At 62.2% G+C, this 56,168-nt stretch carries 28 protein-coding genes; 19 read left to right on the top strand and 9 right to left on the bottom strand.

Features of this window, described 5'->3' with window-relative positions; genetic code table 11:
* Positions 1-94 precede the first annotated feature (94 nt).
* A complete protein-coding gene (locus J1G35_RS24150) occupies positions 95-787 on the bottom strand; it encodes an NUDIX hydrolase (protein WP_053140632.1) in 693 nt (230 codons plus the stop codon).
* Positions 788-933: 146 nt separating this feature from the next.
* Between J1G35_RS24150 and J1G35_RS24155 the strand changes: the two genes are divergently transcribed.
* Genes J1G35_RS24155 through nadE form a run of 3 tightly spaced genes read left to right on the top strand, consistent with a single transcriptional unit; the run spans position 934 to position 3,624 of the window.
* Positions 934-1,581 carry a nicotinamidase gene (locus tag J1G35_RS24155; protein WP_223016201.1) on the top strand — a complete coding sequence of 216 codons (648 nt, stop codon included), beginning with the start codon at positions 934-936 and terminating at the stop codon, positions 1,579-1,581.
* Positions 1,582-1,592: 11 nt separating this feature from the next.
* The gene (gene pncB, locus J1G35_RS24160) at positions 1,593-2,810 is read left to right on the top strand and encodes a nicotinate phosphoribosyltransferase (RefSeq protein ID WP_053140626.1); all 1,218 of its coding nucleotides are present in this window, start codon (positions 1,593-1,595) and stop codon (positions 2,808-2,810) included.
* Between the two features lies 1 nt (position 2,811).
* Entirely contained in the window at positions 2,812-3,624 is an 813-nt protein-coding gene (nadE, locus tag J1G35_RS24165; protein WP_223016202.1) for an ammonia-dependent NAD(+) synthetase, read from the top strand.
* Here the strand turns inward: nadE and J1G35_RS24170 are convergent.
* Positions 3,614-4,102: a type VI secretion system tube protein Hcp gene (locus tag J1G35_RS24170; protein ID WP_223016203.1), complete on the bottom strand. Its 489-nt coding sequence runs from the start codon at positions 4,100-4,102 to the stop codon at positions 3,614-3,616. The two genes, nadE and J1G35_RS24170, sit on opposite strands and share 11 nt — an antisense overlap.
* Positions 4,103-4,287: 185 nt before the next feature.
* Between J1G35_RS24170 and J1G35_RS24175 the strand changes: the two genes are divergently transcribed.
* From J1G35_RS24175 to J1G35_RS24190, 4 genes are all read left to right on the top strand, one after another.
* Positions 4,288-5,202: an NAD synthetase gene (locus J1G35_RS24175; protein ID WP_223016204.1), complete on the top strand. Its 915-nt coding sequence runs from the start codon at positions 4,288-4,290 to the stop codon at positions 5,200-5,202.
* Positions 5,203-5,210: 8 nt separating this feature from the next.
* Positions 5,211-5,675 carry a hypothetical protein gene (locus tag J1G35_RS24180; protein ID WP_256243962.1) on the top strand — a complete coding sequence of 155 codons (465 nt, stop codon included), beginning with the start codon at positions 5,211-5,213 and terminating at the stop codon, positions 5,673-5,675.
* 245 nt (positions 5,676-5,920) lie between these two features.
* Complete coding sequence (locus J1G35_RS24185) at positions 5,921-7,276, top strand: MATE family efflux transporter (protein ID WP_223016205.1); 1,356 nt, start codon at positions 5,921-5,923, stop codon at positions 7,274-7,276.
* Positions 7,277-7,316: 40 nt separating this feature from the next.
* Positions 7,317-8,489, top strand: a complete 1,173-nt coding sequence (locus J1G35_RS24190; RefSeq protein WP_223016206.1) for an MFS transporter — start codon at positions 7,317-7,319, stop codon at positions 8,487-8,489.
* A 30-nt stretch (positions 8,490-8,519) separates the two neighbouring features.
* Here the strand turns inward: J1G35_RS24190 and J1G35_RS24195 are convergent, their stop codons facing one another.
* Positions 8,520-8,885 (bottom strand): type II toxin-antitoxin system HicB family antitoxin, encoded by a 366-nt coding sequence (locus J1G35_RS24195; RefSeq protein ID WP_053140604.1) that lies wholly within the window; start codon positions 8,883-8,885, stop codon positions 8,520-8,522.
* The gene (locus tag J1G35_RS24200) at positions 8,882-9,133 is read right to left on the bottom strand and encodes a type II toxin-antitoxin system HicA family toxin (RefSeq protein ID WP_038846635.1); all 252 of its coding nucleotides are present in this window, start codon (positions 9,131-9,133) and stop codon (positions 8,882-8,884) included. Before J1G35_RS24200 ends, J1G35_RS24195 begins: the two co-directional genes overlap by 4 nt.
* A 211-nt stretch (positions 9,134-9,344) precedes the next feature.
* Here J1G35_RS24200 and J1G35_RS24205 point away from each other — a divergent pair, with 211 nt between their 5' ends.
* The 3 genes from J1G35_RS24205 to J1G35_RS24215 are packed head-to-tail and all read left to right on the top strand — an operon-like array spanning position 9,345 to position 35,515.
* The gene (locus tag J1G35_RS24205) at positions 9,345-20,345 is read left to right on the top strand and encodes a non-ribosomal peptide synthetase (RefSeq protein ID WP_223016207.1); all 11,001 of its coding nucleotides are present in this window, start codon (positions 9,345-9,347) and stop codon (positions 20,343-20,345) included.
* A gap of 3 nt (positions 20,346-20,348) precedes the next feature.
* Positions 20,349-31,370 (top strand): non-ribosomal peptide synthase/polyketide synthase, encoded by an 11,022-nt coding sequence (locus tag J1G35_RS24210; protein WP_223016208.1) that lies wholly within the window; start codon positions 20,349-20,351, stop codon positions 31,368-31,370.
* The gene (locus tag J1G35_RS24215; RefSeq protein ID WP_223016209.1) at positions 31,370-35,515 is read left to right on the top strand and encodes an amino acid adenylation domain-containing protein; all 4,146 of its coding nucleotides are present in this window, start codon (positions 31,370-31,372) and stop codon (positions 35,513-35,515) included. The genes J1G35_RS24210 and J1G35_RS24215 overlap by 1 nt, the downstream gene beginning before the upstream one ends.
* Before the next feature lie 127 nt (positions 35,516-35,642).
* Here J1G35_RS24215 and J1G35_RS24220 read toward each other — a convergent pair whose 3' ends face one another.
* Both J1G35_RS24220 and J1G35_RS24225 read right to left on the bottom strand, forming a co-directional pair.
* Positions 35,643-38,030: a TonB-dependent siderophore receptor gene (locus J1G35_RS24220; RefSeq protein WP_279309468.1), complete on the bottom strand. Its 2,388-nt coding sequence runs from the start codon at positions 38,028-38,030 to the stop codon at positions 35,643-35,645.
* A gap of 155 nt (positions 38,031-38,185) precedes the next feature.
* Positions 38,186-39,838, bottom strand: a complete 1,653-nt coding sequence (locus J1G35_RS24225; protein WP_223016211.1) for a cyclic peptide export ABC transporter — start codon at positions 39,836-39,838, stop codon at positions 38,186-38,188.
* Positions 39,839-40,039: 201 nt separating this feature from the next.
* Between J1G35_RS24225 and J1G35_RS24230 the strand changes: the two genes are divergently transcribed.
* Positions 40,040-40,870, top strand: a complete 831-nt coding sequence (locus J1G35_RS24230) for a N(5)-hydroxyornithine transformylase PvdF (protein ID WP_223016212.1) — start codon at positions 40,040-40,042, stop codon at positions 40,868-40,870.
* 122 nt (positions 40,871-40,992) lie between these two features.
* Here the strand turns inward: J1G35_RS24230 and J1G35_RS24235 are convergent, their stop codons facing one another.
* From J1G35_RS24235 to pvdM, 3 genes are read right to left on the bottom strand one after another with little or no spacing between them, the layout of a single operon-like run.
* Complete coding sequence (locus tag J1G35_RS24235) at positions 40,993-41,865, bottom strand: formylglycine-generating enzyme family protein (RefSeq protein ID WP_053135367.1); 873 nt, start codon at positions 41,863-41,865, stop codon at positions 40,993-40,995.
* Positions 41,866-41,897: 32 nt separating this feature from the next.
* On the bottom strand, positions 41,898-43,169 hold the full coding sequence (locus J1G35_RS24240; RefSeq protein WP_223016213.1) for an aminotransferase class V-fold PLP-dependent enzyme: 1,272 nt from the start codon (positions 43,167-43,169) through the stop codon (positions 41,898-41,900).
* A gap of 18 nt (positions 43,170-43,187) precedes the next feature.
* The gene (gene pvdM / locus J1G35_RS24245; RefSeq protein WP_223016214.1) at positions 43,188-44,537 is read right to left on the bottom strand and encodes a pyoverdine-tailoring dipeptidase-like protein PvdM; all 1,350 of its coding nucleotides are present in this window, start codon (positions 44,535-44,537) and stop codon (positions 43,188-43,190) included.
* Positions 44,538-44,679: 142 nt separating this feature from the next.
* On the opposite strand from pvdM, the gene J1G35_RS24250 reads away from it, so the two are divergent.
* The 8 genes from J1G35_RS24250 (at position 44,680) to tssH (ending at position 56,014) form a co-directional block, all read left to right on the top strand.
* Entirely contained in the window at positions 44,680-46,311 is a 1,632-nt protein-coding gene (locus J1G35_RS24250; protein WP_223016215.1) for a PvdJ/PvdD/PvdP-like protein, read from the top strand.
* Between the two features lie 537 nt (positions 46,312-46,848).
* The gene (gene tssB, locus J1G35_RS24255; protein WP_053135378.1) at positions 46,849-47,349 is read left to right on the top strand and encodes a type VI secretion system contractile sheath small subunit; all 501 of its coding nucleotides are present in this window, start codon (positions 46,849-46,851) and stop codon (positions 47,347-47,349) included.
* 32 nt (positions 47,350-47,381) lie between these two features.
* Entirely contained in the window at positions 47,382-48,920 is a 1,539-nt protein-coding gene (tssC, locus tag J1G35_RS24260; RefSeq protein ID WP_223016216.1) for a type VI secretion system contractile sheath large subunit, read from the top strand.
* 23 nt (positions 48,921-48,943) lie between these two features.
* Positions 48,944-50,299, top strand: a complete 1,356-nt coding sequence (gene tssK / locus J1G35_RS24265; protein ID WP_223016217.1) for a type VI secretion system baseplate subunit TssK — start codon at positions 48,944-48,946, stop codon at positions 50,297-50,299.
* On the top strand, positions 50,296-50,967 hold the full coding sequence (tssL, locus tag J1G35_RS24270; RefSeq protein WP_053135389.1) for a type VI secretion system protein TssL, short form: 672 nt from the start codon (positions 50,296-50,298) through the stop codon (positions 50,965-50,967). Before tssK ends, tssL begins: the two co-directional genes overlap by 4 nt.
* 202 nt (positions 50,968-51,169) lie before the next feature.
* Positions 51,170-52,696: an OmpA family protein gene (locus tag J1G35_RS24275; protein ID WP_262417397.1), complete on the top strand. Its 1,527-nt coding sequence runs from the start codon at positions 51,170-51,172 to the stop codon at positions 52,694-52,696.
* Between the two features lie 23 nt (positions 52,697-52,719).
* On the top strand, positions 52,720-53,211 hold the full coding sequence (locus J1G35_RS24280; RefSeq protein ID WP_223016218.1) for an Hcp family type VI secretion system effector: 492 nt from the start codon (positions 52,720-52,722) through the stop codon (positions 53,209-53,211).
* Positions 53,212-53,347: 136 nt separating this feature from the next.
* The gene (gene tssH / locus J1G35_RS24285; protein ID WP_223016219.1) at positions 53,348-56,014 is read left to right on the top strand and encodes a type VI secretion system ATPase TssH; all 2,667 of its coding nucleotides are present in this window, start codon (positions 53,348-53,350) and stop codon (positions 56,012-56,014) included.
* Positions 56,015-56,168 lie beyond the last annotated feature (154 nt).

Here is a 56,168-nt window from a genome sequence, read left to right on the forward strand (position 1 = left end):
GCGGTGGATCAGTCACTTTATTTGCTGACTGTCACACTGCTATCGGGAGCAAGCCCCCTCCCACATTTGAACGTCATCGTTCTTGAAAGGGTGCTTAGTCGGCAAAACTGCGATCAAAGAAGTACACCGCCCCAGGCTTCAAGTTCTCCACCGTCGCCTGGGGCCTGCCGCCCTCGCCATGCTTCTTGCGCCCCGTCTCGCGCAAATATCCCGCCTCCGTCAGCTTCAACAAGCGCTGGCGAATACTGGTCTTGAGCACCGGCCGCGCCAGCACCAGGGAAAAGATCGTGGTCGCCTCCGGCGCGCTGAACTCATTGCCCAGGAACATCAGCGGCAAGCTGCTGTACAGCGACTTGGAGAACAACCGCTCCTGCACGGCCGCCACGATGCTGTTGTGATCGAACGGCAACTTGATGCTGCCGTCCGCTACCGCCTTCAACCCAAACCAGCCTTGATGCTCCCCCAACTGCACCTCATCCGCGACGATCGCCAAGTAGTACGTTGATGACGACCAGCAACGCGGATCGCGAAACGCATCGCCCACCGTGCCCACTTGCTCGCTCCAGGCCAGCTCCAGGCCGACCTTGTCACTGACGCGCAAGCGTTCCACCGCATCCTGGAGGCTCAGATCTTGCACGCCGCCATTCACCACCACGCCCGGCAGCGCCCAATGCCCGGCGAAGGGCTCGGCTTCGCGTTTGTTCAGCAGCAGTTTGAGTTCTCCGGCAGCGCGGCAGTAGCACAGCACGCACAGGTCGACGGTATGGAGGTAGGGGCTAAGGGGCATGTGACGTCCTTCTGAACAGCGGTGGGGCACAGTCTAACGGATCGAACAGATATGTCATGTACCTGCGTCAGGATAGATAAATAAATGTTTCTTGCAATGTAAGTACATGACGTGTACTTTTGTTTCCAGGCCACAGGAGAACCGCCATGACCCTTGCGAAAACTGCCCTTGCTTCATTCGACGTCGATGCCCAGAAGAGCTTCACGCCGCTGTGCCCCAACGAGTTGCCGGTGGCCGGCGGTGACCAGATCGGTGCCGAACTCAATTATATGGCCAGCCTCGCCGGCCACCGCGTCGGCAGCAAGGACGCCCACACCCCGCACGCACCTTGGGTGGTCACGCAACACAGCGAGATGCTCAAGCCCACCGGCCTGGCCCACGCCGACGTGACCTGGGTCAGCCACTGCGTGCCGGGTACCGAGGGCTTCACTCTGCTCGACGAACTGCCCACCCCCTATGACTACGACTACTTCATCTGGAAGGGCGTCGAACCCGACCTGCACCCCTATGGCGCCTGCTACCACGACCTGCACGACAAACTCTCCACCGGCGTGATCGAGTACCTCAAGGCCCAGGGCGTCAGCCGCGTGATCGTCGGCGGCCTGGCCCTGGACTACTGCGTCAAGACCACCGCCTTGCAACTGCTCAAGGCCGGCCTGGAGGTGGTCCTGCACCTGCCGGCGTGCCGTGGAATCAGCGAGGAGGGCGGCGTACAGGCCGTCAATGAGTTGCTCAAGGCCGGTGCTGTCATCAGCAGCACCCGCGAAGAACTGGCCGCGATGGCCACGCGTTAAGGAGATACACCATGGAAAGTGCCTACGACTACGAAGCCCCGGTGATCCAGGGCTTGCTCGACACCGACTACTACACCTTCACCATGATGCAGGCGGTGTTGCACCAGCATCCGAATGTCGATGTGGAATACAACTTCATCGTGCGTGCCAAGGAAAAACTCGGCCACCTGATCCCCGAGTTGCGCGCCGAGCTTGAAAAAATGGCCGGCCTGCAGATGCGCGAGGGCGAGCTGCGCTTTCTGTTCAACCCGCGCTTTCGCGAATACCTGACCCCCGACTACGAACGCTTCCTCGGTCTGTTCCGCTTCAACCTGCGCTATATCCACGTCAGTGAGGTGGACGGCCAACTCAACATCCGCGTCATCGGCCCGATGCTGCACTGCATCATGTTCGAGCAGCCGGTACTGGCGTTGGTCAGCGAACTGCGCAACCGCGCCAAATACCCCGACGTGACCCTGGAAGATGTCACCCGCAAGCTCTACCAGAAGTTCGACTGGCTGGAAAAAAACCTCAGCCGAGACGAGTTGGCCGACCTGCGTGTCTCTGACTTCTCCACGCGCCGGCGCCTGTCGTTCAAGGCCCAGCGCGAAGTGGTGGATATCATGCGTCGCGACTTCCCCGGCCAGTTCGTCGGCACCAGCAATGCGCACCTGGCCTATGAATTCGACTTGCCGCTGATCGGCACCATGGCTCACCAGTGGATGATGGTGCACCAGCAACTGGGGCGGTTGCGTGAAAGCCAGAACGCCGGCCTGGAAAACTGGGTGCGTGAATACCGTGGCCGGCTGGGCGTTGCCTTGACTGACACCATCAGCACCGATTTTTTCCTCAAGGATTTCGACCTGTACTTCGCCAAGCTCTACGACGGCCTGCGCCAGGACTCCGGTGATCCCATCGCCTGGGCCGACAAGGTGCTGGCCCGCTACAAACAGCTGGGTATCGACCCGATGACCAAGGACCTGATGTTCTCCGACGGCCTGAACTTCGAAAAATGCCTGCCGATCCTGCGGCACATCCGTGGCAAGGCCAAGTTCGGTTTCGGCATGGGCACCAGCCTGGCCTGTGATGTGGACGGCGTGGAGCCGCTGAGCATCGTCATGAAGCTGGTGCGGGTGCACGGCGAACCGGTGGTGAAGTTCTCCGATGACCCGGTGAAGAACGTCTGCGAAGACGCCTCGTTTTTGCAGTACGCAGCGAAGGTATTCAATGTCGGCAACGTGGAGGTGTGACATGCAAGAACGTATCGCGCAGGAACTGAATATCAACCGTGCGCTGGGTAAAGGTGGCGAGCCTCGGGAAATCCAACGGCGCATCGACTTCATCAAGCACACCTTGCGTCATTCCGGCTGCAAGGCCCTGGTCCTGGGCATCAGCGGCGGCGTCGATTCCCTCACTGCCGGGCGCCTGTGCCAACTGGCGGTGGAGCAACTGCGGGCCGAGGACTACGCCGCGCGCTTTATCGCCATGCGCCTGCCCTACAAGACCCAAGCCGATGAGCGCGACGCCCAGGCCTCGCTGGATTTCATCACCCCGGACCATATCGACACCCTGAACATCGCCGCCAGCGTCGACGGCCTGATGGCCAGCCTCAGCGCCTCCGAGGCCAGCGCCGCCCAGGTCGACTTCATCAAAGGCAATGTCAAGGCCCGCACCCGCATGATCGCCCAGTACGCCGTGGCCAACCTGCACAACGGCCTGGTCGTCGGCACCGACCATGGCGCCGAAGCGCTGATGGGTTTTTTCACCAAATTCGGCGACGGCGCCTGCGACCTGGCCCCGCTGGCCGGCCTGACCAAGACCCAGGTGCGCCTGCTCGCCAGTGCCCTTTGGGCCCCGACGAACCTGGTTCACAAGCAGCCCACTGCCGACTTGGAAGAACTCGCACCGGGCAAGCTGGATGAACAGGCCTACGGCTGCACGTACGAAGAGATCGATGCGTACCTGATGGGCGAGCCGGTGAGTGAGCGGGTGAGGGCGATTGTCGAGGGGGCGTACAGCAAGACAGCGCACAAGCGGGCGCTGCCTGTCGTGCCTACACCTTGATATTTTCGCGAATGTTCCAGCCGAACCTGATTGGCCCGCCATCTTTTCCACCATCGGCTTTCTGCGGCTGGTAACTGACTTCAACCTTGGCGAAGTTAAGGCTGATTTCCTCCGTGAGTACGTCATTGGTTGCCGCTGCACGCGTGTCGTAAGTGGCAACCATGACTTCCTTCAACGTGATCAGCAGATACTCCACGCTGCTGTCGCCGCCAGCCTTGCGCACCACGATACGGGCTTCGGGGTAATGCTTGCCGGTTGCGCAGGCCATCATCAGGTTTGGCGTGGATTTATCCAGGGTCTTCTCAATCGCGATATTCGCCATATTGACCTTGCCGGCCCCGCCACCCGTGCCGCCGTGCATGGAGCCGGATTGGGACAGGCTCCAGCCCCAGCGGGTTATATCGATTTCATCACGATGTGCCTGGTCCCTGGACTCGCCCTTGATGTCTCCCAGCTTCAAAAACATATCGGTTGCCATGTTCGCTCCTTGTTTGATCGTTCGCCGGTAGTGGCGCGGGGCGTACTTTTCCCATTCCCAGGATTGACTACAAGACGCTGAGGCCAGATCGGGAAGTGGCTGTCTTAAAAAAGGAAACCTTCCTACATTCCTCACGGATATTGATTCTTTACGCTCTGCGCTCTTGTGGGTTCAGGAGTAAAGGAATGGCTACCAGCTTGTTGAAGGACGGTTTCCCTAAGGCTCACCTCACCACCCGTGAGCGGGTAGAAAGCAGCATTGATCTGCGTCGACTGTTTGCTGTGATCGACGCTGATCCTGCGATTGCCGGGGCAGGGGTGGTTTACCTCGACGCCCAGTTGTGGCCGGTGACGTTGCGTGAGTTTCAGCCGATTTGCAGTGTGTTGCCCAAACGCGTGATTTTGCGGGAGATGCCGAGTTCGATGGCGCGCTTGGATTTTGTGCGGCGGTTGGAGCATGAGCCGGTGGAATCGCAACTCGTGTTTGAGGCGCTCGGGATGGGGCTTGCATGCGGCAGTGCGATTTTAGGTTGGCTTGTGGCAGTCAGTGGTACCGCTGCAATCCCATTTACTGGTGGTATCAGCTCAGTAGTTGCAGTTGTTGGCTATACGTCTGCTACGGCCAGTTTCGTCCAATGCATTGTTGGCGGGTATCGCGTGTACAACGAATTGACCGATCCCTTGAAAAATCAAGCGCTGGACAGTGATCCTTGGTATCAACATGCAACCGCTGCTCTGGACGCTGTTGCGCTTGTGGGGGCCAGCACCTCCTTCCTAACGACTGTAAAGCTAGTCAGTTTGACGAAGGCAACCACCGGCAAAGGTTGGTACCCAGTACTCAAGGGGCTTACTCGACAGGAAAGAGCAAAATTGACGAAGGAGTTGTTGAGTATTCAACATCCGCAGTTGACTTCGAAAATGATCAAGTTGAAACAGCTGGCAGGTGATTTACCCAAGCGACTGACCCCTGCGAAGCTTCGCCATGCCACGGTTACTCAGATCAAGGATGTCGTAGGCGCTTCAATGACTGTGGGAGGTAGCATTGTAAATGGCAATTTTCGAACGATTGCCGTGGGGTTATATGAGGCGTTTGAAGAATGATATTTCTGATGACTTATAAGGAACTCCTGCGTTATTTGAAGCGCTATTTTCCTGTATCTATGGGGGCACTTTTTGCTCAAGGTTTTACGATCGCCATCGGTATACCGCTGATGATTGGCAGTTACTTTGAAGTGCTACCCGCCGGTGAGAACCTCAGGTATTCCTATTTTTCGGTACTCGGTGCGTCTTTTCTTATCGCCCACTGCAACTTCATGGTTGTCCGTGGCTATCCAGGATGGATATGGGTCCCAGTTATCTTGATGTTCTTGTGCTTGGTTGGTGTTCTACCCACCATCGCCTATCGTCCTCATAAAGTTTTCTATGTGTCAGGCATTCTGTTTCCATTGCTTGCCCTACTACTGCTCAACAGCAAACTCCACCGCGAAGCCCGCAATGAGTGGGTAAAACTGCGCGAAAAACGCCAGCGCATCGGCAGAATAATCCGCACCCAGCGCCAACGATTCCGGCGCTAGGCGCGGTTATAAGGCTATACGGCTCAATCGACCGACTCACCGCGCCTTCCTTGGGCTGTGCATATTCCATCGGCACGCCGAGCCGTTTCTGGGTGGCGACCTGAGTCGCGGTGATGCTGAAGATCCAATGCGGGCCTCGGAACCCGCGCCTGATGGCGATCCGTAGATCATGCAAAGCACAGGAAGATCGGATCCAATTACGGTATAACCCTCGGACGCTTTAGTTCTCCGAGGCCCCGTTTTTCATGCAAAGCCCTTTGCAACGACCGCTGTGGCAGGTCTACCTGATCTTTCTGGCACCGATGGTGCTGTCCAATTTCCTGCAGAGCTTTTCCGGCACGCTCAACGGTATTTATGTCGGGCAACTGCTCGGCACCCAGGCACTGGCGGCTGTGTCGGGGATGTTCCCCATTGTGTTTTTCTTTATTGCCCTGGTGATCGGCCTGGGGGCGGGCGCTTCGGTGTTGATCGGCCAGGCCTGGGGGGCGCAGGAAACCGCGATGGTCAAGGCGATTACCGGTGCCACCCTGACCCTCGGCGCATTGGTGGGCTTGCTGGCGGCGGTGCTCGGCAGTCTGTTTGCGCGCCCCGCGTTGCAGGCATTGGGCACGCCTGCGGATGTGCTCGACGATGCCGTGGGCTATGCCCAGATGATGATGTTGATCATGCCGCTGCTGCTGGTGTTTATCCTCTACACCCAGCTGTTGCGCGGCGTCAGCGATACGATTTCGCCGCTGCTGGCGCTGATGGTGTCGACCCTGGTCGGCGTGCTGCTGACCCCGGCGCTGATTCGCGGCTGGATCGGCCTGCCGCCGATGGGCATCCAGAGCGCGGTGTACGCCGGCTTGGTGGGCAACGCTGCGGCGATGCTGTTTTTGATCCTGCGCCTGCGCCATAAAAACCATGTGATGGCGCCAGATCGCGAGTTGCTCGCGGCCTTGCGCCTGGATCGCGTGATTTTGGGAAAGGTCCTACGCATCGGCTTACCTACTGGCCTACAGATGGTGGTGCTGTCGCTGTCTGAACTGGTCATCCTCGCCCTGGTCAACGGTCACGGTTCCCAAGCCACGGCGGCGTATGGGGCGGTGACGCAGATCGTCAACTATGTGCAATTCCCGGCCCTGTCGATTGCCATCACCGCGTCGATCCTCGGCGCCCAGGCGATTGGCGCGGGGCGCCTGGAGCGTATCGGGCCGATCCTGCGCACGGGGTTGCTGATCAACACCTGCCTGACCGGTGGCCTGATCGTGCTGGGCTACGTGTTATCCCACTGGTTGCTCGGGCTGTTCATCACCGATGACGCCGCACGCGTGAATGCCGAGCACCTGCTGCACATCATGTTGTGGAGCATCCTCGTGTTCGGCTTCCAGGCCGTGATCGGCGGAATCATGCGCGCCAGCGGCGTGGTGCTCATGCCGGTGGCGATCTCGATCTTTTGCGTGCTGTGCGTGGAGCTGCCGATGGCGTACCTGCTGAATGCACACTTCGGCCTCGAAGGCGTCTGGATGGCATTCCCGGTGACGTACCTGGCGATGCTGGGCTTGCAGACCGCGTATTACCGGCTGGTGTGGCGGCATAAGCAGATCAAGCGGCTGGTGTGATAAAAGGATGCGCAATTTAAGGACAGAAGGCGTTTAAGTCATGGCAAACCCTTACGCCGAGTTGTTCCAGGTCCCCGGCGCCCGCGCCTTTGTATTGGCCGGCATGCTGGCGCGCATGCCGGTGTCCATGGCCGGTATTGGCCTGATCACCATGCTCTCCCAGGTGCACGGCGGCTATGGCCTGGCCGGATCGGTGGCGGCAGTGTTCGCCCTGGCCACGGCGTTTTGCGCGCCGCAGGTGTCACGCTTGGTGGACCGCTACAGCCAAGGCCGGGTGCTGCCGATTGCCGCCGTGATCGGCGGCGGGGCGCTGTTGCTGCTGTTGCTGTGCACGCGGTTGCAGGCACCGACTTGGACGCTGTTCCTGTTTGCTGCCCTGGCGGGCTGCATGCCGAATATGTCCGCCATGGTGCGGGCGCGCTGGACCGAGCTGTACCGGGGCCAGCCCAAGCTGCAAACCGCCTTTGCCCTGGAATCGGTGCTGGATGAGGTGTGCTTCATCATCGGCCCGCCGATTTCGGTGGGCTTGAGCGTGGTGCTGTTCCCCGAAGCCGGGCCTCTGGTGGCCGCGCTGCTGCTGGCGGTTGGCGTGACCACGTTTGTGCTGCAACGCGCGACCGAACCCCCGGTGCACGAGCACCACGCTCACCATCGGGGCTGGCTGATCGCGTCACCGTCGGTACTGATCCTGATGATCCTGCTGCTGGCCATGGGCGTGATCGTCGGCGTGGTGGATGTGGTCAGCTTGGCCTTTGCTCAGCAGCAGGGGCAGCCGGCGGCGGCAAGCATCGTGCTCTCGGTGTACGCCATCGGTTCGTGCCTGGCGGGATTGGCCTTTGGCACCCTCAAGCTGAAGGCGTCGTTGCCCCGGCAGTTCCTGTTCTGCGGCGTGGCTACGGCGTTGACCACCTTGCCGTTGCTGCTGGTCACCAAAATTCCGGGTTTGGCAGTGGCCATCTTTGTCTCCGGCTTGTTCTTCGCTCCGACCCTGATCGTGTCCATGGCCCTGGTGGAACGTATCGTCCCGTCGAGCCGCCTGACCGAAGGCATGACCTGGCTGATCACCGGCCTGAGCATCGGCGTGGCCATCGGCGCCGCCAGCTCCGGCTGGATGATCGATCACTTCGGGGCAGCCAGCGGGTTCTGGGTCGCGCTGGCGGCGGGGGCGGTGGTGATGGGCTCAGCGGTGCTGGGGTATCGGCGCTTGGACTGAGCGCCACACTGGCAATGAAACGTCGAAACGTCAGCCAGTCACGGGGCAGGAGTCCGCTCGGTGGTGTTGCAGGAATTCGTTCAGCGCCTGGCGCGTCAGGTCATTCAGGGTCACCTTTTTACGTGTCGCTTCAAGGGCGGCGGCAAGGTGAAGGTCGTGGCCGACCCGCACGTTGAAAGAGCCTTTGCACGGCTTCTCCGGTGTTTGCCCAAGGGCTTGGCAGGTAGTGAGGTAGTCGTCCACGGCTTCGCGAAATGCGGCGTCCAGTTCGGCGACGGTTTTGCCTTCGTAGCTCACCAGAGCCTTGATGAACAGGATCTTGCCGAACAGGCAGTTGTCTTCGAGGCTGGCTTCGATAGAGCCGATGTAGCCATTGTGTTTCAGTTGGTTGTTCACTGAATCAGTTCTCCTGATTTCAATTGTTCGATGATCTGGCGCCGAATGTAGTGTTTCAGTTCGTTGCCGGGATGAGGCTTGTGCAAGGTGATCATTGCACTCGGGTCGCCGATGTCGAACTTGACGCGGCTTCCGGCCCCCTCAATCTGTGTGTAGCCAAGACGACGCAGCAGCGTGACGAGCTCGGGCCAGGTAAATGCCATGTGCTCGTTGAGCAGTTTGGCGAGCAGCTTTTCATTTTTGGACACGGCGTTCCTTGCGTGTAACTAAATGTAGTTGCAGAAAGTGGTATTCGTCAATGCTAGCTAGGGTTCGTGTGTCTTTCCTGGGATTGATGTAACCCTTGATGACCGCTCGCTCTACGCCGCCCACCCCCCCCGCTAATTTTTCCCTGTCCGGTTCGTTTTATAGGGACGACGTGCCTTTGTGCTTCCTGCCTATTGCTCCGGACTCCAACAAATGAATGCTGAAGACTCCTTGAAACTTGCTCGCCGGTTTATCGGGTTGCCCCTGGAAAAACGCCAGCTGTTCCTGCAGGCATTGCAGAAAGAAGGGGTGGATTTTTCGCGGTTTCCGATTCCGGCCGGCGTGGAGGCTGAGGACCGCCAGGCGCTGTCCTACGCGCAACAGCGCATGTGGTTTCTCTGGCAACTGGACCCGAACAGCGGCGCCTACAACCTGCCGGGCGCCGTGCGGCTCAAAGGCGCGCTGAACCTGGGCGCAATGGAGCAAGCGTTCGCCAGTCTGGTGGCCCGCCACGAAACCCTGCGCACGGTGTTCCAGCGCCAGGCCGATGAACGCTTGATGCAGGTCGCCGTACAGCCGTCGCTGGCCATTGAACAGCTCGATCTAACGGCGTTGGCCCCGGCCGAACGTGAACACGCCGTCAACGACGCGGCCACCCGCCAATCGCTGCTGCCGTTCGACCTGGAGCACGGCCCGCTGCTGCGTGTGCAACTGCTCAGGCTCGATGCCCAGGAACACGTGTTGCTGCTGACCCTGCACCATATCGTCTCCGATGGCTGGTCGATGAACGTGCTGATCGACGAGTTCATCCGTTTTTACGACGCCCACGAGCGCAACGAAGCGCCGCAACTGCCGGCGCTGCCGATCCAGTACAGCGACTACGCCTTGTGGCAGCGCCGCTGGCTGGAAGCGGGGGAGCAGGCTCGTCAATTGGCGTACTGGCAGGCGCGCCTGGGCGATGAGCACCCGGTGCTCGAGCTGCCCACCGACCACCCACGCCCGGCCATGCCCAGCTACCAGGGCACGCGCCACACCTTCGCGATTGAGCCAGCGCTGGCCGCGCAGTTGCGCACCTGCGCGCAACAGCACAACGTCACCCTGTTCATGCTGTTGCTCGGCGCGTTCAATGTGCTGCTGCATCGCTACACCGGTCAGGGCGATATCCGCGTCGGGGTGCCGATCGCCAACCGCAACCGTACCGAAGTCGAGGGGCTGATCGGCTTCTTCGTCAACACCCAAGTCTTGCGTACTGAGCTGAGCGGGCAAACCCAGGTTGCCGAGTTGCTGCAGGGCATCAAGGAGCATGCGCTCGGTGCCCAGGCCCATCAGGAATTGCCCTTCGAGCGCCTGGTGGAAGCCCTGAACGTCGAGCGCAGCCTCAGCCATACGCCGCTGTTCCAGGTGATGTACAACCATCAGCCGGTGGTGGCCGACATCGCCTCGGTCAGCACCGCCTCCGGCCTGGAGCTGGCCTTGGTGGAGTGGCAAAGCCGTACCACCCAGTTCGACCTGACCCTCGACACCTATGAAAAATCCGGCACCCTGCATGCCGCGCTGACCTACGCCAATGACCTGTTCGACGCGCCGTCCATCGCGCGCATGGCCCGGCACTGGATCCGCCTGTTGCAGGCCATGGTTGCCGATGGCGAGCAGCGCATTGGCGAACTGCCGATGCTGGCCGCCGATGAGCAGCAGGTGCTGGTGCACGCCTGGAACCAGACCGCGCAAACGTATCCGAGCGAGCGGGGCATTCATCACCTGATCGAAGACCAGGTACAGCGCACGCCGCACGCGCCGGCGCTGGTATTCGGTTCGACCACCCTGACCTATGCGCAACTCGACGCCCGGGCCAACCAGTTGGCCCATGCCTTGCGCGAGCAGGGGGTTGGCCCGGACGCGCTGGTGGGGATCTGCATCGAGCGTTCCGTCGAGATGGTCGTCGGCCTGCTGGCGATCCTCAAGGCCGGCGGCGCCTACGTCCCGCTCGACCCTGAATACCCCCAGGAACGCCTGGCCTACATGATCGAAGACAGCGGCATCCAGCTGCTGCTCAGCCAGCAGCGCCTGTTGCCATCGCTGCCGACCGCCGGCATCCGCGTGATTGCCCTGGACCAGCCTGCGCTGTGGCTCGACGGCTACAGCAGCGAATCGCCCGCCGTGGCGATCCACGCGCTGAACCTCGCCTACGTGATCTACACCTCTGGCTCCACCGGCAAGCCCAAGGGCGCCGGCAACAGCCATCGCGCATTGGTCAACCGCCTGTGCTGGATGCAACAGGCCTACGGCCTCGACGCCAGCGACGCAGTGCTGCAGAAAACCCCGTTCAGCTTTGACGTGTCGGTGTGGGAGTTCTTCTGGCCGCTGATGACCGGCGCCCGCCTGGTGGTCGCCGCGCCTGGCGAACACCGCGAGCCGGCGCGGCTGATCGAGACCATCGGCGAGCAAGGCATCACCACCTTGCACTTCGTGCCATCGATGCTCCAGGCGTTTATCCATGAGCCGGGCGTGCAGGCGTGCACAAGCCTCAAGCGTATCGTGTGCAGTGGCGAAGCCTTGCCCCTGGACGCGCAACTGCAAGTGTTCGCCAAGCTGCCCCAGGCCGGATTATTCAACCTCTACGGCCCGACCGAAGCGGCCATCGACGTGACCCACTGGACCTGCATCGACGAAGGCGCCGACAGCGTGCCCATCGGTCAACCCATCGCCAACCTCGGCACCTACGTGCTCGACGCGCAACTCAATCCGGTGCCTGCCGGCGTGGCTGGCGAGTTGTACCTGGGCGGCACCGGCCTGGCGCGCAGTTACCACCGTCGCCCGGCATTGACTGCCGAGCGCTTTGTGCCCAGCCCATTCGCCGACGGTGCGCGCCTGTACCGCACCGGCGACCGTGTGCGCCAGCGTGCCGACGGTGTGATCGAATACCTTGGTCGTCTCGACCACCAGGTCAAGCTGCGCGGACTGCGCATCGAACTGGGGGAAATCGAGACGCGCCTGATGCAACACCCGTCGGTGCGCGAGGCGGTCGTGCTGGTGCAGGGCGGCAAGCACCTGGTGGCCTACCTGGTGCCGCAAGGCGAGGCGCCCACCGACCTCAAGGCCTGGCTGCTCGGCAGCTTGCCGGAATACATGGTGCCGACCCATATGGTGCCCCTGGCCAAGCTGCCGGTGACCGCCAACGGCAAGCTCGACCGCAAGGCCCTGCCACTGCCGGACGTCGCCGCGCAGCAGGCCTACACCGCGCCGGAAAACGCCGTGCAAAAAGCCCTGGCGGCGATCTGGAGCGATGTGCTCGGCGTCGAGCAGGTCAGCCTGGACGACAACTTTTTCGAACTGGGCGGCGATTCGATCATCTCCATCCAAGTGGTCAGCCGCGCGCGCCAGGCGGGGATTCGCCTCAGTCCGCGCGACCTGTTCCAGTACCAGAGCGTGCGCAGCCTGGCGTTGGTGGCAAGCTTCGAGCACACCAGCGTTATCGACCAAGGCCCTGCCAGTGGCGAAGTGATCCTGACCCCGGTGCAACAGGGCTTTTTCGCCCAGGCGATACCCGTGCGTCAGCATTGGAACCAATCGTTGCTGTTGACCCCCCGCGAGCTGTTGGAACCGGCACGCCTGGAAGCCGCGCTGACCCAGGTGATCAACCATCACGACGCCTTGCGCCTGCGTTTTGTGCAACAGGCCGAGGCTTGGCAGCAAGCCTATGCCGCGCCAGTCACCGAGTCGGGCCTGTGGCAAACCCACGCCAGCAGCGACGATGAGCTGGCGGCGCTGTGCGATGAAGCCCAGCGCAGTCTCGACCTGGCGCAAGGCCCGCTGTTGCGCGCCGCGTTGGTGAGCATGGCCGATGGCAGCCAGCGCCTGCTGCTGGTAATTCATCACCTGGTGGTCGATGGCGTGTCGTGGCGCATCGTCCTTGAAGACCTGCAACAGGCTTACCGCGCTGCCTCACTGCCGGCCAAAACCAGCGCCTACCAGCGCTGGGCTGAGCAGTTGCAAGCCCATGCCTGCACGCTGGACGACCAGCTGCCGTACTGGCAGGCCCAGTCGGCCGACGCGGACTTGCCGTGCGACAACCCCCAGGGTGGCCTGCAAAACCGCTTGGGCAGCAAGCTCGAGCTCCGCCTGGATGCCGAACACACCCGGCAATTGCTCCAGGACGCACCGGCGGCCTACCGCACCCAGGTCAACGACCTGTTGCTCACGGCCCTGGCGCGGGTGATCAGCCGTTGGAGCGGCCAGCCCGCCACATTGATCCAACTGGAAGGCCATGGTCGCGAAGACCTGTTCGACGACGTCGACCTGACCCGCACCGTGGGCTGGTTCACCAGCCTGTTCCCGGTACGCCTGCACGCCGACGGCGAGCTGTCGGCGGCGATCAAGTCGGTCAAGGAGCAACTGCGCGCCGTGCCGCACAAAGGCATCGGCTACGGTCTGTTGCGCTACCTGGGTTCGCCCCAGGCCCGCGAAGCCTTGGCCGACCTGGCCGCGCCGCGCATTACCTTCAACTACCTGGGCCAGTTCGACCGTCAGTTCAACGAGTCGGCGCTGTTTGCGCCGGCCACCCAGGGCAGCGGCCAGGCCCAGGATGCGGACGCGCCGTTGGCCAACTGGCTGACCGTGGAAGGGCAGGTGTACGGCGGTGAGCTGTCCCTGCAATGGGGCTTCAGTCGCGAGATGTTCGAGGTGTCGACTGTGCAGCGCCTGGTGGATGACTATCGCCAGGAACTGTTGGCGCTGATCGCACATTGCAGCGATCCGCAACAGGGTGGCCTGACCCCGGCCGATGTGACCCTGGCGCAGTTGACCCAGGCACAACTGGACGACCTCGCGCTGCCCGCCCGCGACGTCCAGGATGTGTACCCGTTGTCGCCGATGCAGCAGGGCATGCTGTTCCATAGCCTCTATCAACAGGGTGAGGACGATGTCTACGTCAGCCAGTTACGCGCTGATGTGCAGGGCGTTGACGTCGAGCAGTTCCAGCGCGCCTGGGCACAGGTGCTGGCGCGCCATGACATGCTGCGCACCGGGTTTGTCTGGCAGGACGACCAGGGCCAGGCCCTGCAGGTGGTGCATCGCCACGTCAGCCTGCCATTCGACACATTGGATTGGCGCGAGCAGCCAGACCTCGACACGGCACTCGACGGCCTGGCTGGCGAACACCAACGCCAGGGTTTCGAATTGGCCCGTCCGCCACTGCTGCGGGTGGCGCTGGTGCGGGTCAGCGACGAGCGCTGGCACTTGATCTACACCAGCCATCACATCCTGATGGATGGCTGGAGCAACGCCCTGGTGCTCAACGAGGTGCTGCAAGCCTGCAAAGGCCAGGCATTGCCGCCGGCCGGTGCAGCGTTCTGCGCGCATATTGCCTGGCTGCAACAGCAGGACCCGGCGCTGGGCGAAGCTTTCTGGCGCGAGCGTCTGGCGCAGTTGGACGAACCGACGCATCTGGCTCGCAGCGTGGCCAGGACCGCGCCCTCCAGCCGCGATGGCTATGGGCAGATGCGCTGGGAATTGGATCAAACCCAGACACGCGACCTGGCCACCTTCGCCCGTGCCCATCAAGTCACCCTCAATACGCTTGTGCAATCGGCGTGGTTGCTGCTGCTGCAGCGCTACACCGGCCAAGCCAGCGTCGCCTGCGGCGTCACCGTGTCGGGGCGCCCGGCGCAGTTGGCGAATGTCGAGCAACAAGTCGGCTTGTTCATCAACACCCTGCCACTGATCGCGGCGGTGAATCCATCGCAAAGCGTCGGCGACTGGGTGCGTAGCGTGCAGGCGTTGAACGTGGAAATGCGCGAGCACGAGCACACGCCGCTGTTCGATATCCAGCGCTGGGGCGGTTCGGCCGGCGAGGCACTGTTCGACACCCTGGTGGTATTCGAAAACTTCCCGGTGGCCAAGAGCCTGGAGCAGTCGGGCGAGGGTGGCCTGCGCTTCAGTGGCGTCAGCCATCAGGAACGCACCAACTACCCGCTGACCCTCACCGTGCACGGCGGCCAACACTTGAGCCTGCACTTGGAATACCCACGCGCGGACTTCGATGATGAGGCCGTACGCCAGATTGGCGCGTACCTGCAGGGATTGCTGCAGCAGTTTGTCGCTGCGCCTGGGCAAGCGCTGGGCGCCGTGCCGTTGTTGCTGCCCGATGAACACCGGCGCGTGCTGCAGGAGTGGAACCCGCGTGATGTCGCACGGCCGGCCCAGGCCAGCGTATTGCAGCGCTTCGAACAGCAGGCAGCGCTGTGTCCGCACAACATCGCGCTGATCCTCGATGAACAGCGCATGAGCTACGCCGAACTCAACCTGCGCGCGAACCGCCTGGCCCATCACCTGATCGAGCAGGGCGTCTGCGCCGACACCCTGGTGGGCGTCGCGGTGGACCGTTCCCTGGAGATGATCGTCGGCCTGCTGGCGGTGCTCAAGGCCGGTGGCGCCTATGTGCCGCTGGACCCGAAATACCCCGCTGAGCGCCTGCAATGCATGATTGAGGACAGCGGCCTGCAACTGCTGCTGACCCAGCAGGCGCTGCTGGAGCAACTGCCGCTCACCGACAACCTGGTGCGGGTCTGCCTGGAAGATCGCGCCGACTGGCTGGCCGACTACAGCGGGACAAACCCGGCGCCGCGGGCGCTGCCTGCCAACCTGGCCTACGTGATGTTCACTTCCGGCTCCACTGGCCGTCCGAAGGGCGTGGGCATCGACCAGGCATCCCTGGCGCGGCATGTGGAGGTTTTCACCGAGCTGTTCGCGTTGCAACCCCAGGATCGCGTGCTGCAATTTGGCACCTTCAACTTCGACGGTTTTGTCGAGCAGTTGTACCCGGCCCTGTGCTGCGGCGCGGCGGTGGTGGTGCGTGGCGGCGAGCTGTGGGACAGCGACACCTTCTACCGGCAATTGCGCGACCACGATATTTCCGTGGTCGACCTGACAACCGCCTACTGGCTGGCGCTGGTGCGTGATTTCGCCGAGCGTGGCCCGCGTGATTACGGGCGTTTGCGCCAGTTGCATATCGGCGGCGAAGCCATGCCGCCCGAAGGCCTGAGCGCCTGGCGTGAAGCGGGCCTGCAACACGTTCGCCTGCTCAACACCTACGGCCCCACCGAGGCCACGGTCACCGCCACCGCCCTGGACTGCGCCGCGTACGTCGACGGCCGTGACGCGTTGCCGTCGATGATGCCGATCGGTCGCGTGCTGGACGGCCGCGCCATTTACCTGCTGGACGCCAACCTCAACCCGGTGCCGGTGGGTGTAGCGGGTGAACTGGTGATCGGCGGGCCGCTGTTGGCGCGGGGGTATTTCAATCGCCCTGAGCTGACCGCCGAGCGCTTCGTGCCTGACCCGTTCTGCACCGACGGCGCTGGCCGCCTGTACCGCACGGGTGACCTGGCGCGCTATCGTGCCGACGGCATGATCGAGTACGTGGGGCGCATCGACCATCAGGTCAAAGTCCGCGGTTTCCGCATCGAACTGGGCGAAATCGAAGCACGCCTGCTGGCCCAGGCCAGTGTGCGCGAGGCGTTGGTGATTGCGGCCGACAACCAACTGGTCGGCTACATCGTCGCCAACCGGGCGCTGTCCGAAGCGCAACAAACCGAATTGCGCACCCAGCTCAAGGCCACGCTGCGCGAGGAACTGCCGGACTACATGGTGCCGGCGCACCTGCTGCTGTTGGACCGCCTGCCACTGAGCCCCAACGGCAAGCTGGACCGTGCCGCACTGCCTAAGCCCGATGCCCGCCAGTCCCTGGTTGACTGGATCGCACCGGTTACTACGGTGGAGCAACAGGTCGCGGGCATCTGGGCCCAGGTGCTTGGCGCCGAGCGGGTCGGGCTCAACGATCACTTCTTCGAAATGGGCGGGCATTCGTTGCTCGCCACGCAAATGGTGTCCCGCGTACGGCATGGCCTGGGGGTTGAAGTCAGCCTCAAGGTGCTGTTCGAGCAGCCACTGCTGGCGGATTTTGTCCGGGCGCTGGGCACCGAGCGTGATGCGACGCCGGCGCTGGTGAAAGCCAAGCGTGACCAGCCGTTGTTGCTGTCTTACGCCCAGGAGCGTCAGTGGTTCCTCTGGCAGTTGGACCCGCATAGCGCGGCCTACCACGTGCCGAGTGCATTGCGCCTGAAAGGCGCCCTGGACAAACCTTCATTGCAGCGCGCCTTCGACACGCTGGTGGCACGCCACGAAAGCCTGCGCGCACATCTGCAACAGGATGGCGAGCGCACCGTGCAGGTGATCAACCCACAAGGGCACATCGAGATCGCCTCGCTTGATACCCACGAGGGCGGTTTGCAGGCGCTGGTCGAAACCCTGATCACCCAGCCGTTTGATTTGCGCCAGGGGCCGCTGATGCGCGTCAGCCTGTTGCGGCTGGCCGAGGATGAACACGTACTGGTGCTGGTGCAGCATCACATCATTTCCGATGGCTGGTCGATGCAGGTGATGGTCGATGAACTGGTTCAGCTCTACGCGGCCTACAGACAGGGGCAAGCGCTGCAATTGCCGGACTTGCCCATCCAGTATGTCGACTACGCCCTCTGGCAACGTAGCTGGATGGAAGCGGGGGAGAAGGCGCGGCAGCTGGATTACTGGCGCGGTCAGCTTGGCGGTGAGCAACCGGTACTGGAACTGCCGTTCGATCACCAGCGCCCGGCGGTGCCAACCCATCGCGGTGCACGCTTGAGCGTCCCACTGGCGGCACCGTTGCTGGAGCAACTCAAGACGCTGGCCCAGCGTGAGGGCGTGACGTTGTTCATGCTGCTGCTGGCGTCTTACCAGGTGTTGTTGCACCGCTACAGCGGGCAGCAGGACATTCGTGTCGGCGTGCCCATCGCCAACCGCAACCGCATCGAGACCGAGCGCCTGATCGGCTTTTTCGTCAACACCCAGGTGCTCAAGGCCGAGATCGACGGGCATACCAGCGTGCGCGAGTTACTCGCCCAGGTTAAGCAGCGTGCGCTGGAGGCCCAGGCCCATCAGGACCTGCCGTTCGAGCAATTGGTCGAGGCGTTGCAGCCCGAGCGCAGCCTGAGCCTGAGCCCGTTGTTCCAGGTCGCGTTCAACCACCATGTGAGCCTGGCCGGTGAGCATCTTCAGCGCCTTGAACACGTGCAGCTCAGCCCGGTCAGTTGGGATGAGACGGTCGCGCAGTTCGACTTGACCCTCGATATAGAGGAGTCCCAGGACCGGTTGCGCGCGTCGTTGAGCTATGCCACCGACCTGTTCGAGACCCCCACCATCGAGCGCATGGCGCGCCATTGGCAGAACCTGTTGCAGGCGATGGTTGCCGATCAACAGCAGTCCATCAGCCAGTTGAACCTGCTGGACCAGGACGAGCAGCAGCACATCCTTGCGCTGTGGAACCAAACCAACGCCGGCTTCAGCGCCGAGCGCCTGGTGCACGAACGGGTGGCCGACCGTGCGCGGGAAAATCCCGCTGCCGTGGCGGTGAAGTTCGACACACAAACCCTGAGCTATGGCGAGCTGGACCGCCAGGCCAACCGCCTGGCCCATACCTTGATCGCCCGTGGCATCGGCCCCGAAGTGCGCGTGGCCATCGCCATGCCGCGCAGCGCCGAAAGTCTGGTGGCGTTCCTCGCGGTGCTCAAGGCCGGTGGCGTCTACGTACCGCTGGATATCGAATACCCGCGTGATCGCCTGCTGTACATGATGCAGGACAGCCGCGCCCAATTGCTGCTGAGCCACACCCGCGCGCTGCCGCTACTGCCGGTACCCGAAGGCATGCAGACGCTGGCCATCGATAGCACCGAGGCCTGGGCCGACTACAGCGACACTGCGCCTCAGGTCAACCTGCACGGCGACAACCTCGCCTACGTGATCTACACCTCCGGTTCCACCGGCATGCCTAAAGGCGTAGCGGTCGCCCATGGGCCGTTGGTGGCGCACATCATTGCCACTGGCGAGCGCTACGAAACCAGTCCTGCCGATTGCGAACTGCACTTCATGTCATTCGCCTTCGACGGTTCCCACGAAGGCTGGATGCACCCGCTGATCAACGGCGCCAGTGTGCTGATCCGTGACGACAGCCTGTGGCTGCCCGAGTACACCTACGAACAGATGCACCGCCACAACGTGACCATGGCGGTATTCCCGCCGGTGTACCTGCAACAACTGGCCGAGCATGCCGAGCGTGACGGCAATCCACCGGCGGTGCGGGTCTACTGCTTTGGCGGCGATGCGGTGGCGCAGGCCAGCTACGACCTGGCCTGGCGCGCGCTCAAGCCGACCTACCTGTTCAACGGCTACGGCCCGACTGAAACTGTGGTCACGCCGCTGCTGTGGAAAGCCCGCCGAGGCGATCCTTGCGGCGCCGTCTACGCGCCAATCGGCACGTTGCTGGGCAACCGCAGCGGCTATGTGCTGGATGCGCAACTCAATCTGCAACCCATCGGCGTCGCCGGCGAGTTGTACCTGGGCGGCGAGGGCGTGGCCCGAGGTTACCTGGAACGTCCGGCGCTGACCGCCGAGCGCTTTGTGCCCGACCCGTTCGGCAAACCCGGCAGCCGTGTGTACCGCAGTGGCGACCTGACCCGAGGCCGCCCGGATGGGGTGGTGGATTACCTCGGCCGAGTCGACCATCAGGTAAAAATCCGTGGTTTCCGTATTGAGCTGGGCGAAATCGAAGCGCGCCTGCGCGAACAGGACAGCGTTGGTGAAACCGTGGTGGTGGCCCAGGACGGCCCGACCGGCAAGCAACTGGTGGCGTACGTCGTACCGGCGCACGCCGGCCTGGCCGACGAAGCCGGGTTTCGCGACACCCTCAGGCGTGGTCTTAAAGCCCGCCTGCCGGATTACATGGTCCCGGCGCACTTCATATTCCTGGCGCAAATGCCGCTGACCCCCAACGGCAAACTCGACCGCAAGGGCCTGCCCGAGCCGGATGCGAGTCTGATGCAACAGGCCTATGTGGCGCCCGAAACCGAACTGGAACAGCAGGTCGCCACGATCTGGGCCGACGTGCTGCGCCTGCCGCGCGTGGGCATGAACGACAACTTCTTCGAGGTGGGCGGCCACTCCCTGCTGGCCATCCAGATCACCTCCAGGGTCCAGGCCGAACTGGGCCTGGAAGTGCCGCTGGTGGAAGTGTTCCAGACCGAAACGCTGCGCGCCTATGTCCAGGCCGCTGCCACCTTCCGCGCCGGCACTGCGGAAGATTTTGATGATCTTCGTGACTTTTTGAGCGAACTAGAGGCGATTTGAACCATGCTTTCCAACCCTAATACTGATCTGGTCTCGCGCTTTCTTCGCCTGCCTCTGGAACAACGCCAACAGTTTTACCAGCGCCTGCAAAGCCGGGGCATGAGCTTCGCCCAGTTGCCGATCGTCTCGGTCCGCGAGGCCGGCCAGGCCGTGCCGCTGTCGTATGCCCAGGAGCGCCAGTGGTTCCTCTGGCAACTGGACCCGGACAGCGCCGCCTATCATATTCCCGGCGTCCTGCGCCTGACCGGCAGCCTGGATAAGGGCGCGTTGCAGCGCAGTTTCGACAGCCTGCTGGCGCGCCATGAAAGCTTGCGCACACGTCTGAACCTGGAGGGTGAAAACCGCTCCCAGGTGGTGCTGGAGCAGGCCCACATCGAACTGCTCGAAAGCGCGGTGGACGAGGCGCAGTTGCAGGCCCGCGTGCAGGCGGAAATCACGCGGCCGTTCGATCTGCTGCACGGTCCTTTGTTGCGCTTGAGCCTGTTGCGCCTGAGCGAAGACGAACATGTGCTGGTGCTGGTGCAACACCATATCGTCTCGGACGGCTGGTCGATGGGCGTCATGGTGCAGGAGCTGATGCAGTTCTACGCGGCTTTCAGCCAGGGCCTTGAGTGTCAGTTGGCGCCGCTGTCGATTCAGTATGCGGACTATGCCCTGTGGCAGCGCAGTTGGATGGAGGCCGGAGAGAAAGCGCGCCAGCTCGGCTATTGGCGCGAACAATTGGGCGGCACCCAACCCGTATTGGAGTTGCCGTTGGATCACCCGCGCCCGGCTCGGCAAAGTTACCGTGGAGCGCGCCATGACGTTGCGCTGGAGCCGGCCCTGGTCGCCAGCCTCAAGGCCCTTGCGCAGCGCGAAGGCGTGACCTTGTTCATGCTGTTGCTGGCCTCGTTCCAGACGTTGCTGTACCGCTACAGTGGCCAATCCGATATTCGCGTCGGTGTGCCGAACGCCAACCGCAACCGCGCCGAGACTGAAGGCCTGATCGGCTTCTTCGTCAATACCCAGGTACTCAAGGCTGAGATTGACGGCCAGATGACCTTCAGCCAGTTGCTGGTCCAGGTCAAACAGCGCTCGCTGGAGGCCCAGAGCCACCAGGACCTGCCGTTCGAACAACTGGTCGAGGCGCTGCAACCCGAACGCAGCCTGAGCCATAACCCACTTTTCCAAGTGATGTTCAATCACCAGGCGCAGGCGCGCCAATCGGCGGGCGAGCAACAATTGCCGGGCCTGGCAGTGCAGCCATTGACCAGCGAAGAGCAGAGTACACAGTTCGATTTGAGCCTCGACACCGAGGAAACCGCTCAAGGACTTTGGGCCTCGTGGACCTACGCCACCGACCTCTTTGAAGCCGCCACCGTCGAGCGCATGGCGCAGCACTGGCAAGCCGTGTTGCGCAGCGTGGTCGCCAGCGATGTGCAGCTACGTATCGAGCAAATGGCGATGCTGGCCGACGCAGAACAGCGCCAGTTGCTGGACGACTGGAACCACGGCGCGGCGGCGTTTGAAAGCATCGTCGGCGTGCAAGGGCTGTTTGAGGCCCAGGCGCAGCAACGGCCGCACGCTATCGCGCTGTGCCTCGACGAGCAGTCGCTTACCTATGCCGAACTGAATCAGCAGGCCAACCGCCTGGCCCATTACCTGATCGGCCAGGGCGTCGGTCCCGAGGTGATGGTCGGCGTCGCGGTCGAGCGCTCGTTTGCCATGGTCGTCAGCCTGTTGGCGATTCTCAAGGCCGGTGGCGCGTATGTGCCGCTCGACCCGCAATACCCGCGCGAACGCCTGTTGCACATGGTGCAGGACAGCAATGTGCGGCTGGTGCTGTGCCACTCCGCGCAGGCATTAGCGTTGTCAGCGGACGTCGCGCGGTTGGATATTGACCGCGCTGAAGAGGCGTTGCAGCGCTGTGCGCAGGATAATCCGCACGTCGCCGTGGACCCGCACAACCTCGCGTATGTGATCTACACCTCCGGTTCCACCGGTAAACCCAAAGGCGTGGCGATCAACCATCGCGCGCTGACCGAATTCTCCAGCATCGCCGCCGCGTACTCGCGCCTGAGCCCCGATGATCGCGTGCTGCAATTTGCGACCCTGAACTTCGACGGCTTCGTCGAGCAGCTTTATCCGGCCCTGACCCATGGCGCCACCGTGGTCTTGCGCGGTGCCGAGTTGTGGGACAGCGGGCGGCTGTACGCCGAAATCATCCGCCAGGGGATTACCCTGGCCGACTTGCCGACGGCCTATTGGAACCTGTTCCTGCTCGATTGCCTGGCAGCGGGACCGCGTGCTTATGGCGCGCTGCGCCAGGTGCATATTGGCGGCGAAGCGATGCCGCTCGATGGCCCGGCGCAATGGCTGAAAGCCGGCCTCGGCCATGTGCGCTTGCTCAACACTTACGGCCCTACCGAAGCCACCGTGGTGTCGAGCGTACTGGACTGCACGAACGGTGCCGAGGTGATCGGCGCCACCGCCAGCCCGATTGGCCGCTCGCTGCCGGGGCGTGCGCTGTATGTGCTGGATCGCGACCTGAACCTGGCGCCATTGGGCGCGGTGGGCGAGTTGTATATCGGCAGCTGGTGCGGCCTGGCCCGCGCTTATCTGAACCGTCCGTTGCTGACCGCCGAGCGCTTTGTGCCGGACCCCTTTGGCGCGACCGGCGGGCGCCTGTACCGCAGCGGCGACCTTGCGCGTTACCGCGCTGACGGGGTTATCGAATACGTCGGGCGGGTGGACCATCAGGTAAAAATTCGCGGTTTCCGCATTGAACTGGGCGAAATCGAAGCGCTGTTGCTGGCCCAGGAAGGCGTGCGTGAAACCCTGGTACTGGCTGTCGATAACCAACTGATCGCCTACCTGGTGGCCGACCCGCAGGACGCCGATGCGCTCAAAGGCGTGCTGCGCGAGCAACTGCCGGATTACATGGTGCCCGCGCACTTGATGTTCCTGGAACGCATGCCGCTCAACCCCAACGGCAAGCTCGACCGCCAGGCCCTGCCGAAACCCCAAGCCAGCCAGTTGCAGCAGGCCTGGGTCGCGCCGGTGACTGAGCTTGAGCAGCAGGTGGCGGCCGTCTGGGCCAAGATCCTCGGGGCTGAGCGAGTGGGCTTGACGGACCATTTCTTTGAGATGGGCGGGCACTCGTTGCTGGCGATGCAAGTCATCTCGCAGTTGCGTCAGTTGCTGGGCCGCGACGTGCCCTTGCGCAGCCTGTTCGAGCAGCCACGCCTGCAAGGCTTTGTCGCCAGTGTGCTGGCGGATGGCGCGCACGCCGTGCCGTCGGCACCGCCGATACAGGCGGTAGGGCGTGATCAGCCATTGCGGCTGTCGTATGCCCAGGAACGCCAATGGTTCCTCTGGCAACTGGACCCCGACAGCGCGGCGTACCATATCCCCAGCGCCTTGCGCCTGCGCGGCCAACTCGATGTCGACGCCTTGCAGCGCAGTTTCGACACCCTGGTGGCGCGCCATGAAAGCTTGCGCACCTTGGTGCAGCAGGAGGACGAGGGCGCGGTGCAAGTCATTCAAGCGCCGTCCCCGCTGTCTATTACGTTCGCCGAGGTCGACGAGGCCCATGTGCAGGCGCGGGTCGAAGCCGAAATCGCCCAACTGTTCGATCTGCAGCGGGGTCCGTTGCTGCGCGTCACTGTGCTGCGCCTGGCGGCGGATGAGCATGTACTGGTGCTGGTGCAGCACCATATCGTCTCCGATGGCTGGTCGATGCAGGTGATGGTCGATGAGCTGGTGCAGCTCTACGCCGCCTACAGCCAGGGTCAGAGTCCGCAATTGCCGAGCATGCCGATCCAGTACGCCGACTACGCGCTGTGGCAACGCGACTGGATGGAAGCCGGGGAGAAGCAGCGGCAACTGAGCTACTGGCGCGACCTGCTGGGCGGGGAGCAGCCAGTCCTTGAGCTGCCGTTCGATCACCAGCGTCCGGCCCACCAAAGCCATCGCGGTGCACGCCTGGAAGTGCTGCTGCCGGCGTCGCTGAGCGCCGGTCTCAAAGCCTTGGCACAAGCCCAGGGCGTGACGATGTTCATGCTGTTGCTGGCGTCATTCCAGACCCTGTTGCACCGCTACAGCGGGCAGCAGGACATCCGTGTCGGCGTGCCGATTGCCAACCGCAACCGCATCGAGACCGAGCGCCTGATCGGCTTTTTCGTCAACACCCAGGTGCTCAAGGCCGAGATCGACGGGCACACCACGGTCGGCGAGTTGCTGGCGCAGGTCAAACAGCGCGCCTTGGAGGCCCAGGCCCATCAGGACCTGCCGTTTGAGCAACTGGTGGAAGCGTTGCAACCGGAACGCAGCCTGAGCCTCAACCCGCTGTTCCAGGTGATGTTCAACTACCAGGCCGATGGGCCGGCCGTTGATGCGCCGGCACTCGCGCAGCTGCGCTTCGAGCACATGAGCTGGGAAACCCGCACGGCGCACTTCGACCTTGACCTGGACGCTCACGACAGTCGTGAGGGACTCTGGGCCTCCCTGGGTTACAGCACCGATCTGTTTGAAGCCCCCACCATCGAGCGCATGGCGCGCCATTGGCAGAACCTGTTGCAGGCGATGGTTGCCGATCAACAGCAGTCCATCAGCCAGTTGAACCTGCTGGACGAGGATGAGCAACAGCACATCCTTGCGCTGTGGAACCAAACCAACGCCGGCTTCAGCGCCGAGCGCCTGGTGCACGAACGGGTGGCCGACCGTGCGCGGGAAAATCCCGCTGCCGTGGCGGTGAAGTTCGACACACAAACCCTGAGCTATGGCGAGCTGGACCGCCAGGCCAACCGCCTGGCCCATACCTTGATCGCCCGTGGCATCGGCCCCGAAGTGCGCGTGGCCATCGCCATGCCGCGCAGCGCCGAAAGTCTGGTGGCGTTCCTCGCGGTGCTCAAGGCCGGTGGCGTCTACGTACCGCTGGATATCGAATACCCGCGTGATCGCCTGCTGTACATGATGCAGGACAGCCGCGCCCAATTGCTGCTGAGCCACACCCGCGCGCTGCCGCTACTGCCGGTACCCGAAGGCATGCAGACGCTGGCCATCGATAGCACCGAGGCCTGGGCCGACTACAGCGACACTGCGCCTCAGGTCAACCTGCACGGCGACAACCTCGCCTACGTGATCTACACCTCCGGTTCCACCGGCATGCCTAAAGGCGTAGCGGTCGCCCATGGGCCGTTGGTGGCGCACATCATTGCCACTGGCGAGCGCTACGAAACCAGTCCTGCCGATTGCGAACTGCACTTCATGTCATTCGCCTTCGACGGTTCCCACGAAGGCTGGATGCACCCGCTGATCAACGGCGCCAGTGTGCTGATCCGTGACGACAGCCTGTGGCTGCCCGAGTACACCTACGAACAGATGCACCGCCACAACGTGACCATGGCGGTATTCCCGCCGGTGTACCTGCAACAACTGGCCGAGCATGCCGAGCGTGACGGCAATCCACCGGCGGTGCGGGTCTACTGCTTTGGCGGCGATGCGGTGGCGCAGGCCAGCTACGACCTGGCCTGGCGCGCGCTCAAGCCGACCTACCTGTTCAACGGCTACGGCCCGACTGAAACTGTGGTCACGCCGCTGCTGTGGAAAGCCCGCCGAGGCGATCCTTGCGGCGCCGTCTACGCGCCAATCGGCACGTTGCTGGGCAACCGCAGCGGCTATGTGCTGGATGCGCAACTCAATCTGCAACCCATCGGCGTCGCCGGCGAGTTGTACCTGGGCGGCGAGGGCGTGGCCCGAGGTTACCTGGAGCGTCCGGCACTGACCGCCGAGCGCTTTGTGCCCGACCCGTTCGGCAAACCCGGCAGCCGTGTGTACCGCAGCGGCGACCTGACCCGAGGCCGCCCGGATGGGGTGGTGGATTACCTCGGCCGTGTCGACCATCAGGTGAAGATCCGTGGCTTCCGTATTGAGCTGGGCGAGATCGAAGCGCGCCTGCGCGAACAGGACAGCGTCGGTGAAACCGTGGTGGTGGCCCAGGAAGGCCCGAGTGGCAAGCAATTGGTGGCCTATGTGGTGCCGGCCTCGGCGCAGTTCAACGAGGTTGAATTCCGTGATGCCTTGCGTCAGGCCCTGAAGGCTCGACTGCCGGACTACATGGTGCCGGCGCACTTTATGTTCCTGGCACACATGCCGCTGACACCCAACGGCAAGCTCGACCGCAAGGGCCTGCCACAGCCGGATGCCAGCCACTTGCAGCAGACCTATGTGGCGCCGAAGAATGCGCTGGAACAGCAGATTGCCGGGATCTGGGCCGATGTGCTGCGCCTGCCGCGTGTGGGCTTGAACGACAATTTCTTTGAGCTGGGCGGCGACTCGATCATTTCGATCCAGGTGGTCAGCCGTGCACGGCAGGCCGGTATTCGCTTCACCCCCAAGGATCTGTTCCAGCACCAGACGGTGCAGAGTCTGGCGGCGGTCGCACAGATGGGCGGGCATGGGCTGGTGATCGATCAGGGCTTGGCTCGCGGCGAAGCGCTGCTGTTGCCGATTCATCAGTACTTTTTCCAGGAGGACATTGCCGAGCGTCACCACTGGAACCAATCCGTCGTCCTGCGCCCAGGCGCTCGGCTGGAGGCCCACACATTGACCGCCGCCTTGTCCGCGCTGGTGGAGCATCACGATGCATTGCGCCTGCGCTTTCGCCAGTCTTCAGGCGGCTGGCAGGCTGAGTACGGCAGCGTTGAATCGCCGGCCAATCTGCTCTGGGAAACCACCCTGGAGACGGTCGAGGCGCTTGAGCCCCTGGGCCTGGAGGCACAGCGCAGCCTGGACCTGGCAGCAGGGCCACTGATGCGTGCGGTGCTGGTCGAGTTGCCGGATGCCTCCCAACGGCTGTTGCTGGTGATCCACCACCTGGTCGTCGACGGCGTGTCGTGGCGCATTCTGCTGGAGGACTTGCAGACCGCCTACACCCAGCTGCAGAACGGGCAGGCGCTGGCATTGCCGGCCAAGACCAGTTCGACCCAAGCCTGGGCAAAACGCTTGCAGGCCCACGCCCAGAGCCCGGCCTTGCAGGAAGAACTGCGGTTCTGGCAGGCGCAATTGCAAGGCGCCGACGCCGACTTGCCGTGTGATAACCCGCAAGGTGGGTTGCACAACTCATTGGCCATTTCGGTGAACACCCATCTCGACGCGTCCTTCACCCGTCGTTTGCTGCAAGAGGCGCCTGCGGCGTATCGCACCCAGGTCAACGACCTGCTGTTGACCGCCTTGTCCCGGGTGATCACGCGCTGGACGGGCGGCGATTCGCTGCTGGTCAAGCTGGAAGGGCATGGTCGCGAAGACCTGTTCGACGACGTGGACCTGACCCGCACGGTCGGCTGGTTCACCAGCCTCTATCCGCTGGCACTGACGCCGGCGGCGAGCCTGGCGGATTCGATCAAGGGCATCAAGGAACAGCTGCGCGCGGTACCGGACAAAGGTATTGGTTTCGGTGCGCTGCGCTACCTGGGGGATGACCACGCCCGCCAGGTACTGAGTGGTCTGGCGCAACCGCGGATCACCTTCAACTACCTGGGGCAGTTCGATGGCAACTTCGACAATGATGCCGAGCAGGCATTCTTCACCCCGACGGGCGAAGAGGCTGGAGCGGAGCAGAGCGAACAGGCCTTGTTGGGCAACTGGCTGGAGATCAACGGCCAGGTCTATGGCGGTGAGCTGACCTTGAGTTGGAGCTTCAGCCGTGAAATGTTCAGCGAGGCCACCGTACAACGTCTGGCCGATGCCTACGCGCAGGAACTCAAGCAACTGATCGAGCATTGCTGCCTGGCGCCCCATCAGGGCGTGACCCCGTCGGACTTCCCGTTGGCTGCGCTGACCCAGGCCCAACTGGACCAGTTCGCGCTCGCCGCTGTGGATGACGTCTATCCATTGGCGCCGCTGCAGCAAGGCATGCTGTTCCACGCCCTGTATGAGCCCCAGGCGGGTGATTACGTCAACCAGATGCGCGTGGATGTCGAAGGCCTGGACGTGCCGCGTTTCCGCGATGCCTGGCAGGCGGCACTGGATAACCACGACATTCTGCGCACCGGCTTCATCTTGCATGGCAGCCTGGAGCACCCGCTGCAAGTGGTGCATCGCCACGCGCGGTTGCCGTTTATTGAAACCGAGTGCCCGGAGGGTGACGGGCAGCAACAGCATCTGGACCGTCTGGCCGATTCGCAACGCCTGCAAGGTTTCAACCTGGAGCAGCCGCCGCTGATCCGTATCGCGTTGGCCCACACTGGACCGCAGCGTTGCCACCTGATCTACACCAGCCACCACATCCTGATGGATGGCTGGAGCAGTTCCCAATTGCTCGGTGAAGTCCTTGAGCGTTACGCCGGCCATGCGCCGCAAGCCCAGGTCTCGCGTTACCGGGACTTTATCGCGTGGTTGCAAGCCCAGGACAAAACCCTGCGCGAAGCGTTCTGGAAGACGCAACTGGCCAAGCTGGAAGAGCCGACCCGGCTGTTCCAGGCGCTGCCGCGCAATCAGGATCAAGCCGCGTCGGGCCTGGGTGAGTACGCGCTTGAGCTGGATGCCGCGCAGATGACCAGGCTCAAGGCGTTTGCCCAGGGCCAGAAAATCACCCTCAACACCCTGGTGCAATCGGCCTGGTTACTGCTGTTGCAACGCTACACCGGGCAGGACACCGTGGCCTTCGGCGCCACGGTCTCGGGTCGCCCCGGCGAGCTGCGTGGTGTAGAGCAGCAGGTCGGGTTGTTCATCAATACCTTGCCGGTGGTGGCAACGCCTCGGCCGGATATGCCGGCGGCGCAATGGCTGCAGCACATCCAGCAGCAGAACGTGGCGTTGCGCGAGCACGAGCACACGCCGTTGTTCGAGATGCAGCGTTGGGCCGGGCTGGGCGGTGAGGCGTTGTTCGACACCATTCTGGTGTTCGAGAACTACCCGGTGTCAGAGGTCTTGGAGCAGGGCGCCCCACTGGGCGTGCGCTTTGGCAATGTGAACAGCCGTGAGCAGACCCACTATCCGTTGTCGATTGCCGTCGGTGTCGGTGAAACCTTGAGCCTGCACTACACCTATGACCTGGGCGAGGTGGATGCCCACACGGTCATGCGCCTCAACCAGCACTTGCTGCACCTGCTGATGGAACTGGTGGCCAAGCCGCAGGCCGCGCTGGGGCAATTGACGCTGCTGACAGAACCCGAGCAGTTGGCGCTGATGGCGCAAGGTACTGCGAGGGTCAATGCGGGTCCTTGTGCTCTGGTCCAGCACCAATTCGAACAACAGGTACGCCGCACGCCACAGGCAACAGCGGTGATCTTTGGCGATCAACAGTTGACCTACGATGCCCTGAACCGGCGTGCCAACCGCCTCGCGCACGGTTTGATCGCGCAGGGTGTGGGCCCGGACTCGCTGGTGGCGATCGCCCTGGAGCGCTCCTTCGACATGCTGGCCGGGTTGCTGGCCATTCTCAAGGCCGGTGGTGCGTATGTGCCGCTTGATGCGGACTACCCACAGGAACGCCTGGCCTACATGCTCAAGGACAGTGGCGTGAAGTGGTTGCTGACCCAATCGGACCTGCACCTGCCGCTGGCCGAGGGGGTGCGCTGCCTGAGTCTGGATGGGGAGCAGGCCTGGTTGAATGCAGGCGACGACACCGACCCTCAGGTGACCGTAAGCGGCGAGAACCTGATGTATGTGATCTACACCTCTGGCACCACCGGCAACCCCAAAGGCGTGGGTGTGACCCATGAAGCGTTGGCGCAACGCCTGGCGTGGATGCAGGACACCTACCGCCTGCAGGCCGACGATGTGCTGTTGCAAAAGGCCCCGATGAGTTTTGACGTGTCGGTGTGGGAGTGCTTCTGGCCATTGATCAGCGGCAGCCGCCTGGTCATCGCGGCGCCGGGCGAACACCGCGACCCGGTGCGCCTGATGGAGTTGATCCAGGCGTTCGGCGTGACCACGCTGCACTTCGTCCCATCGCTGCTGCAGTTGTTCATGGATACACCGGGTGTGGCCCAGTGCACCCGTGTGCGCAGGATGTTCTCCGGCGGCGAAGCACTCAGCGCCGATTTGCGCGACCAGATCCTGCGCACGCTTCCCGGCGTGGTGCTGCACAACCGTTACGGGCCGACTGAAACGACGATTAATGCGACCTGGTGGCCCTGTTCCCTGGCGGATGGCGCGCGTTCGCCGATTGGCCGTCCGTTGGGCAATGTGATCTGCCGGGTGTTGGACGGTGATCTGAATCCGGTACCTGCCGGCGTGGCTGGAGAGTTGTGCGTGGGGGGCGATGGCTTGGCGCGCGGTTATCTCGGGCGGCCTGGGCTGTCGGCCGAGCGCTTTATCGCCGACCCGTTCGGCAGTGCCGGCGCCCGTTTGTACCGCACGGGCGACCGCGTGCGTTGGGCGGATGACGGCGCGTTGGAGTATCTGGGGCGCCTGGATCAGCAGATCAAGATTCGCGGCTTCCGGGTCGAACTGGAGGAAATCTGTGCGTTGTTGCTGCTCCAGGACGCGGTGGCCCAAGCGCAAGTGATCCTGCGCCAAGGCAGTGGCGGCGGCCAGTTGGTCGGCTACTACGTTGCCCAGCCGACTGCACCGGACGAAGTCGAACATGGCCTGGCTTTGCGCACTGCGTTGCAGGCCCAACTGCCGGACTACATGGTGCCCAAACACTTCGTGCGCCTGCCCGAGATGCCGTTGAGCCCGAGCGGCAAGTTGGACCGCAAGGCGTTGCCGGACCCTGGCAGCCAAGTCTTGCAAGGCGAGTACCTGGCCCCTCACAGCAACCTTGAGAAGCAACTGGCGGCGATCTGGCAGGACGTGCTGGACGTTGAGCAAGTTGGCTTGAATGACCACTTCTTCGAGTTGGGCGGGCATTCGCTGTTGGTGATCAATGTGATGTCGCGCATTCAGTTGGAGTTGGGCGTCAAAATCAGCGTGCATGAGCTGTTCCAGCATGCCCAGCTCAAGCAACTGGCGGACCATCTGCAGGGACAGGGGTCAGGGGTCAGCACCGAGAAGCTGTCGTTCCTGGATTCGCTCCTCGACGAAATGGAGGAGGTGTAATGGATAACCAGATGGCTCACAAAATCATGAAGCGCTTTATCGGCCTGCCGCTGGAGCAGCGCAAGGTCTACCTGCAGCGCATGCTGCAGGAGGGCGTTTCGCCGGCTAACCTGCCTATTCCCCAAGTGCGGCTTGAGGCCGATAGCCTGCCGCTTTCGTATGCCCAGGAGCGCCAGTGGTTTCTCTGGCAACTGGAGCCGCAGAGCGCGGCTTACCACATTCCCAGCGCCTTGCGACTCAAGGGCCGCTTGGATATTGCCGCGTTACGCAGGAGCTTTGAGCACCTGATCGCCCGGCACGAGAGTTTACGCACACGGTTCCAGCGGGTCGGTGAGGGCACGCAGCAGGAAATCCTGACCGGTTACCCGGTGGAGCTGCTGCCTGAGGACATCGATGAGCGCCACTTGAAAGCCCGCGTCGAAGAGGAGATTGCGCGGCCCTTCGACCTGGAACAAGGCCCGCTGTTACGCATCAGCCTGTTGCGTGTGGCAGAGCAGGATCATGTGCTGGTGCTGGTGCAGCACCACATCATCTCTGACGGCGGCTCGATGCAAGTGATGGTCGAGGAAGTGGTGCAGGCCTATACCGCATTCAGTCAGGGCCGTGAGATTGACTTGCCGGCGTTGCCGATCCAGTACGCGGACTACGCCCTGTGGCAGCGCAGCTGGATGGAAGCCGGGGAAAAGGAGCGTCAGTTGGAATACTGGCGCGACCTGCTCGGCGGCGACCAACCGGTGCTGGAACTGCCGTTGGACCGGCCGCGCCCGGCCGTGCAGAGTTTTCGCGGCGCGTCACTGGACATCGAGCTGGATGGCGAGTTGGCTGCCGGTATCAAGGCGTTGGCACAGCGCGAAGGGGCGACCAGTTTCATGCTGCTGTTGGCGTCCTTCCAGGCGCTGCTGTATCGCTACAGCGGGCAGCAGGACATCCGCGTCGGCGTGCCGACCGCCAACCGTAACCGCGTGGAGACACAGCGGCTGATCGGGTTCTTCGTCAATACCCAGGTGCTCAAGGCCGATATGGACGAGCACACCAGTGTCTTGACGCTGTTGCGCCAGGCGCGTCAGCGGGTACTGGAGGCCCAGGCGCACCAGGACCTGCCCTTCGAACAGCTGGTGGAAGCGCTGCGCCCGGAGCGCAGCTTGAGTTACAGCCCGTTGTTTCAGGTCATGTTCAACCATCAGGGCCGAGGTGCCGGCAGCGGCAGCGAGCCGCAGGCTTCCAGCCTGGTGCTGGAAGGGTTGGACTGGGAGAGCCGCACGGCACAGTTCGACCTCAGCTTGAATGTCTCCGAGGATGCTTCGCGTATCCAGGCTTCATTTGGCTACGCCACCGACCTGTTCGAAGCGACCACCATCGAACGCATGGCACAGCACTGGCAGCGTCTGTTGAGGGCAATGATCGCGACGCCCGAGGCGTTGATCGATTCGCTGGTGATGCTGGACGTGCAAGAGCGTCGGCAGATCGTCGACACCTGGAATGCCACCACCACCGATTACCCTCTCGAACAGGCCGTGCACCATGGCTTTGAAGCGCACGCCGAACGTACCCCGGATCGGCCCGCCCTGGTGTTTGGCCCCGCGCAATTGACCTACGCCGCCCTGAACCGCCGCGCCAACCGCCTGGCCCATGCGCTGATCGAACGCGGTGTCGGTCCGGACAGCCTGGTGGGCGTGGCGATGGAGCGCTCCGTGGAGATGGTCGTCGCCTTGCTGGCGATCCTCAAGGCCGGGGGCGCCTATGTCCCCGTCGACCCGGAATACCCTCAGGAACGCCAGGCCTACATGCTGGAGGACAGTGCGGTAAACCTGCTGTTGAGCCAGTCACACTTGAGCCTGCCGTCAGCCGACCACGTGCTGCGCATTGACCTGGACCGCGATGAATCCTGGCTGCAAGCGTACAGCGAGGCCAACCCCGGCGTGGCGCTCAGCCCTGAGAACCTCGCCTATGTGATCTACACCTCTGGTTCGACCGGGAAACCCAAAGGCGCGGGCAACAGTCACGCGGCCCTGACCAACCGCCTGTGTTGGATGCAGCAAGCCTATGCACTGGGCGCCGATGACACGGTGCTGCAGAAGACACCCTTCAGCTTTGATGTGTCGGTGTGGGAGTTTTTCTGGCCGCTGCTCAGCGGCGCCCGGCTGGTGATGGCTGCGCCTGGCGATCACCGTGATCCGGCGAAGCTGGTGGCGTTGATCACCGGTGAAGGGGTCACGACCCTGCACTTTGTCCCCTCGATGCTGCAAGCCTTCCTGCAGGACGGCCAGGTCGGGCGTTGCCGCAGTGTGCGGCGCATCGTTTGCAGCGGTGAAGCCTTGCCTGTGGACGCGCAGACCCAGGTATTCGCGAAGCTGCCACAGGCGAGTTTGTACAACCTCTACGGCCCCACGGAAGCCGCCATCGACGTGACCCATTGGACCTGTGTCGACGAAGGCAAGGACGCCGTGCCGATCGGCAAACCCATCGCGAACCTGGGTTGCCATATTCTCGACGGTAACCTGGAGCCTGTGCCGATCGGGGTACTGGGCGAGTTGTACCTGGCGGGCAAGGGGTTGGCGCGGGGGTATCACCGTCGGCCGTTGCTGACCGCTGAACGTTTTGTCGCGAGCCCGTTCGGGGCCGGGGAGCGGATGTACCGCACCGGCGACCTGGCGCGTTATCGGCCGGACGGGGTGATCGAGTACGCCGGGCGTATCGACCATCAAGTCAAACTGCGTGGCCTGCGCATCGAACTGGGCGAAATCGAGGCGCGTCTGCTGGAACATGAACGGGTCCGCGAAGCGGCGGTATTGGCCCTCGATGGCACCCAACTGGTCGGGTATGTGGTGCTCGATGAGGCGGTGCCGGACTGGCGCGAAGCCCTCGCCGCGCACTTATCGCGACACCTGCCGGCCTTTATGGTGCCGGCCCAATGGGTGGCGCTGGAAAGCATGCCGCTGAGCCCCAACGGCAAGCTTGAGCGCAAGGCGCTGCCGCGTCCTGAGGCGGCCTCACGGCAGCGCGACTATGCGCCGCCGCACACCGCGCTGGAACAGCAGGTTGCGCAGGTGTGGCAGCAGGTGTTGGGTGTCGAGCGCGTCGGCCTTGACGATAATTTCTTCGAACTGGGCGGGCATTCGTTGTTGCTGCTGGTGGTCAAGGAACGCCTGGCCGCCCAATGCGGGCTGGTGCTGACGGTCAATCAACTGATGACGCGCCCCACTGTCAGGGCACTGGCCAGCAATGCGACGGAGCAACAGGGGCACTCGCTGCTGGTGGACCTCAATGGTCGCCAGGGCGACGTGTCCTTGTTCCTGTTTCACCCCAGCTTCGGCTCGGCGCATTGCTACAAGGCGATTGCCATGGCGTTGCGCGTGGACATGCCCGTACGCGGCGTCATCTGCCGAGCACTGATCGACCCGCTGGGCGAGGTGCCGACCTGGGATGCGATGGTTGAAGACTATGCCCGGCAGATCCAGGCGGCCCAGCCGCAGGGACCGTATTACCTCGGGGGCTGGTCGCTGGGAGGCAACCTGGCGTTGCAGGTTGCCGCTTACCTGGAAGCGCGGGGCGCCGAAGTCGCATTCGTGGGCTGCATCGATGCGCCGCCACCGCTGCACGTCAAGGCGTTCTGGGACAGGGACAAACCGTTGACCCCGGTCGTAGGCGAGACCCTCGTGGACCGGCGCGTGGAGTTGCTGACGGTGATGTTCCCTGATGCTGCACAGGCCATCACCCAGGCCTGGCAGGATATTGAACACTCTGCAGTGGCTGCTGATCAGCACTGGACAGCGCTGTGTGACTGGGCCGATTCGGCCCTGGGCGAAACGTTCGCCAGCCTGCGCAATGAGTTGCAGCAGGGGGGCGAGCTGGAGGTGTCGTGGGCGTTGAAACTCACCCTGGATGAGCGTTTGCAGGATGCCGACTACGTGCGCATCGCCGCGCCGGTGAGCTGCTGGTGGGCCGCGCAAAGCAAGTCTGAACGGGATCGCCAGGTCATCAGCACGGCGCTTGAGGAGGGCATTGGTCACGGGATCGACGTTTCGGTGGTGATCGATACGACCCACGACCGAATCGTCGACAACCCTGAGTTCATTGCCTCGTTCGTCTCCGTGCTCAAGGGCGCCCGGCGCAGAGGCGTGCCTGATACACCGCATTCGTCTTGATTAGGGGCGCTTCGCACCCCAACGCGGGACAAGCCCGCTCGCCACAGAGGTCCCGGTTTGCTGCGCGGCAGCGCTACTTCGAAGAGGTAGCGGGACCTCCCTCACCACAGGGCGGCGGCTGCCGGGGTCAGAAGTTCCAGCGTGTGCTCAGCATGACGTTGCGCGGATCACCGTAGTAGGCCGTGTTGAAGAAGCCGATGTTGGTGAGGTAATACTTGTCGAACAGGTTGTTGACGTTAAGCGTCGCGCAGACGTTGTCGGTGAACTGGTACTTGGCCATGGCGTCGACCACCCAATAGGCTGGCTGGTGAATGTCTTCGGAACGGAATTTGCCGCTGTTGTAGACCTCTCGCCAGGTTTTGCCTTGCCAGCGCGCGCCGCCACCGAGGGTCAGGCGGTCCAGGGGGCCTGAGAGCTTGTAGGTGGTGAAAAAACTGACCTGGTCCTGGGGTTCCAGGGTCGAGGCCTTATCGCCATGCTCGTCGCGGATGACCTTGTGGGTGTAACCGGCCTGGGCTTGCCAGCCGGGTGCCAGCTCACCGGACAACTCGGCCTCGAAGCCCTTGGTCTTGGCGTTGATGCCCTTGTAGGCCTCGGTAAGCATCGCCGGATTGGTCGGGTTGGCGTTGTATTGCGCATCGGATTGCGCACGGTTGCTTTCATGCACTTCGAAATAGGCCAGGCTGGTGTTCAGCCCGCCGTTGAAGAACTCGCCTTTCACACCGACTTCGTAGTTTTTGCCTTCATCCGGTTCCAGCACCTTGTTGTCGCGGTCGCGGGCCGTCTGCGGATAAAAAATTTCGGTGTAGTTGGCGTATGCGGTGAAGGTGTCGTTGAGGTCGTAAGTGACCCCAACATAAGGAATCAGCTTGCCGGTTTCCGTGGTGTGGCTGTCCCCCGTCAGCCAGTAGTTGGCCACGCGACTGCCGAGAAACACGTTCAAGTCATCCGTGAGGTTCAAGCGTGCCGTTGCGTAGCCGGCCGTCTGCCGCGTGGTCTCATCGAACCGGCTGGTCACCTCGCCCCAGTTCGGTTCCGCGAAGTTGCCGTCGAAGTTCCAGAAGTCGACGACACGGCCATTGGCGTGAATCGGTGACTCCCAATTCTTGCCTTGCCAGTGGGAGTTCGACGCCGATGCGCCCACCACCAGCTCGTGTTCGCGGCCGCCGAGGCTGAACGGGCCACTGGCGTAGATGTCGCCGGAATCAGCGCGGGTATCGCCAGTGAGTTTGTTCGCGTAAACCGTCGACAAGCCGGTCGCCGGGAATGGACCAAGCTGGATCGCCCCCAGCGGAGCGTCATAACCGCTGAACTGATGGGTGTATTGGCCCTTGACCACCCAACCGTTGTCGAAATTGTGCTCCAGAGTGGCGAACGCGCTTTGGGTGAACTGCTCCCAACTGCTCCAGTTGGCGCCGCTGTTGAACGAGCGCTTCACACTGATGCGGTTACCGTTACGGTCAAACAACGGACGGCTGCCCGCCCAGCCCGAGCCGGAGGGATCGCTGTCCTGATAATCGAACCCCAGGGTCAGCAGGGTATCTTCGCTGAGGTCGGCTTCAACGGTGGCGAAATACACGTTGGTCTTGCGTTCATAGCGCTCCATGAACGAGTGCTGGTCCTGGTACGCGGCTACCGCGCGGCCGCGTACGTTGCCGCTTTCCGTGAGCGGACCGCTGACATCAATGTGGGAACGGTAGTTATCCCAGCTGCCCGCGCCTGCCTCAAGACTCGCCCTGAAGTCGCGGGTGGGTTTTTTACGGATCAGGTTGAGCGTTGCCCCAGGGGCACCGGCGCCGGCCAGTAAGCCATTGGCGCCCTTGAGCACCTCTACGCGGTCGTAGATCGCCATGTTCGTGAGGGTCTGGCCCGACGAATAGGCGGCGTTACGCAAGGTGGGGATGCCGTCATATTGGAAGTTTTCGATGGAGAAGCCGCGTGCGAAGTATTCGGTCCGCTCGCTGTCCAGTCTGGACACGGTGATACCGGGCGTATGACGCATCACATCGTCGATGGAGGCAAGCCCGAAATCATCCATGTGCTGGCGTGTGATCACACTGATGGACTGCGGTGTTTCACGCGGGGTCAGCACCATCCGCGTGGCGGTAGCAATGGTGCCCGGGGTATAGGAACCCGAACCTTCGGTCACCGTGCCCAACTGGTTGGCGGTCACCGCAGTGGTCCCCAGCTCCAGCGCGGCGGAACCGCTCGCCGTGATGGTGACGGTATTACCTTGCAGGCCGTAGTTGATGCCTGTGCCCTTGAGCAGGGCGGTGAGGGCCTGGATGGGCTCCAGCGTGCCCGTCACCGCCTTGCTGCTTTTGCCTTGCACATCCATCGGGCTGTACAGCACCTGCAGATTGGTCTGGCGGCCAAACTCCTGCAGTGCGGCCCCCAACGGCTGGGCCGCGATAGTGATCTCGATCTCATGGGCCTGTACGTAACCGGCGATGGGCAGCGTCACCGCCAGGGCCAGCGCACAAGGCATCAGGTTGACGTTCAGGGCCCGCCGCATGAACAGCGCGTTGCTCAAGGGGCGCAGACCGAGGCGTACTGACATGGATGTGTTCTCTTCTGTGTTTTCAGGCAGGCAGTTTACAAGCGTTTTTGAGTCTGGTTCTCATTAACACTAGTAAGACGTAGCTGCCCGGAAAAACCGGAAAAGAAAATTCACGCCAGCTCCATTTCCTCCACCACTTTGCCGGCGCGCAGGCGTACCAACTGGTCGGCGATGTCGAAATAGCGGTCGTCGTGGCTGATCACGATGATGGTCTTGCCCAGGCGCTTGAGGTCCGGCAGCAGCTCTGTGTAGAAGATGCGGCGGAAGGCCGGATCCTGGTCGGCGGCCCATTCATCGAACACCAGCACCGGGCGTTCCTCCAGCCAGGCATTGACCAACGCCAGGCGCTTGCGCTGCCCGGTGGACAGGTCGGTGGTGCTGAATGCGCCGTCCTTGATCGTGACTTTGTGCGCAATTTCCAGGCGTTCCAGGTACTGGGCGGCACTGTCCATCGATTGCGGCCCGCCACTCTGGACCAGGTCGTCAAACAGGTAATAGTCGGCGAACACCGTGGTGAACAACTGGCGATAATCGTCGCGGGTAGGCGCGGTCACCGCTTCGCCATTGAGGTGGATCTCACCGGATTGCGGTTGATACAGCCCCAGCAGCAGCTTGATCAGCGTGGTTTTGCCACAGCCGTTCTCGCCCACGATAAACACGATATCGCCTTGCTTGATGGTCAGGTTGATAGGCCCCAGATGGAACGGCTCGCTGCCTTCCACCGGCGGTGGGCTGTAGCTGACGTTGCGTAGTTCCAGGCTGCTAACCACCGGTTTTGGGGCTTCGGTGTCTTCGAGCAGCAGATGCGGCTCGGGGGACGAGAAGCGTTCGGACAGTTCGGCGATACGCGAGAACGCGATCTGCGCGCGGCTGACGATCGGCAGTGCCGTCACCACATGCTCAAGGGGGCCTTTCATGTACAGCAACACCAGCACGAAACCGGTAATCACCGCCGGGTCGGGGTTGGGGTTATAGGCCTGGAACGCCAGCGCCAGACCGATGACCACAAAGAACAACATGGAGCCGAAGGTCTTGGCGACGATGAAGATGTTCACCGAGCGCACCTGGATATCGCTGATACGGTCGGCGGTGGCCTGGATGCGATGGGTATTCATGCGGTAGCGGCGCGGCCGATGGATGCGCAGCTCCTTTGCGCCGGAGGCAATTGCGCTGTAGTAGCGCTGCAGTTCGTCTTCCTGGTCGCGGGCGGCTTCGAAGCCCTTGATTCCTGCGGAGCGCGCTACGTACTGCACCGAGGTACCGATCACAATCGCCACGATCATCATCAAGAACATCGGCACCGACAGGTACGCCAGGTAGCCCAGGCAGCCCAGCGTGACCGTGGAGGCGATGGCCAATGGGGTGAAGGAAAAGGAAAAGTCACTGATGGTGTCGACGTCGTGGGTCAGCACCGGAATCAGCTTATGGGTGCGGTAGCGCTCGATTTGCTCGATGGGGGCTGACAGCACTTTCTCACCGAGTTCCTTGCGCAGGGCAGCGATGATGCGTTGACCGACGTAGTTGGTGCCGATGTCCGAGACGATTGAACTGATCAGGGCGAGCACACACAGCGCCGCGAAGGTCAGAATCACCCCTTGCGTCATGCCGGTGGAGGAGTGCAGGGCTTTATTGATGGTCGCCAGCAGCAACGTGATGGCCAGGCCGCCGGCCATGCCCAGGGCGACGGAGATCGTCATGATGGTGCGAAAGGGCCTGAGCAATGCGAGCAGGCCTTTGAAGGCGCCGCGCTTGGGGTCGGTCATAAATACTTCCCGGAAAGTGAGTGAGAGGGGGACTGGGCACACAGACCCTTACCCATGACAAACGAAGTGTTGGCGCGACTATTTAGCTCGGTGTGCGCGACGGAGCGGTGCGCGGATAAATTGCCCGGCACCTGGTTCGTTCTTGTGGTGTAGGCGCACGCGTATGGGCGCGTGCCTGATCTATCCAGCGAGAGCGAAGCAATGACGAAAAAGAACCTGGTGTATGTGTGGTCCCTGCGCAATGCCGCTGCCGACAAGGCCGGCCAGCCAGTGGCCTACAAGGACCACGAGCGCTACATGAAATCGGTGCTGGAATTTCTGGTGGGGTCGCTCAACGACACGCCCTTGGGCGAGGCCTACAACCTGGTGGGCGTGGTGTATGACGACGATGAGCGGAACCCGCGTGACCAGCAGTTGGTGGCTGACTATGGGTTTGCCTACAAGCCGGGGCGCCAGTGGCTCTATCCGGCGGATTTGCAGGTGCAGGGCAGGCTGGTCAATGATCTGCTGCTGAGCGTGCCGTCCACCTATCGCCGCCTGCCACGGGGCAGTGCCGAGCATATCGCCGGCAAGCAGGACTTCGAGCGTCGCCTGCATGACACGCTGGTGGAGTTGAAGGCCGATATCGTGGTGCTGGACGGCTTGCTGGTGATCCTCGATGAACTGGTACGCCCGGGCGCGCCGTTTGCACGTCGGATCATGAACATTCACCCCGGTATCACCCGGATCGAATCGCCCTATGAGCGCCGGGGTGCCTACGCCACCTGGAATGCCTTGTACGGTGCCCGTGGCCAAGCCGTGGTGGATTGGGCGACCAAGCAGACGCAGCCGTGTGAACCGCTGTACCTCACTGGCGCGTCATTCCACTACGTGGACAACGGCATCGACTCCGGCGAAGTGTTCCACGACGTGCTCAAGACCGAGATCTCCCCGGACGACACTATCCTCGAACTGCGCTGGAACAACTTCAACAACAGCCTGTTCCCGGCATTGCATGAAGGCCTGGAGCTGTTGGCGCAGAAGGGGGTCTAAGCCGCGCACGATTTGACTGTGGGAGGGGGATTGCTCCCGATGGCGGAGTATCAGTCAATGGCGATGTCGACTGCCGCACCCCATCGGGAGCAAGCCCCCTCCCACATCAAATCCCGTCAGCTTCAGAGATCGCGCACTACCCTGAAGCCAATCCAATCCCCACGCGTCTGCGGATAGATGTTATTGCGGTTGCCCGAGCGCGAGAACACCGGCGCTTCGCCCCAGTCATTGCCCCGAATCTGGTAGCCCTTGCAGTTCGGCTCCATCCAGGCGCTGCCGTCGGTGGGGGCACCGATATAGTTGGGGTGCTCGCAGTCGGCAACCCGCTCATAGACATTGCCATGCATGTCGTACATGCCAAATGCGTTAGGCGGGTAGCTGCCCACGGGCGAGGAATAGCTGTAGCCATCGGCCGGGCCATAGGTGTTGGCATGCTTGGCGATGCTGTAGCCCTTGCCCTCGTCGAACGGGAACGGGAATGGCCCGGTGGAGCCAGCACGCGCGGCGTATTCGCGCTGAGCTTCGCTGACCATGTGGTACCGCTGGCCGGTCTTTTTCGACAGCCACGCCACATAGTTCTTGATGTCGTCCATGTCCATGCACACCGCCGGCTGGCGCGGGCCCTGGGGGTAGCGCGGCTTGCTGGCGATGCATTCGCGGCCAGGGCGGGTGTCGCCGTCGGCGATCTTCACGCCGGTCTGGCGGATATAGCTGTCCCATTCGCCGGCGGTGATGTGGAAGCGGCTCATGGCGAACGGCTTGGCGAAGGTCACGTCATGCATCGGGCCTTCGTCCGGCTCGCGGCCGACTTCATCTTCCGGCGTGCCCATGGTGAAGGTGCCGGCGGGCAGCACGACCATCTCCGGGCAGTCCTTGCAGTCCTTGAACACTTTGCCCGGTTGCGGTGTGGCGGCCTGGGCGAGGCCTGGCAGCAGCGCGCCGCACAGCGCGGTCAGCGCCAGGGCCGTCAGGGGTTTGAGTCGAAATGGAGTCATGTGGGCCTCTCGTGCAAAGGGGGAAAGGAGGGTCACAACCGCTGGCTGAGCAGGGTCATGAAGCGCTGGATTTCGTTGGAGTTGTTGAGCAGGCCAGGCGCCGTGCGGATCACCGGGCCGACATCGCGGTCTACCGCGTCGATCACTACACGGTTCTTCTGCATATAGGCCGCCACCGCGTCACTCGCCTGGCCCTTGACCCGGAAGAAGGTAAAGCCTGCGGACAGTTCGCGGCTGCGCGGGGTGACCAGTTCGATCTGCGGGTGCGCCAGCAACTGGTCCTTGAGTTCGGCGTTCAGCCCATGGATGCGCGCCTGCACCGGCGCCTTGCCCAGTTGCAAGTGCAGCTTGAAGGCCTCATCCGCCGCCCAGCGATGCTCGAAGGCGTGATAGCCACCGGGTGTCATGGTGGTGGAGAAGTCCTTGTCTTCGGAGAAGGTCGGCACCATGGGTGTGACGTACGGGTTTTCAGGATTGCGCGCACAGACCAGCCCGGTGCCGCGCGGACCGAACATCCATTTATGGGTGCCGGCGATAAAGAAGTCGCAGCGCATGTCGGGGAAGTCGAGGTTTTCCACGCCGAAACCATGCACGCCATCCACCACATAGAGCATGCGGTCCTTGTCGTCGCGGTTGCGGTTGTACTCCTCCACCAGCTTGCCGATCTCGCCGATGGGCAGTTTCACGCCGCTGCCGGACTGCACCCAGGTCATGCCCAGTACGCGGGTGTTGGGGCGGATATTGCGCTGGATATTGCCCAGCACCTCATCGGCAGAGACCTGGCTGGCGCGTTCGAACAGTTTGATCCGGCGTACCTGAGTGCCTTGCTTGAGCACACGGAAATCCAGCACATTTTGGGTCGCGTAATGCTCGTGCACGGTGGTGAGGATTTCCTGGTCCGGGCGCACCTTGATGCCGCCATAGATCATCGCCAAGCCTTCGGAAGTGCTGCCGGTGAGGGCGATCTGCGGCGGCGTGGCCTTGAGGTAGCGGCCAGCCCATTCGCGCACCTGGCCCTCGCGTTTCCAGGTTTCCTCCAGGTCCCAGTCCATGGCGAGCCCGGGGTTGCGGTCAATCTGCGTGCGGTAGCGCTCAATGGCTTCGCGCACCGGCCGGGGGTGCGAGGCCACGAGGAAATTGGAGAAGTGCAGGTAATCCGGGTCCTGGTTGAATAACTGCTTGAACCCCGTCCATGGGTCATTCGTTGCGTTGGCGGCCAGGGCTTGCGGGAGGTATGCAGCACCCAGCGGCAGGCTGGCGGCAAACACCCCGGCCTGCTTGAGAAACGTACGGCGGTCGGTCATGGACATGCTTCTGGATGATTAGCGGTTGGCCAAGGGTTTGGCGGCTTTTTGTACCTGGTCCCACACCCGCAGGAAGTTGCCTCCCCACAGCTTGGCGATATCGGCTTCGGAGTAGCCGCGCTGGATCAGTTCAGCGGTGACGTTGCGGATTTCGCCGACGTTGTTCCAGCCGTCGAGGCCGCCGCCGTCGTTGAAGTCCGAAGCGATGCCGACGTGATCGATACCAATCTTGCGCACGGTGTAGTCGACAGCGTCGCCCCAGTCCTTGAGCGTGGCCTTGGGTTCTTCTTCAAGAATGCCGTACAGCCCCTGGGCGTACTGGCCGAACTTCTGCTCCGGCCATGCCGCGATGATCGCGTCCCCTGGCATCAGGGCCATGGCCAGGTTGGGCAAGGGTGGCAGGTCGAAACGCGCGCGCAGGGTATTGAGTTTGTCCTGGGTCGGCTGGCTCAGGGGGCGTATATAGGCCGGGAAGCCCACCACCTGCACCACGCCGCCGCTGTTTTTGATCAGCTGCAACTCCTTGTCGCTGAGGTTGCGCGGGATGTCGACCGACGCGCGCGGTGCAGAGTGGGACGCCACCATCGGCGTGCGACTCAGTTGCGCGACTTGCTCCAGCGCCTTGGTCGACATCTGCGACACATCAATGATCACCCCCAGGTCGTTGAGGCGCTGCACGGCCTGCTTGCCGATGTCCGACAGGCCTTCAAGCGCATCGACGGAGTCATTGAAAAATGGCAGCGGGCGTGAAGAGTCGGACCAGGCGTTATTGCCGATATAACTAAAACCGAACATGCGCATGCCGCGTGCGGCCCACAGGTCCAGTTGGTTCAGGTCGTTACCCAGTGGGTAGGCATTGAGCATGCTGATAAAAATTGCGAACTTGCCTTCGCCATGCAGGCGTCGAAAGTCATCCGGTGTATAGGCAATGCCGACTTGATTGGGAAAGTCACGCACCATGCCGGAGATGATCTTGTAGCGCACTTCCTGCTCGTGGCGTGCTTCCTCGACAAAACCGTCCGTGGGCTTGTGCGGCGCGTTGGGGCCATTCCAGATTTCCGGCCAGCCGAAGATCGTCAGGGCTGCGCCGGACAAGCGCCCGCGTGCCGCCTTGGCCAGGTCGAACTGGCCGCTGCCGTCCTTGTCCGCCTCGTTGCCGGCGGTGCCGAAGTCCATGGGGACGGTGATATGGCTGTCGAACGACAGCAGGCGGTCCTGCATTTCATTGGCTTGCTTGATCACTGCCAGTGGGTAGCCGGCATTGCCCTTGAACCAGTGATTCCAGACCAGGAAGCCTGCGCCGGCACCGATGGCCAGTGCCAGCGGCAAGCCGAGGTACAGCGCCTTTTTCGAACGTGGTTTTGTCATTGCCATCTCAGTCAGTTGAGGCCTTCGCTATCAGGGAAGAACGAGTGATACGCGGCAAAATTTAGGCGGGGCGGGCAGGGCGGTAAATTTCCCCGGCGTGCAAACGTTCTAGCTCTGATAAAGCCGTTTCCTAAGGTAGACAATGACCATCTCTCGACGTGGGTTCATCGCAGGCCTGGCGCTGACCGGCGCGGCTGTGCCGGCCGCCTTCTATGCCCATCGCGAGTTGACGCGAGAAGAAGAATTCCCCATCACCCCCGGCGAAGCCACCGTGGACCTGGCCGACACCGCCGGGCAGCATTTGGCCAACACCTTGCGCGGGGTGTGGAGCCTGCGCCTGGAAGGCCGCGATGCCGCTCTCAAGGGGGTGCCGCGGCAAGGCCTGGAGCTGCTGCTCGACATCGCCCCCCGTGGCCGTGGCCTGCGCGGTTACCTGGACACCGCCGCCAACCTGCGCGCTGAGGGCGAACCGCGCTACCGCGTGCTCGGTGACCTGCTGACGGGCGAGGGCGCCTTGCTCTACTGGCGCCTGATCGACCGCGACGCGCCCGACGGCAGGCCCGCCTATGAGTTCAAGATGACCCTCGATGAAGTCTGGGCCGCCTTCGGCAATGCCGGCAGCGGCACGCTCAGTGGGCAAATCCTCGACCTGGATCGGCCCCTGGCCTTGACCGAGCGCGACAACCGCTTTATCGCCCACAAACAGCTGTTTCCCGAAGCCCGCCAACGCATCGGCCTCAACCCGACCCTGCTGGCCTGGCTGATTGCCCCCGAGCACCGCCTGTTTCACCAGCTATGGCACGCCACCCGTGACCAGTGGCACAAACTCTCCGAAGAAAAACGCGACGCCCTGCGCGGCATCGGCTGGCAACCCGGCCCGCGCGGCAAGGAGCGCGACGCCCGTGGCAAACACAAAGACCGCAACGGCTCGGGCATCGACTTCTTCTTCATGCACCGGCATATGCTCGGCACCGCGCGGTCCATGCAGGACTTGCCCTCGTGGCCCGCATTCCCCGAACCGCAACCGGCGCTGGAGCGCGATCGCCTGGGCTTCCTGCGCTACTTCGACAACCACGACGGCTTCGCGCTGCCGCCCACTTGGTCAGCAGCGGACGACAGCGAGTACACCCAGTGGGTCAGCGACATCAAGGCCGCCGAGACCTACCACAGCAACTTCCAGGTCTGGGAGTCCCAATACCGCGACCCACGCTACCTGGCCCAGCGCACCCTGGGCCAACTGGGCTCCGAAATGGAGTTGGGCCTGCACGACTGGCTGCACATGCGCTGGGCCTCGGTGCCCCGGGACCCGTCCAACGGCGCACCGGTACCCCTTGCCCGAGATCCAGCCGACTTCGCCGCACGCTGGTATGCCGCAGAAAACGACTTCCTCGGCGACCCGTTCTCCTCCCATGTAAACCCGGTGTTCTGGCATTTCCACGGCTGGATCGACGACCGCATCGAAGACTGGTACCGCGCCCACGAACGCTTCAACCCCGGCGAAGTCAGCCGCCTGGAAGTCAACGGCGTGGCCTGGTTCGCTGCGGGACGCTGGGTCGAAGTCGGCGACCCCTGGCTGGGCCCGGACACCCACGGTTGCAGCACCACCCCGGGGTTGCAGATGGGCCGGTCGATGGAGATGGACCCGGAGACCATGAAGCTCGCATTGCGCATTACCTTTGGTGCCGAAGATGAGGCGCTGCAGGGCTTGTTCAAGCGCGTGCCGAAGCGGCCTTGGTATGCGCGGCATTTGAAGGTGAAGGCGCGAGAGGTTTGATTGGTTGTCGCTGGATTTCAAGTTTTACGATTTAAAACGGCAGTGGCAGGAGGGTATTCTGACGCTGCCGGGGATTCAGACTTTTAGGGCGTTCTGTTTTTCCCTCTGAATGGCCGGTTTATCTATTCCACCTATAGCTCATCCCACTTATAAACTTAACGGTTATAAGTTTAAGCGTGTTTTTGTACGCTCCTGAAGTTTTCAAACTTCTATCTGTTTTTATAAGATTCCTACAGTTCTTTTTAGAAAGTTCTGACGGTTAAATCTTACCTTGTTATTTAAACATTAAATCTGAATTGAAAGAGCTGTAATCTGGGCGATTTGTGGGACGTTTCCCTAAAGCGTCTCGGAAAGCTCTTGGGTGTGAATTAGGGGGTGGTAGAAATTGCTGGCGGTACTTCATTCTAATTAGGAAGAGATCGCCACATGACGCGTAGCGCTTTGGCTTCTCCAGTAAAGGAATCTATGTGGGTGTAGGTTCCAGTCTTACTTTTCTCTGATGGCATAAGTGCTGTTGGCAAGACTATGGATGGGGTTATGACTTTAAGCAGTTTCCAAAATGAAGTACCCAAGGCCAGGGTTAATATCAAACTCGACCTGCATACCGGTGGTGCGCAGAAAAAAGTCGAACTGCCGTTGAAACTGATGGTGATGGGCGACTACAGCAATGGCAAAGAACAACGCCCGCTTTCGGAGCGAGGCAAGATCAATATCAATAAAAACAACGTTGACAGCGTCTTGGCTGACTTCTCCCCAGGCCTCAAGCTCACAGTGCCTGACACCTTGAGCGACGATGCATCCGACACCCCTGTCGAGCTCAGCTTTCAGCGCATGAAAGACTTCGAACCCGAGCAGGTAGCGCGGCAGATTCCGCAACTGCGTGCCCTGTTAGCTATGCGCAATCTGCTGCGCGATCTCAAATCGAACCTGCTGGATAACATGACCTTCCGTCAGGAGTTAGAGCGCATCCTCAAAGATGATGCCCTGAGTGATGAACTACGCGCTGAGTTAGCCGACTTGGCGCCTGAAACTCATTAATTTAACTCGATTTTTTAAAGGGAAGTTCCGTTATGGCTGTAGAGAATTCCAGGGAACAGTCGCGCAGTGCCACAGTGCTGTCTGAAGCGTGCGGTGGCATTTATGGTGCGCTGTTTAACAAGATCAATCTGAACCCGGTTGCACAGTTAGGAGGTATCGAAATTTTTCAAAATGCTGAGGCGCTGTCTGAGGTCTCGGCCGATGAACGGGTGACAGCAGCAATCAGTGTATTTTTAAAGTTACTTAAACAATCGCCGTATAAAGTCGAACGTTTGGATAAAGTCCTGCTGGACGAACATATCGCCGCTTTGGATAGGCAGATCAGCCGACAGCTCGACGCGGTCATGCACCATCCAGACTTCCAGCGCGTCGAGTCGACCTGGCGCGGTGTGAAGTCGTTGATTGATCAGACGGATTTCCGTCAAAACGTGCGCATCGAACTGTTGGATATCAGCAAGGACCACCTGGTGCAGGACTTCGAGGATGCACCGGAGATCGCCCAAAGCGGCTTGTATTTGCACACTTACACCCAGGAGTACGACACTCCGGGCGGTGAGCCAATTGCGGCAGCAATCTCCAACTATGAATTCGACCGGAGTCCTCAGGACATCGCGCTGCTGCGCAACATTTCGAAAGTGTCCGCCGCCGCACATATGCCGTTTGTGGGCGCCGTCGGGCCAGCCTTCTTCGGCAAAGAGTCCATGGAGGAGGTTGCCGCGATCAAAGACATTGGCAATTACTTTGACCGTGCCGAATACATCAAGTGGAAGGCGTTCCGCGACAGTGACGATGCGCGTTACATCGGTCTGACCATGCCACGCGTACTCGGGCGCCTGCCCTATGGGCCCGATACCATCCCCGTCCGAAACTTCAATTACATCGAAAGCGTCAAGGGACCGGATCACGGCAGATACCTGTGGACCAATGCCTCGTTTGCCTTTGCGGCCAACATGGTCAAGAGCTTCATCGCCAATGGTTGGTGCGTGCAAATTCGTGGGCCGCAATCGGGGGGCGCGGTGACTGAGCTACCCATCCACTTGTATGACCTGGGCACCGGCAATCAGGTCAAGATTCCCTCCGAAGTCATGATTCCGGAAACCCGTGAGTTTGAATTCGCCAACCTCGGCTTCATTCCGCTTTCGTACTACAAGAACCGCGATTATGCGTGTTTCTTCTCGGCCAACTCCGCGCAGAAACCGGCGTTGTACGACACGCCCGATGCCACCGCCAACAGCCGAATCAACGCGCGCCTGCCTTACATCTTTCTGCTCTCACGCATCGCCCACTACCTGAAGCTGATCCAGCGCGAAAACATCGGCACCACCAAGGACCGTCGTCTGCTGGAGCTTGAACTGAACAAATGGATTGGCGGGCTGGTGACCGAGATGACGGACCCCGGCGATGACTTGCAGGCCTCGCACCCGCTACGCGATGCCAAGGTCACGGTCGAAGACATTGAAGACAATCCGGGATTCTTCCGCGTCAAGTTGTACGCCGTGCCGCACTTCCAGGTCGAGGGCATGGACGTGAACCTGTCGCTGGTTTCGCAGATGCCCAAGGCCAAAGCCTGACTCAATCGTAGGGAAACGATGTCATGAAGATCGATCGCCCTCTATGGGCCGCCGGAGCATTGCTGTCGCCACAGCAATTTCAGCAGCAGACGCGCTATGAGGCCTGGGCCAATAACCAGCTCGCGCTACTGACGTGGGTACACCCCTGGGGTGTAGAGGCCGCAGACTTCGACCTGGATGCCTTGCGACTGGGCAAGCTCAAAGCCACTCAATTGTGTGTGCGGATGCCCGATGGCACTTGGATCGACACCGAATGCATGGATCGGCTTCCCTGCGCGTTGGAACTGGCGTGCCTGCTGACGGATGAGGTTCAGGACGTGACCGTGCAATTGGCCCTGCCACTCGAGCAAGCCAACGGCAACAACTGCGTGTTTGAAGGCGGCAGAGTCGACCGGCCCACCCGTTATCGTCAGGACTGGCGCCAGGTCCAGGATATCTACGCTGACGAGATGCAGTCGATTGGCGTGCTGGAGCACGCGCTGAGCCTGCGCCTGCACACGGACGACAACGCAGATTACATAACGTGTCCGGTCGCGCGGCTAGTGCGAGACGGGAAGGGTGCGTGGAGCCTGGACCCCGGCTACGTGCCGCCATTGCTCAGCTTCGCCGCCCATCCTGGATTGTTGAATCAACTGGACAACCTGTTGACGCAATTGGCCGCCAAGCGGCAACGGCTCATGGGGATGCGACGGGAAAGCAATCAGCGCATGGCCGACTTTGCCGTGGCCGATGTCTCGCTGTTCTGGCTGCTGAATGCCTTGAACACCTCTCAGCCCCTACTGGCGGATGTTCGGGCGTTTCCCGCACGGCATCCCGAGCATGTCTATCAAGCGCTAATCACGCTGGCCGGCGGCCTGATGACGTTTTCATTGGAACACGATATCGACGAAATTCCGCCGTATCGGCACACGCATCTGGAGGCGGTATTCCCGCCGTTGATGCACAGCATTTCCCGTTTGCTGGAGGCCAGTCTGCCGTCGCGGGTCATTGCTTTGCTGCTGGAGGAAAAGGGGCCCAACCGCTGGCAGGTCACGCTGAATGACCCGCGCCTACGCGAACGCGACGGTGCCGATTTCTACCTGTCGGTGCGCTGCCGACTCCCGGCGGCGCAGTTGCAGGATCAGTTCCCGCGCCTGTGTAAGATCGGCACGCCCGACGCTGTCAATTACCTGGTCAATGCGGCACTCGACGGTGTGCCGTTGCAGGCGCTGAGCCATGTGCCAGCGGCGATTCCGTTGCGCCTGGAAAATCAATACTTCGCGCTTGATCTCGGTCATGCCAGCGGGCAGGCAATGCTGGACGAAGGCGTTTGCGCTTTCTACGTCCCCAGCACATTAGCCGACGTCAAGCTTGAACTGTTTGCGGTGCTGCGCTCATGAAATTGACGCCTTCCAAAGAACCAAACACGGATATCGATGCGCTGTTGCAGGACACCTACCTGCTGGTGGTTGAGTTGCGCCAGGGCGCCTCGGTGCAAAACAGCCGGGAGCTGGAGCAGCTTTGCACTGGGCACGTGGAGCAGGTGCGCCAGCAGCTCAAGCGGGCGGGCTTGGATCAACGCAGCATCGATCACATCAGCCATGCGCAATGCGCGTTGCTCGACGAGACAGTGCTGACTTACGCCGGCGATGATGCGCGGGCATCCTGGGCCAGCGAACCGTTACAGGCCAAGTTTTTCAACCGCCACCAGGCGGGTGAGTTTCTGTATGAAGACATCCGCGAAGTTCTGCGCGGGCCCGCACCTGATCGGCATGTGCTGACGGCATTTCAGCGGGTATTGATGCTGGGCTTTCGCGGGCGCTACCGCGATCTGGATGATCCTGAACGTGAGCAATTACGGGTTGCCCTTGACGCGCGGGTCACACCGTTCAAGGTCAGCCATGGCCTTGTTACCCAGGCGGGTGGGGACTGGGTTGCCGGCTTGTCGTGGCTGCGCGCACCGCTGATCCATATCCTGGCGATGGGCCTGGTGCTTGCGGCGACAGGGTGGGGATTGGATCACCTGTTGAGCGATGCGCTTGCCTCGCTCATGCCTGATCAGGGGTGAGGGGACGATGACCTTCAACCTGCATCGAATCCTGTCCCTGTGGGCGGGTGTCCTGGTCTTAGCTCTCCTGGTCATCATTCCGCTCGCGCTGTGGGTGCGTGCCGTTGGGGTGTTGATCGCGGTGTGTTGTGTTGCATGGGCCTGGGTATCGCTGAACCGTCGGACCGAGCGCCTGCTTGGGGCGGTCAGGTTGGCCGATAACATGGCATTGCCTGCGGCGTCGTTTCGTCACCCTGTGGTGCTGGTCTGCGGAGACAGCCTGCAAGGTCTGTTCGGTGAGATTCCGGCCGAGCGGTTGGCCCTACGTGTTACGGCCTCGGGTTGCTATGTGCGTGTCCCGAACGTGGCGCAACTGCCAGCCGTCACCGAGGCGCTTTTGGCACTGCGGCCGGGTTGGGCTGGGCAACTGGGCGTAATGTTCATAGTCAATCCAGGCGCCCACAGTGACAGCGCCGTCCTCGCCGGTCAGGTGCGTGCCTTCAGCCATCAGCTTGCCGTAGTGCGCAAGCGCGACGTTGCGCTGCCGCTGTTGCTGATGAGCTACCTGCAAACCCAGCACGGTGAAGAGCCCTGGTTCTGTTGGAGTAACGGCCAGGCCGAGACCCGTGTCCGTGACGCGGGTGCATGTGTCGGTTTGGATGAGTGGCAGCGGCAGACTGCTGACTTGCCCCTCCAGGCCGTGCGGATGCAGGCGAGCATACAGCTGAACAGTGTCGTGGCCTGGCTGCATGAAGCGGTGCTGCCACACCTGGTCATTCGTAACGCGCGCAGCCCCTTGGCAACCCTCTGTGCGGTCAAGCTGGCGGCGGCGCTTACTCAAGCGGTTCCGGGAAACCTATGGCAGCAATGGTTGCGCAGCAAGGTCGCATTGGCTGATAACCGGCAGGTGGCAACGGACGTGCAGTTGCCATTTCCCGACCCTTTGCTCAACCTGCTTGCACTCCGCCCGCGGCGTACCCCACTGCAACACGCAAGCCTCGTGGCGCTCTGGTTGTTCACCGGCGCAGGTGTCATCGCGCTCGCCAGCTCTGCCTGGCAGAACACCCTATTGGTGCGCCAAGTCAGTGACGACCTGCGGCGCTATTCGGCTATCCCCCAGCCGAGCCAGCGTAATCAGCGTGAGTTTCTTTGGCGTGAAAACGCTGTGAGCGTGCTCCGTCAGCATGCCCAGCGTCTGGACGCTTACTACCGACACGGCGCGCCCCTGGCCTTTGGCTTGGGCCTGTATCGCGGCGAACGCCTGCGCGCGCCGCTCCAGGCTGTGCTTGCCGCCCATAGTGAGCCGCCATCGACCGACACGCCTGAGCCACCCGCCACGGCGGTGCAGCTCGATAGCCTGTCACTGTTCGCTCCCGGCAGCGCCCAGCTCAAACCGGGCTCGACACAAGTCCTGATCAAAGCGCTGGTCGACATCAAGGCCCAGCCAGGCTGGCTGATCGTTATCGCGGGGCATACCGATGCCACCGGAGATAGCCAACAAAACCTACGGCTCTCCCACGCCCGTGCCGCCGCCGTGCATGCCTGGATGCAACACATGGGGCGCATCCCCGCCAGTTGCTTTGCGGTGCACGGATTCGGCGCCAGCTTCCCGATTGCAAGTAATGACACCGAGGCGGGACGTGCCGCCAATCGCCGCGTCGATATCCGTCTGGTACCGGAGACGGGGGCCTGCGAGCTCTCCCGCCCTGGGCCGGACAGACAACCCCCTGTCGCATCCCGCGACGTTTAAATTTCCGAGAAAAGGAGCTTCACATGGCAATTCCCGTTTACCTCTGGCTGCAAGACGATGGTGGTGCCGAAATCAAGGGTTCGGTGAATGTCGATAAGCGTGTGGGCAGTATCGAGGTGGTCGCCCAGGACCACAGCCTGTACATCCCCACCGACAACAACACCGGAAAACTGACCGGCGCGCGGGTTCACACCCCATTTCTGTTCTCCAAGGAAATCGATGCGTCCAGTCCCTACCTCTACAAGGCGGTGACCACCGGGCAGACCCTCAAGAGTGCCGAGTTCAAGTGGTACCGCATCGACGATGCAGGGCAGGAAGTCGAGTACTTCATCACCACGCTGGAAAACGTCAAGGTGGTGAAAGTCGCGCCGAAAATGCACGACGTCAAAGACTCCAGCAAAGAGAAGCACAACCACCTGGAACAGATTGAGTTGCGCTACGAGAAGGTCACCTGGACCTACAAGGACGGCAACATCATCCACTCCGACTCCTGGAATGAACGCCAAAGCGCTTGATGCACTTGGAGCCGCAGGCAGGTTTTCGCCTGCTGGCTCCCGGTGTGCTGGGTTGAGCGTCCGTTCGCGGGCGTTCAGCCAATCACATCGAGTTGAAAACCCACTCACCTGGCACTCCGAACAAGGACGCAACCGTATGGCATCGAATTCCACCCGCTTGCTTCGCCGTCTCAACCCCTATTGCGCACAGGCGTTAAGTGCAGCAGCGTCGTTGTGCCAGAACCGTGCACATGCGCAGATCACCATTGAGCACTGGCTGCTCAAGTTGCTGGGGCAGGGGGACGGTGACCTGACCATCATCGCGCGTCGTTACGAGTGGAATCTGGAGACGCTGTGGTACGGGTTGCTGGAGCACATCGATCAGTTGCCCCGCAGCGTGCAAAGCAAGCCGCAGTTGTCGGGGCCGCTGCAGCAACTGATCAAAAATGCCTGGATGCTTGCCTCGCTGGACGACAACAACGACAGCCTGCGCTCCGTACATCTTTTGAGCGCGCTGATGGAAACACCGGACCTGCTGGCGTGTGAAGCCGCGTGGCCGCTGCTCAGCCTCAGTCAGGTGCAGTTGCAGCGTCTCGCGGCACTGTTGGATCAAACATCCGAGGAGCGTCCAGGGCTGCAAGCCTCTGCCCCATCGGGCAACACTGCTGCGCCTTCCAGTGAACTCGCCATGCTCCCGCCCCGCGTCAGTCAGGAGGATGCGTTGCAGGCTGTGTTGGACAGATTCACCCACGACCTCACCTCGCAGGCGGCGCAAGGGACAATCGACCCGGTATTTGGTCGCGACGACGAAATTCGCCAGGTCATCGACATCCTCAGTCGCCGGCGCAAGAACAATCCGATCCTGGTGGGTGAGCCTGGCGTCGGCAAAACCGCACTGGTTGAAGGCCTGGCCCTGAACATTGCCCAAGGCAAGGTGCCGGACAGTCTCAAATCGGTCAGTGTGCGTACCCTTGACCTGGGCTTGTTACAAGCCGGGGCAGGGGTCAAGGGCGAGTTTGAACAACGCCTGAAAAGCGTGATCGACGCCGTACAACAGTCCGAAAAACCGGTGCTGCTGTTTATCGATGAGGCCCATACCCTGATCGGCGCCGGTAACCAGGCCGGCGGTGCCGATGCGGCCAACCTGCTCAAGCCGGCCCTGGCCCGTGGCGAATTGCGCACCATCGCCGCCACCACCTGGAGCGAATACAAACAGTATTTCGAGCGCGATGCCGCACTGGAACGGCGCTTCCAACGGGTCAAGGTCGATGAGCCGGACAACGCGAATGCATGCCTGATGCTGCGAGGCCTCAAGGCGCGCTACGCTCACCATCACGGCGTGCATATCCAGGATACGGCGGTGCAGGCTGCGGTCAGCCTGTCGCGACGCTACCTGACCGGCCGCCAACTGCCTGACAAAGCGGTCGACCTGCTGGACACCGCCAGTGCCCGCGTGCGCATGAGCCTGGACTGCGAGCCGCAGGCGTTGACCCATCTCAGCGCCCGGCAAGTAGCCCTGGAACTGGAGGTCCAAGCGCTGGAACAGGATCAGCGATTGGGCGGCCAGGAGGCCGATGAGCGCCTGACGGTGATAGCCGCCCAACACGCCGACCTGCAACGCCAGTACCTCGATCTGGAACAGCAATACCGACAGGAACTGAACCTCACCCAACAACTGATAGATGCGCGTCAGGCACAGCCACCGCAACGCGAGACCTGTGCGCACTTGCAACGGCAGTTGAGCGACATCCAAGGCAACCAACCGCTGCTGTCGCTGGATGTCGACGCGCGCAGCGTGGCGCAAGTGATCGCCGACTGGACCGGTGTGCCGCTGGGCAGTCTGCTCAAGGACGAACAGGCCAACCTGCTGATGCTGGAACAGCGATTGGCAGAGCGCGTTATCGGACAGGCTTCGGCACTGAACGCCATGGCGCAGCGCCTGCGCGCGGCCAAAACCGGGCTCACCGAGGACAAGGCGCCGCTGGGTGTGTTCCTGCTGGTCGGCACCAGCGGCGTAGGCAAGACCGAAACAGCCCTGGCACTGGCCGACAGCCTGTTCGGTGGCGAGAAATCGCTGATCACCCTCAACTTTTCCGAGTACCAGGAAGCCCATACCGTCAGCCAACTCAAAGGCTCGCCACCCGGCTACGTCGGTTACGGCCAAGGCGGTGTTTTAACCGAAGCCGTGCGGCAGCGGCCTTACAGCGTTGTGCTGCTCGACGAAGTGGAAAAGGCCCATCGCGACGTGCTCAATCTGTTTTATCAGGTCTTTGATCGCGGCTTTATGCGCGACGGTGAAGGCCGCGAGATCGACTTTCGCAACACCGTCATTCTGATGACCTCCAACCTCGGCAGCGACCTGCTGCACACCTGTTTGCAGGCGCAACCCGACGCATCGGACAGCATGCTGCACGAACACCTGCGGCCGCTCCTGCTCGACCACTTCCAGCCGGCGCTGCTGGCACGCTTCCAGACCCTTATCTATCGCCCGCTGCAAGCCGATGCACTCAAGCGCATCGTGGCCATCAAGCTGGCCCAGGTCGCCAAACGCTTGCAACGCCATTACGGTCTGGATTGCCAGATCGACGACGCCCTGAGTGACGCGCTGGTTGCCGCCTGCCTGCTGCCCGATTCGGGCGCACGCAACATCGACAGCCTGCTCAACGAACAGATCCTGCCGGTACTCAGCCAACAACTGCTGGAGCGTCGAGCCGCGCAGCGGCGCACCTATGGCGTGCGCCTCGGTTATAGCGCCGATGACGGTATCAGCCTGCACTTCGATGACGTTCAAGACACGGTTCAGTCCGTCGCCTCGGAGGTGTGAGCATGCTGACTTTCTTCGATCACAGCCGACACACCCTATGGGTGCGCAACGTTGCTGCCTCGATGGACGTCCTCGCCTTCGAAGGCCAGGAACGCCTAAGCGAACCCTTCGCCTATCACATCGAATTCACCAGCACCGAACGCGACCTCGCCGC

It is taken from the genome of Pseudomonas sp. SH10-3B (assembly GCF_019891415.1).
Taxonomy (GTDB): domain Bacteria; phylum Pseudomonadota; class Gammaproteobacteria; order Pseudomonadales; family Pseudomonadaceae; genus Aquipseudomonas.

Excerpts from the sequence above, each read along its gene's own strand:
- J1G35_RS24150 (WP_053140632.1), bottom strand. The coding sequence starts at position 787 with ATGCCCCTTAGCCCCTACCTCCATACCGTCGACCTGTGCGTGCTGTGC.
- J1G35_RS24155 (WP_223016201.1), top strand. The coding sequence starts at position 934 with ATGACCCTTGCGAAAACTGCCCTTGCTTCATTCGACGTCGATGCCCAG.
- pncB (WP_053140626.1), top strand. The coding sequence starts at position 1,593 with ATGGAAAGTGCCTACGACTACGAAGCCCCGGTGATCCAGGGCTTGCTC.
- nadE (WP_223016202.1), top strand. The coding sequence starts at position 2,812 with ATGCAAGAACGTATCGCGCAGGAACTGAATATCAACCGTGCGCTGGGT.
- J1G35_RS24170 (WP_223016203.1), bottom strand. The coding sequence starts at position 4,102 with ATGGCAACCGATATGTTTTTGAAGCTGGGAGACATCAAGGGCGAGTCC.
- J1G35_RS24175 (WP_223016204.1), top strand. The coding sequence starts at position 4,288 with ATGGCTACCAGCTTGTTGAAGGACGGTTTCCCTAAGGCTCACCTCACC.
- J1G35_RS24180 (WP_256243962.1), top strand. The coding sequence starts at position 5,211 with ATGACTTATAAGGAACTCCTGCGTTATTTGAAGCGCTATTTTCCTGTA.
- J1G35_RS24185 (WP_223016205.1), top strand. The coding sequence starts at position 5,921 with ATGCAAAGCCCTTTGCAACGACCGCTGTGGCAGGTCTACCTGATCTTT.
- J1G35_RS24190 (WP_223016206.1), top strand. The coding sequence starts at position 7,317 with ATGGCAAACCCTTACGCCGAGTTGTTCCAGGTCCCCGGCGCCCGCGCC.
- J1G35_RS24205 (WP_223016207.1), top strand. The coding sequence starts at position 9,345 with ATGAATGCTGAAGACTCCTTGAAACTTGCTCGCCGGTTTATCGGGTTG.
- J1G35_RS24210 (WP_223016208.1), top strand. The coding sequence starts at position 20,349 with ATGCTTTCCAACCCTAATACTGATCTGGTCTCGCGCTTTCTTCGCCTG.
- J1G35_RS24215 (WP_223016209.1), top strand. The coding sequence starts at position 31,370 with ATGGATAACCAGATGGCTCACAAAATCATGAAGCGCTTTATCGGCCTG.
- J1G35_RS24220 (WP_279309468.1), bottom strand. The coding sequence starts at position 38,030 with ATGCGGCGGGCCCTGAACGTCAACCTGATGCCTTGTGCGCTGGCCCTG.
- J1G35_RS24225 (WP_223016211.1), bottom strand. The coding sequence starts at position 39,838 with ATGACCGACCCCAAGCGCGGCGCCTTCAAAGGCCTGCTCGCATTGCTC.
- J1G35_RS24230 (WP_223016212.1), top strand. The coding sequence starts at position 40,040 with ATGACGAAAAAGAACCTGGTGTATGTGTGGTCCCTGCGCAATGCCGCT.
- J1G35_RS24235 (WP_053135367.1), bottom strand. The coding sequence starts at position 41,865 with ATGACTCCATTTCGACTCAAACCCCTGACGGCCCTGGCGCTGACCGCG.
- J1G35_RS24240 (WP_223016213.1), bottom strand. The coding sequence starts at position 43,169 with ATGACCGACCGCCGTACGTTTCTCAAGCAGGCCGGGGTGTTTGCCGCC.
- pvdM (WP_223016214.1), bottom strand. The coding sequence starts at position 44,537 with ATGACAAAACCACGTTCGAAAAAGGCGCTGTACCTCGGCTTGCCGCTG.
- J1G35_RS24250 (WP_223016215.1), top strand. The coding sequence starts at position 44,680 with ATGACCATCTCTCGACGTGGGTTCATCGCAGGCCTGGCGCTGACCGGC.
- tssB (WP_053135378.1), top strand. The coding sequence starts at position 46,849 with ATGACTTTAAGCAGTTTCCAAAATGAAGTACCCAAGGCCAGGGTTAAT.
- tssC (WP_223016216.1), top strand. The coding sequence starts at position 47,382 with ATGGCTGTAGAGAATTCCAGGGAACAGTCGCGCAGTGCCACAGTGCTG.
- tssK (WP_223016217.1), top strand. The coding sequence starts at position 48,944 with ATGAAGATCGATCGCCCTCTATGGGCCGCCGGAGCATTGCTGTCGCCA.
- tssL (WP_053135389.1), top strand. The coding sequence starts at position 50,296 with ATGAAATTGACGCCTTCCAAAGAACCAAACACGGATATCGATGCGCTG.
- J1G35_RS24275 (WP_262417397.1), top strand. The coding sequence starts at position 51,170 with ATGGCATTGCCTGCGGCGTCGTTTCGTCACCCTGTGGTGCTGGTCTGC.
- J1G35_RS24280 (WP_223016218.1), top strand. The coding sequence starts at position 52,720 with ATGGCAATTCCCGTTTACCTCTGGCTGCAAGACGATGGTGGTGCCGAA.
- tssH (WP_223016219.1), top strand. The coding sequence starts at position 53,348 with ATGGCATCGAATTCCACCCGCTTGCTTCGCCGTCTCAACCCCTATTGC.